The sequence below is a fragment of the Mycolicibacter senuensis genome, assembly GCF_002101885.1.
GTDB lineage: Bacteria > Actinomycetota > Actinomycetes > Mycobacteriales > Mycobacteriaceae > Mycobacterium > Mycobacterium senuense.
The window spans coordinates 56,245-109,034 of record NZ_LQPS01000020.1 but is presented as its reverse complement, the minus strand read 5'-3'; the positions used below and the strand labels follow the sequence as shown (position 1 = coordinate 109,034).

48 protein-coding genes (1 of these 48 running past the window's edge) are annotated in these 52,790 nt (G+C 68.1%); 23 read left to right on the top strand and 25 right to left on the bottom strand.

The annotated features are described in order from the left end of the window. Positions 1-74: 74 nt before the first annotated feature. Positions 75-8,441 carry a PE family protein gene (locus AWC24_RS22365; protein WP_207568301.1) on the top strand — a complete coding sequence of 2,789 codons (8,367 nt, stop codon included), beginning with the start codon at positions 75-77 and terminating at the stop codon, positions 8,439-8,441. A gap of 214 nt (positions 8,442-8,655) precedes the next feature. Here AWC24_RS22365 and AWC24_RS04250 read toward each other — a convergent pair whose 3' ends face one another. From AWC24_RS04250 to AWC24_RS04240, 3 genes are all read right to left on the bottom strand, one after another. After that, complete coding sequence (locus tag AWC24_RS04250) at positions 8,656-9,075, bottom strand: nitroreductase family deazaflavin-dependent oxidoreductase (RefSeq protein WP_165757707.1); 420 nt, start codon at positions 9,073-9,075, stop codon at positions 8,656-8,658. A gap of 73 nt (positions 9,076-9,148) precedes the next feature. Further along, the gene (locus AWC24_RS04245; RefSeq protein ID WP_085082361.1) at positions 9,149-9,559 is read right to left on the bottom strand and encodes a DUF8021 domain-containing protein; all 411 of its coding nucleotides are present in this window, start codon (positions 9,557-9,559) and stop codon (positions 9,149-9,151) included. Next, positions 9,559-10,710 (bottom strand): steroid 3-ketoacyl-CoA thiolase, encoded by a 1,152-nt coding sequence (locus AWC24_RS04240; RefSeq protein WP_085082360.1) that lies wholly within the window; start codon positions 10,708-10,710, stop codon positions 9,559-9,561. The genes AWC24_RS04245 and AWC24_RS04240 overlap by 1 nt, the downstream gene beginning before the upstream one ends. A 118-nt stretch (positions 10,711-10,828) precedes the next feature. Here AWC24_RS04240 and AWC24_RS04235 point away from each other — a divergent pair, with 118 nt between their 5' ends. Genes AWC24_RS04235 through ltp2 form a run of 7 tightly spaced genes read left to right on the top strand, consistent with a single transcriptional unit; the run spans position 10,829 to position 18,120 of the window. Continuing rightward, positions 10,829-12,073, top strand: a complete 1,245-nt coding sequence (locus AWC24_RS04235; protein WP_085082359.1) for a cytochrome P450 — start codon at positions 10,829-10,831, stop codon at positions 12,071-12,073. 34 nt (positions 12,074-12,107) lie between these two features. Beyond that, positions 12,108-13,370 (top strand): cytochrome P450, encoded by a 1,263-nt coding sequence (locus AWC24_RS04230; protein WP_085082358.1) that lies wholly within the window; start codon positions 12,108-12,110, stop codon positions 13,368-13,370. A gap of 15 nt (positions 13,371-13,385) precedes the next feature. Continuing rightward, a complete protein-coding gene (locus tag AWC24_RS04225; RefSeq protein ID WP_085082357.1) occupies positions 13,386-14,399 on the top strand; it encodes an acyl-CoA dehydrogenase family protein in 1,014 nt (337 codons plus the stop codon). Continuing rightward, positions 14,384-15,547 (top strand): acyl-CoA dehydrogenase FadE29, encoded by a 1,164-nt coding sequence (gene fadE29 / locus AWC24_RS04220; RefSeq protein WP_085082356.1) that lies wholly within the window; start codon positions 14,384-14,386, stop codon positions 15,545-15,547. Before AWC24_RS04225 ends, fadE29 begins: the two co-directional genes overlap by 16 nt. A gap of 13 nt (positions 15,548-15,560) precedes the next feature. After that, complete coding sequence (locus AWC24_RS04215; RefSeq protein ID WP_085082355.1) at positions 15,561-16,544, top strand: bifunctional MaoC family dehydratase N-terminal/OB-fold nucleic acid binding domain-containing protein; 984 nt, start codon at positions 15,561-15,563, stop codon at positions 16,542-16,544. Continuing rightward, positions 16,541-16,954 (top strand): MaoC family dehydratase, encoded by a 414-nt coding sequence (locus AWC24_RS04210; protein WP_085082354.1) that lies wholly within the window; start codon positions 16,541-16,543, stop codon positions 16,952-16,954. Before AWC24_RS04215 ends, AWC24_RS04210 begins: the two co-directional genes overlap by 4 nt. A gap of 8 nt (positions 16,955-16,962) precedes the next feature. Continuing rightward, positions 16,963-18,120 carry a 17-hydroxy-3-oxo-4-pregnene-20-carboxyl-CoA lyase gene (ltp2, locus tag AWC24_RS04205; protein WP_085082394.1) on the top strand — a complete coding sequence of 386 codons (1,158 nt, stop codon included), beginning with the start codon at positions 16,963-16,965 and terminating at the stop codon, positions 18,118-18,120. Positions 18,121-18,165: 45 nt separating this feature from the next. Here ltp2 and AWC24_RS04200 read toward each other — a convergent pair whose 3' ends face one another. The 3 genes from AWC24_RS04200 to kstD all read right to left on the bottom strand — a co-directional run bounded on the left by AWC24_RS04200 (position 18,166) and on the right by kstD (position 22,376). Beyond that, the gene (locus AWC24_RS04200) at positions 18,166-19,644 is read right to left on the bottom strand and encodes a PPE family protein (RefSeq protein ID WP_109560319.1); all 1,479 of its coding nucleotides are present in this window, start codon (positions 19,642-19,644) and stop codon (positions 18,166-18,168) included. 185 nt (positions 19,645-19,829) lie between these two features. Further along, the gene (gene chsH3 / locus AWC24_RS04195; RefSeq protein WP_085082350.1) at positions 19,830-20,690 is read right to left on the bottom strand and encodes an enoyl-CoA hydratase ChsH3; all 861 of its coding nucleotides are present in this window, start codon (positions 20,688-20,690) and stop codon (positions 19,830-19,832) included. A 3-nt stretch (positions 20,691-20,693) separates the two neighbouring features. Continuing rightward, positions 20,694-22,376 carry a 3-oxosteroid 1-dehydrogenase gene (kstD, locus tag AWC24_RS04190; protein ID WP_085082392.1) on the bottom strand — a complete coding sequence of 561 codons (1,683 nt, stop codon included), beginning with the start codon at positions 22,374-22,376 and terminating at the stop codon, positions 20,694-20,696. A 250-nt stretch (positions 22,377-22,626) separates the two neighbouring features. Here kstD and AWC24_RS04185 point away from each other — a divergent pair, with 250 nt between their 5' ends. The 6 genes from AWC24_RS04185 (at position 22,627) to AWC24_RS04160 (ending at position 29,199) form a co-directional block, all read left to right on the top strand. After that, positions 22,627-23,883, top strand: a complete 1,257-nt coding sequence (locus tag AWC24_RS04185; protein WP_085082348.1) for a cytochrome P450 — start codon at positions 22,627-22,629, stop codon at positions 23,881-23,883. A 147-nt stretch (positions 23,884-24,030) separates the two neighbouring features. After that, a complete protein-coding gene (locus AWC24_RS04180; RefSeq protein ID WP_085082346.1) occupies positions 24,031-24,816 on the top strand; it encodes a 2-keto-4-pentenoate hydratase in 786 nt (261 codons plus the stop codon). Positions 24,817-24,826: 10 nt separating this feature from the next. Continuing rightward, the gene (locus AWC24_RS04175) at positions 24,827-25,765 is read left to right on the top strand and encodes an acetaldehyde dehydrogenase (acetylating) (RefSeq protein WP_085082344.1); all 939 of its coding nucleotides are present in this window, start codon (positions 24,827-24,829) and stop codon (positions 25,763-25,765) included. A 3-nt stretch (positions 25,766-25,768) separates the two neighbouring features. Continuing rightward, a complete protein-coding gene (gene dmpG / locus AWC24_RS04170) occupies positions 25,769-26,797 on the top strand; it encodes a 4-hydroxy-2-oxovalerate aldolase (protein WP_085082336.1) in 1,029 nt (342 codons plus the stop codon). A 29-nt stretch (positions 26,798-26,826) separates the two neighbouring features. Further along, a complete protein-coding gene (locus AWC24_RS04165) occupies positions 26,827-28,908 on the top strand; it encodes a RecQ family ATP-dependent DNA helicase (protein WP_085082334.1) in 2,082 nt (693 codons plus the stop codon). Positions 28,909-28,929: 21 nt separating this feature from the next. Continuing rightward, complete coding sequence (locus AWC24_RS04160; protein WP_065024232.1) at positions 28,930-29,199, top strand: hypothetical protein; 270 nt, start codon at positions 28,930-28,932, stop codon at positions 29,197-29,199. On the opposite strand, the gene AWC24_RS04155 is transcribed toward AWC24_RS04160, so the two are convergent. The 4 genes from AWC24_RS04155 to AWC24_RS04140 are packed head-to-tail and all read right to left on the bottom strand — an operon-like array spanning position 29,174 to position 32,207. Further along, positions 29,174-29,893 (bottom strand): EthD domain-containing protein, encoded by a 720-nt coding sequence (locus AWC24_RS04155; RefSeq protein WP_085082332.1) that lies wholly within the window; start codon positions 29,891-29,893, stop codon positions 29,174-29,176. The two genes, AWC24_RS04160 and AWC24_RS04155, sit on opposite strands and share 26 nt — an antisense overlap. A 9-nt stretch (positions 29,894-29,902) precedes the next feature. Further along, entirely contained in the window at positions 29,903-30,829 is a 927-nt protein-coding gene (locus AWC24_RS04150; RefSeq protein ID WP_085082330.1) for a TIGR03619 family F420-dependent LLM class oxidoreductase, read from the bottom strand. Next, a complete protein-coding gene (locus AWC24_RS04145) occupies positions 30,829-31,281 on the bottom strand; it encodes a nuclear transport factor 2 family protein (protein WP_085082328.1) in 453 nt (150 codons plus the stop codon). The genes AWC24_RS04150 and AWC24_RS04145 overlap by 1 nt, the downstream gene beginning before the upstream one ends. Further along, the gene (locus AWC24_RS04140; RefSeq protein WP_085082326.1) at positions 31,278-32,207 is read right to left on the bottom strand and encodes an IclR family transcriptional regulator; all 930 of its coding nucleotides are present in this window, start codon (positions 32,205-32,207) and stop codon (positions 31,278-31,280) included. The genes AWC24_RS04145 and AWC24_RS04140 overlap by 4 nt, the downstream gene beginning before the upstream one ends. 96 nt (positions 32,208-32,303) lie before the next feature. Here AWC24_RS04140 and AWC24_RS04135 point away from each other — a divergent pair, with 96 nt between their 5' ends. From AWC24_RS04135 to AWC24_RS04125, 3 genes are read left to right on the top strand one after another with little or no spacing between them, the layout of a single operon-like run. Then, on the top strand, positions 32,304-33,431 hold the full coding sequence (locus AWC24_RS04135) for a hypothetical protein (protein ID WP_085082324.1): 1,128 nt from the start codon (positions 32,304-32,306) through the stop codon (positions 33,429-33,431). Between the two features lie 2 nt (positions 33,432-33,433). Beyond that, positions 33,434-34,216 (top strand): SDR family oxidoreductase, encoded by a 783-nt coding sequence (locus AWC24_RS04130; RefSeq protein WP_085082390.1) that lies wholly within the window; start codon positions 33,434-33,436, stop codon positions 34,214-34,216. Next, positions 34,216-35,358, top strand: a complete 1,143-nt coding sequence (locus tag AWC24_RS04125) for a sulfotransferase family protein (RefSeq protein ID WP_085082322.1) — start codon at positions 34,216-34,218, stop codon at positions 35,356-35,358. Before AWC24_RS04130 ends, AWC24_RS04125 begins: the two co-directional genes overlap by 1 nt. Before the next feature lie 28 nt (positions 35,359-35,386). Here AWC24_RS04125 and AWC24_RS04120 read toward each other — a convergent pair whose 3' ends face one another. Further along, positions 35,387-35,863 carry a hypothetical protein gene (locus AWC24_RS04120; protein WP_085082320.1) on the bottom strand — a complete coding sequence of 159 codons (477 nt, stop codon included), beginning with the start codon at positions 35,861-35,863 and terminating at the stop codon, positions 35,387-35,389. 8 nt (positions 35,864-35,871) lie between these two features. Continuing rightward, a complete protein-coding gene (locus AWC24_RS04115; RefSeq protein WP_085082318.1) occupies positions 35,872-37,044 on the bottom strand; it encodes a 3-ketosteroid-9-alpha-monooxygenase, oxygenase component in 1,173 nt (390 codons plus the stop codon). A 112-nt stretch (positions 37,045-37,156) separates the two neighbouring features. On the opposite strand from AWC24_RS04115, the gene AWC24_RS04110 reads away from it, so the two are divergent. Further along, entirely contained in the window at positions 37,157-37,690 is a 534-nt protein-coding gene (locus AWC24_RS04110) for a gamma carbonic anhydrase family protein (protein WP_085082316.1), read from the top strand. Here AWC24_RS04110 and AWC24_RS04105 read toward each other — a convergent pair. The 7 genes from AWC24_RS04105 to AWC24_RS04075 form a co-directional block, all read right to left on the bottom strand. Next, the gene (locus tag AWC24_RS04105; protein ID WP_085082314.1) at positions 37,687-38,316 is read right to left on the bottom strand and encodes a hypothetical protein; all 630 of its coding nucleotides are present in this window, start codon (positions 38,314-38,316) and stop codon (positions 37,687-37,689) included. The genes AWC24_RS04110 and AWC24_RS04105 overlap by 4 nt on opposite strands. A gap of 110 nt (positions 38,317-38,426) precedes the next feature. Further along, positions 38,427-39,104 (bottom strand): hypothetical protein, encoded by a 678-nt coding sequence (locus AWC24_RS04100; RefSeq protein WP_085082311.1) that lies wholly within the window; start codon positions 39,102-39,104, stop codon positions 38,427-38,429. Between the two features lie 114 nt (positions 39,105-39,218). After that, positions 39,219-39,632, bottom strand: coding sequence for a nuclear transport factor 2 family protein (locus AWC24_RS04095; RefSeq protein WP_085082309.1), 414 nt, complete (start codon positions 39,630-39,632; stop codon positions 39,219-39,221). Between the two features lie 6 nt (positions 39,633-39,638). After that, entirely contained in the window at positions 39,639-40,517 is an 879-nt protein-coding gene (locus AWC24_RS04090) for a TIGR03619 family F420-dependent LLM class oxidoreductase (RefSeq protein WP_085082307.1), read from the bottom strand. After that, positions 40,517-41,701, bottom strand: coding sequence for a thiolase family protein (locus AWC24_RS04085; protein ID WP_085082305.1), 1,185 nt, complete (start codon positions 41,699-41,701; stop codon positions 40,517-40,519). Before AWC24_RS04085 ends, AWC24_RS04090 begins: the two co-directional genes overlap by 1 nt. Then, positions 41,701-42,765 (bottom strand): thiolase family protein, encoded by a 1,065-nt coding sequence (locus tag AWC24_RS04080; RefSeq protein WP_085082303.1) that lies wholly within the window; start codon positions 42,763-42,765, stop codon positions 41,701-41,703. Before AWC24_RS04080 ends, AWC24_RS04085 begins: the two co-directional genes overlap by 1 nt. Before the next feature lie 15 nt (positions 42,766-42,780). Beyond that, positions 42,781-43,746 carry a Zn-ribbon domain-containing OB-fold protein gene (locus AWC24_RS04075; RefSeq protein ID WP_174813681.1) on the bottom strand — a complete coding sequence of 322 codons (966 nt, stop codon included), beginning with the start codon at positions 43,744-43,746 and terminating at the stop codon, positions 42,781-42,783. Positions 43,747-43,831: 85 nt separating this feature from the next. Here AWC24_RS04075 and AWC24_RS04070 point away from each other — a divergent pair, with 85 nt between their 5' ends. Next, positions 43,832-44,863: an LLM class F420-dependent oxidoreductase gene (locus tag AWC24_RS04070; RefSeq protein ID WP_085082299.1), complete on the top strand. Its 1,032-nt coding sequence runs from the start codon at positions 43,832-43,834 to the stop codon at positions 44,861-44,863. 132 nt (positions 44,864-44,995) lie between these two features. On the opposite strand, the gene AWC24_RS22090 is transcribed toward AWC24_RS04070, so the two are convergent. From AWC24_RS22090 to AWC24_RS04055, 3 genes are read right to left on the bottom strand one after another with little or no spacing between them, the layout of a single operon-like run. Continuing rightward, positions 44,996-45,724: a hypothetical protein gene (locus AWC24_RS22090; RefSeq protein ID WP_133055696.1), complete on the bottom strand. Its 729-nt coding sequence runs from the start codon at positions 45,722-45,724 to the stop codon at positions 44,996-44,998. Positions 45,725-45,734: 10 nt separating this feature from the next. Continuing rightward, complete coding sequence (locus AWC24_RS04060) at positions 45,735-47,264, bottom strand: putative alpha/beta hydrolase (RefSeq protein ID WP_085082295.1); 1,530 nt, start codon at positions 47,262-47,264, stop codon at positions 45,735-45,737. Next, positions 47,246-47,560, bottom strand: coding sequence for a DUF2563 family protein (locus tag AWC24_RS04055; protein WP_085082293.1), 315 nt, complete (start codon positions 47,558-47,560; stop codon positions 47,246-47,248). Before AWC24_RS04055 ends, AWC24_RS04060 begins: the two co-directional genes overlap by 19 nt. Positions 47,561-47,783: 223 nt before the next feature. Between AWC24_RS04055 and AWC24_RS04050 the strand changes: the two genes are divergently transcribed. Continuing rightward, complete coding sequence (locus AWC24_RS04050; RefSeq protein ID WP_085082388.1) at positions 47,784-48,257, top strand: hypothetical protein; 474 nt, start codon at positions 47,784-47,786, stop codon at positions 48,255-48,257. Between the two features lie 148 nt (positions 48,258-48,405). On the opposite strand, the gene AWC24_RS22885 is transcribed toward AWC24_RS04050, so the two are convergent. Further along, a complete protein-coding gene (locus AWC24_RS22885) occupies positions 48,406-48,885 on the bottom strand; it encodes a hypothetical protein (protein WP_085082291.1) in 480 nt (159 codons plus the stop codon). A 25-nt stretch (positions 48,886-48,910) separates the two neighbouring features. On the opposite strand from AWC24_RS22885, the gene AWC24_RS22880 reads away from it, so the two are divergent. Beyond that, positions 48,911-49,069: a hypothetical protein gene (locus tag AWC24_RS22880; RefSeq protein ID WP_163705437.1), complete on the top strand. Its 159-nt coding sequence runs from the start codon at positions 48,911-48,913 to the stop codon at positions 49,067-49,069. 813 nt (positions 49,070-49,882) lie between these two features. On the opposite strand, the gene AWC24_RS22875 is transcribed toward AWC24_RS22880, so the two are convergent. Further along, positions 49,883-50,077 (bottom strand): hypothetical protein, encoded by a 195-nt coding sequence (locus AWC24_RS22875; protein ID WP_133055695.1) that lies wholly within the window; start codon positions 50,075-50,077, stop codon positions 49,883-49,885. Between the two features lie 56 nt (positions 50,078-50,133). Here AWC24_RS22875 and AWC24_RS22870 point away from each other — a divergent pair, with 56 nt between their 5' ends. Continuing rightward, on the top strand, positions 50,134-50,823 hold the full coding sequence (locus AWC24_RS22870; protein WP_085082289.1) for a DUF5631 domain-containing protein: 690 nt from the start codon (positions 50,134-50,136) through the stop codon (positions 50,821-50,823). A 243-nt stretch (positions 50,824-51,066) separates the two neighbouring features. Here the strand turns inward: AWC24_RS22870 and AWC24_RS04035 are convergent, their stop codons facing one another. Further along, positions 51,067-51,792 (bottom strand): acetoacetate decarboxylase family protein, encoded by a 726-nt coding sequence (locus AWC24_RS04035; RefSeq protein WP_165757702.1) that lies wholly within the window; start codon positions 51,790-51,792, stop codon positions 51,067-51,069. Between the two features lie 40 nt (positions 51,793-51,832). Here AWC24_RS04035 and AWC24_RS04030 point away from each other — a divergent pair, with 40 nt between their 5' ends. Continuing rightward, positions 51,833-52,790, top strand: the 5' portion of a protein-coding gene (locus AWC24_RS04030) for a cytochrome P450 (RefSeq protein ID WP_085082386.1). The gene runs 260 nt beyond the window's last position; only the first 958 of its 1,218 coding nucleotides appear in the window; the start codon lies at positions 51,833-51,835; its stop codon lies beyond the right edge, outside the window.

Genomic DNA, 52,790 nt, shown 5'->3' with positions numbered 1-52,790 from the left:
CGGCCGGTGGTGCCGGTTGGACGGGTACCGATGGTGCGGCCGGCACCGGCTCGGGCGGCCACGGCGGCCATGGGGTGGCCGGCGGCAACGCCGGTAACGGCGGCGCCGGTGGTGACGGTTCGTCGTTCGTCGGGATCGGTGGCAACGGCGGCGCCGGTGGTGTCGGCGGTGCCGGCGGCAACGGCGGCGATGGCGTCACGGGTGCGGCCGGCACGTTCGACAACAGCGGGACCGGTGATGGGGTTGTTGGTGGTAACGGCGGCGACGGCGCCGTCGGTGGCAAGGGTGGTGTCGGTGGTGCGGCCGGTATCGGCGGCTCGGCCAACGGCGCGCTGGGTGGCGATGGCGATGGCGGCGCGGGCGGCAACGGCGGGCTCGGCGGCGACGGCGGTGCCGGCGCCAACGGGCTAGCGGCGAACGCCAACGCCGGCAGCGGTGGCGCGGGCGGCAACGGCGGTGCCGCCGCTACCGGTGGTGCAGCCGGTGGTGTCACCGGTAACACCGGTGCTCACGGAACTGCGGGTGCCGCTGGTAACGGCGGTGTCGGTGGTGCTGGTCTGGACGGGATCGATGGCACCGAGCAAGACCCCGACGGCACGGCCGGCGGCGCCGGCGGCGCCGGTGGCAACGGTGGTCTGGGTGGCTTCGATGTTGACGGCACGCAGGCCGCGACCGGTAATGGCGGCGCCGGCGGTGCCGGTGGCGCCGGTGGCAACGGCTTCGATGGTGCCAATGGCGCGGTTCCGGGCGCTGCGGGTACCAATGCCGGCAATGGTGGTGCCGGTGGTGCGGGCGGTGTCGGCGGTACCGGCACGCAGGCCGGCGCGCATGGTGTCGGTGGTGTGGGCGGCAATGGCGGCAATGGCGGCAATGGCGCCGACGGTGGTGATGGTGCGGATGGCGACGCTGAGCACCAAGCGGGCTACGCCGGCCAGGATGGCGGCGCCGGCGGCAACGCGGGTATCGGTGGTGCCGGCGGGTACAGCGGTGACGGCAGCTACGCGGCCGCAGGTACCGGTGGTGTTGGCGGTGTCGGTGGAGACGGCGGCGGCGGTGGTGCCGGCCTGGCGGGTGTGAATGGCATCGCGGGTTCCGTTGATGGCACCGCCGGCGGCGATGGCGGTGTCGGCGGCAACGGTGGCGCGGGTGGCCTGAACTCCGACGGTTCACAGGCCGCGACCGGCGACGGTGGCGCCGGTGGTGCCGGCGGCGCCGGCGGCAACGGATTCAATGGCATCCACGGCGCGGCTCCGGGTGCTGATGGCACCGACGCCGGCAATGGTGGTGCCGGCGGCAACGGCGGCGTCGGTGGCACCGGCGCTACCACCGGTGCCCATGGCACCGGCGGCAACGGCGGCAATGGTGGCAACGGTGGTCACGGAGCCGACGGTGGTGATGGTGCCCACGGCGATGCCGAGCACGTGGACGGTCACGCCGGCCAGGACGGCGGGGACGGCGGCAACGCCGGCACGGGTGGTGCCGGTGGGGCTAGCGGAAACGGCGATTTCGCGGCCGCAGGCGCCGATGGTGTCGCCGGTGCCGGCGGTAACGGCGGTATCGGTGGTACCGGGCTGGACGGGGTCAATGGCACCGCGCAGGATCCCGATGGAACCGCCGGTGGGACCGGCGGCGCCGGCGGCAAGGGTGGTGCGGGCGGCTTCAACGTTGACGGCTCGCAGGCCACCACCGGCAACGGTGGTGCCGGTGGCGCCGGTGGGCGCGGCGGTAACGGCATCAACGGTGCCAACGGCGACGAGCCAGGGGCCGACGGCACTCGCGGCGGCAACGGCGGCGCCGGCGGGGCGGGCGGCGTCGGCGGCTCCGGCACCCAGGCCGGTGCTCACGGTGTCGGCGGCGTCGGCGGCAACGCCGGCAACGGCGGCAATGGCGCCGACGGCGGCAACGGTGCGGCCGGTGACATCGGACACCAAGCGGGATATGCCGGCCAAGACGGCGGCAACGGCGGCGACGCCGGCAAGGGTGGCGCAGGTGGCGACAGTGGCAACGGCACCTACGCCGCAGACGGCAGTGACGGCCAGGCCGGTGTCGGCGGTAACGGTGGTGCCGGTGGTGCCGGCCTAGCTGGTGTCAACGGCACCGCGCAGGACCCCGACGGCACGGCTGGTGGGGCCGGCGGTGTCGGTGGCAACGGTGGCCTGGGTGGTTTCAACGTTGACGGCACGCAGGCCGCGACCGGTAACGGTGGCGCCGGTGGCGTGGGTGGCGCCGGCGGCAACGGCCTCAACGGTGCCAACGGTGCCGCGCCGGGCGCAGCCGGCACCAACGCCGGCAATGGCGGTGCCGGCGGTGCGGGCGGTGTCGGCGGTACCGGCACGCAGGCCGGCGCTCACGGTGTCGGTGGTGTCGGCGGCAACGGCGGCAATGGCGGCAATGGCGCCGACGGTGGAAACGGCGCTGCCGGAGACGCTGGGCATGTCGATGGCTACGCCGGCCAGCACGGTGGCGCCGGCGGCAACGCCGGTAAGGGCGGTGCCGGCGGCGACAGCGGTAATGGCAGCTACGCGGCCGCAGGTACCGGTGGTGTTGGCGGTGTCGGTGGAGACGGCGGCGCCGGTGGCGCCGGCCTGGCAGGTGTCAATGGCATCGCGGGTTCCGTTGATGGCACCACGGGTGGCAACGGTGGTGTCGGCGGCAACGGCGGCGCGGGTGGCCTGAACTCCGACGGTTCACAGGCCGCGACCGGCGACGGTGGCAATGGCGGCGCCGGCGGAACTGGCGGTAACGGATTCAACGGCACTAACGGCACTACTCCGGGCGCCGATGGCGCCGACGCCGGCAATGGCGGCGGCGGCGGTAATGGCGGTGTCGGTGGCACGGGCGCCAACAACGGTGCTCATGGCTCCGGCGGTGCCGGTGGCAACGGTGGTAACGGTGGCCACGGAGCCAATGGCGCCAACGGCGCCAACGGCGACGCCGACCACATGGACGGCTACGCCGGTGAGGCCGGCGGTGACGGAGGCGCTGGCGGTGCGGGCGGTGCTGGCGGATCCAGCGGCGGCGGCAACTACGCCTCCAACGGCGGCGACGGTGCCGGCGGCTACGGCGGCAACGGTGGCGTCGGAGGTAACGCCTTCCACGGTGCTGACGGCAGCGAAGGCAACCCTGACGGTGTCGCCGGTGGTAACGGCGGCGTCGGCGGCGCGGGCGGCAACGGTGGCACCGGCGGCGGTACGACCGGCATCGGTGGAAATGCCGGCGACGGTGGCGGCGGCGGCAAGGCCGGTAACGGCGGCGCCGGTGCGAACGGAACGGCAGACAACCCCGACGGCGGCAACGGCGGACAAGGCGGAAACGTCGGTGTCGGCGGGGCGGGCGGTACCGGCGGCGCGGGTGGAACAACCGGCGCCAACGGCAATGCGGGTACTTCGCCCACCAGTGGCGGCAACGGTGGTAAGGGCGGTGCCGGTTACGACGCCGCGAGCGATCCGGGCGCTGCGCCGGGTACGGCCGGTGGCAACGGTGGTGCCGGTGGCGCCGCCGGCGACCACGGCAACGGCGGCGCGGGCGGCAAGGGCGGTAACGGTGCCGCCGGTACCGATGGTGCCGACAGCACCGGTGTGGGCATTGATGGTTCTGGCGGTACTGCCGGTGGTGCTGGTGGCACCGGTGGCGCTGGTGGTGCTGGCGGATCCGTGGTCGGGTCTGGTGGCGCCGGCGGCTCGGGCGGTAACGGTGGCGATGGTGGCGCCGGTGGTGCGGGCTTTGACGGTGCTGATGCGACCGTTCCCGGCGGTCACGGTGGTGCCGGCAGCGACGGTGGCGATGGCGGTGCCGGTGGCGCGGCCGGTTCTGGTGGTGCCGGCGGCACTGCGAGCAATGGTGCCGCGGGCACTAACGGCAACGGCGGTTCGGGCGGCGCGGGCGGTGACGCGGGCGCCGCAGGTAACGGTGGCGATGGTGCCGCCGGCGATGCGTCCAACCCCCATGGCGGTCAGGGCGGTCAGGGTGGCGACACCGGCACGGTCGGTGCCGGTGGAGCCGGCGGTCAGGCCGGCAGTGGCGGCGCATCCGGCACAGGCAACGCCGGCGCCAACGGGGCCGACGGCGATGCGCCGCTCAGCGGCAACGGCGGTGCCGGTGGTGCTGGCTACGACGCGGCCGGTGACCCGGGTGCCGCGCCGGGTACGGCCGGTGGCAATGGCGGTGCCGGTGGTGCGGCCGGTGATCACGGCAATGGTGGTGTCGGTGGTAACGGCGGTAACGGTGCCGCGGGTATCGATGGTGCCGACAGCACCGGTGTGGGCATTGATGGTTCTGGCGGTACTGCCGGTGGTGCTGGTGGCACCGGTGGCGCTGGTGGTGCTGGCGGATCCGTGGTCGGGTCTGGTGGCGCCGGCGGCTCGGGCGGTAACGGTGGCGATGGTGGCGCCGGTGGTGCGGGCTTTGACGGTGCTGATGCGACCGTTCCCGGCGGTCACGGTGGTGCCGGCAGCGACGGTGGCGATGGCGGTGCCGGTGGCGCGGCCGGTTCTGGTGGTGCCGGCGGCACTGCGAGCAATGGTGCTGCGGGTGGCAACGGCAATGGCGGCGAGGGCGGGCAGGGCGGTGACGCCGGCGCGGCCGGTAACGGCGGGCAGGGTGCCGACGGCGACGCGTCCAATCCCCATGGTGGTCAGGGTGGTCGCGGTGGCGACACCGGCACGGTCGGTGCCGGCGGTGCGGGCGGTCAGGCTGGCAGCGGAGGCGCATCCGGTACCGGTAACGCCGGTGCGGACGGCGCCGACGGCGCCGACGCACCGCCCAGCGGTAACGGTGGTGCCGGTGGTGACGGCTACACCTCGGTGGATGGTTCCGTCGACGGCGGCAACGGTGGCGCCGGCGGTGACGGGGGTATCAACGGCAGCGGCGGTCACGCCGGCAATGGCGGCGACGGCAACAACGGCGGCGCCGGCGGGGCCGGCGGTAACGCGGGCAACAACGGCGACGGCGGCAACGCCGGCAATGGCGGTGCGGGAAGCCAGACCGGTTCGGGCGGCAAGGGCGGTTCCGGTGGTGACGGCGGTGCCGAGACCGGCGATGGCGGCAATGGCGGTCACGGCGGCAAGGGCGGCGTGACGGGCGGCGACGGCGGCGCCGGCGGTAACGCCGGAGCGGTCGGTGACGGCGGTAACGCCGGTAACGGCGGCGACGGCATCATCGGCCGCGACGGCGACCACGGCAGCGTTCCCGGCGAAGCCGGTGGTGCTGGTGAGGCTGGTGGTTCCGGCGGCGCTGGTGGCGCCGGTGGTGCTGGTGGCTCGACGTCGGGTGACGGTGGCGCTGGTGGTGCTGGTGGTTCCGGTGCAGCCGGCGGTGCCGGTGGCGATGGCGCTACCGGTGTGGACGGGACGTTCGCCGACGGCGGTGACGGCAACGGCGGTACCGGTGGTGCGGCCGGTGCTGGTGGCAAGGGCGGAGATGGTGGTGCCGGTGGTGCCGGCGGGTCGGCCACCAACGGCAGTGCCGGTGACCAGGGCACGGGTGGCAACGCCGCTGATGGTGGTGACGCGGGTAAGGCCGGCGACGGTGGTAACGGTGCGACCGGGACTGCGGCTAACCCGACCGGTGGTACCGGTGGCGACGGTGGTGGTCTGGCCAACGGTGGTGCCGGTGGTAGCGGTGGTGCCGGCTCGTCGGCGGGTGCTGATGGTGCGGCCGGTAGTGACTCCGATGCTCATGGTGCGCAGGGCAATGGCGGTAACGGTGGCGCCGGCTATGACGCGGCCAGTGACCCGGCTGCGGCCTCGGGTGCCAACGGTGGCGATGGTGGTGCCGGCGGTAACGGCAGCGCGATCGGCAACGGTGGTGCTGGTGGTGCCGGTGGTAACGGCAAGGCTGGCGACCGCGGCACCGACGGCGCCGCTGACTCCGGTGAAGCCGGTGGTGCTGGTGACGCTGGTGGTTCCGGCGGCGCTGGTGGCGCCGGTGGTGCTGGTGGCTCGACGTCGGGTGACGGTGGCGCTGGTGGTGCTGGTGGTTCCGGTGCAGCCGGCGGTGCCGGTGGCGATGGCGCTACCGGTGTGGACGGGACGTTCGCCGACGGCGGTGACGGCAACGGCGGTACCGGTGGTGCGGCCGGTGCTGGTGGCAAGGGCGGAGATGGTGGTGCCGGTGGTGCCGGCGGGTCGGCCACCAACGGCAGTGCCGGTGACCAGGGCACGGGTGGCAACGCCGCTGATGGTGGTGACGCGGGTAAGGCCGGCGACGGTGGTAACGGTGCGACCGGGACTGCGGCTAACCCGACCGGTGGTACCGGTGGCGACGGTGGTGGTCTGGCCAACGGTGGTGCCGGTGGTAGCGGTGGTGCCGGCTCGTCGGCGGGTGCTGATGGTGCGGCCGGTAGTGACTCCGATGCTCATGGTGCGCAGGGCAATGGCGGTAACGGTGGCGCCGGCTATGACGCGGCCAGTGACCCGGCTGCGGCCTCGGGTGCCAACGGTGGCGATGGTGGTGCCGGCGGTAACGGCAGCGCGATCGGCAACGGTGGCGCCGGTGGTGCCGGTGGTCGGGGTGCTGATGGTGCTGGCGGTGTCACCGATGGTTCCGGTAACGGCACCGATGGTGCTGATGCGGGTGCTGGTGGCGCTGGTGGGGCCGGCGGTCAGGGCGGTTCGCTGTCCGGTGATGGCGGTGTCGGTGGTGCCGGCGGCGCTGGCGGTACCGGCGGTGCTGGTGGCTCTGGGCTGTCGGGCTCGACGGGGTCGGATGCGGCGGCCGGTAGTGGCGGCGACGGCTCTGATGGTGGCGACGGTGGCGATGGCGGCCACGGTGGTGCTGGTGGCCACGGTGGTGCTGGTGGCGCTGGTGGTTCGGCGACCAATGGCAGTGCCGGTGGCCAGGGTGTTGGCGGTGTTGGTGGCGACGGTGGTGCTGCTGGTGGCGCGGGCAACGGCGGCGACGGTGGTGCTGGTGCCGGCGGTGGCAATGGTGCGACTGCGGGTAGCGGTGGTGCCGGTGGTGACGGTGGCGAGCGCGGTACTGCTGGTGCTGGTGGCCAGGGTGGTAGCGGTGCCGGTGGCGCGGCTGCTGATGGCCAGCAGGGCGCTGATGCTGACGGCACCGGTAACGGCGGTAACGGCGGCCAGGGCGGCAACGGCGAAGGTCTGACCGGTCAAGCCGGCGGTGACGGTGGTGTGGGCGGCAACGCCGGGACGGTCGGCGACGGTGGTGCTGGTGGTGCCGGTGGTCGGGGTGCTGATGGTGCTGGCGGTGTCACCGATGGTTCCGGTAACGGCACCGATGGTGCTGATGCGGGTGCTGGTGGCGCTGGTGGGGCCGGCGGTCAGGGCGGTTCGCTGTCCGGTGATGGCGGTGTCGGTGGTGCCGGCGGCGCTGGCGGTACCGGCGGTGCTGGTGGCTCTGGGCTGTCGGGCTCGACGGGGTCGGATGCGGCGGCCGGTAGTGGCGGCGACGGCTCTGATGGTGGCGACGGTGGCGATGGCGGCCACGGTGGTGCTGGTGGCCACGGTGGTGCTGGTGGCGCTGGTGGTTCGGCGACCAATGGCAGTGCCGGTGGTCAGGGTGTTGGCGGTGTTGGTGGCGACGGTGGTGCTGCTGGTGGCGCGGGCAACGGCGGCGACGGTGGTGCCGGTGCCGGCGGTGGCAATGGTGCGACTGCGGGTAGCGGTGGTGCCGGTGGTGACGGTGGCGAGCGCGGTACGGCTGGTGCTGGTGGCCAGGGTGGTAGCGGTGCCGGTGGCGCGGCTGCTGATGGCCAGCAGGGCGCTGATGCTGACGGCACCGGTAACGGCGGTAACGGCGGCAAGGGCGGCAACGGTCAAGCCCAGACCGGTCAAGCCGGCGGTGACGGTGGCCAAGGCGGCGACGCCGGACCCGACGGCGACGGCGGGAAGGGCGGCGACGGCGGGGCCGGTGGTCAAGGTACGACAGGTGGCACCTCGCCTGACTTCGGTGGACCGGGCTACGTCGGCGGCGTCGGCGGCGTCGGCGGCGCTGGCGGCGACGGCGGCTCGGGCGGTTGGAACTCGGGCGACGGTGGCGCCGGCGGCCATGGCGGCGTCGGGGGGACCGGCGGACGTGGCGGCCCGGGCCAGAGCGGTGAGACCGGCGATCCCGGCGGGGGCCAGGGCCACCAGGGCGGCCCCGGCGGCGGCGGCGGTATCGGCGCTGACGGCGGTGCCGGCGGCAACGGTGGCACGGCGGCCAACGGCAACACCGGTGCCGGCGGTAACGGCGGTGACGGCGGTGGCGCCGGCACCGGCGGCGGCGGTGGCACCGGTGGTACCGGCGGCCAGGGAACCGAAGACCACCCCAGCGGTGGCCAGGGCGGCCCCGGTGGCGAGGGCGGTGCCGCCGGCACCATCGGCGGTAAGGGCGGCGCTGGAGGTACCGGTGGCCCGAACGGCCAGGACGGTTCTGATGGTGGCGCCGGCAAGGGCGGCAGCATGGGCCACCCCGGCGCGTACGGCGCGAACTACTGATCGAGGTTCGAACCCTCGACAGCGAGCAGTACCGGGAGACCCCGCACGCATGGCGTGCGGGGCCTCACGGCCATCGATAGCCGCTGATAGGGGCGTGTCCGGCAGCGGTCAGGTCATCGACGCGAGATGAAACGCCGCCCAGATCACGGTTGCCGGCGACGAAAGAGACGAGCGACCATGGCGGCAGGCAGCCGCCAATCGGCTTTTGGTGCTCCTACGGTTCGCAGATGACGACCGGAATCTCCCGGTCGGTCCAGGCGCGGTAGTTGACGAAGTCCGGGTACATCGCGTCGAGCTTGGGCCAGTAAGCGGCCCGCTCCGACTCGTCGGCGTCACGGGCGCGCAGCCGCAGCACCTCGTTGCGGATCCGGAACGAGACCTGCGGATTGGCCTTGAGGTTCAGATACCACATCGGGTTGGTGGCACGTCCGCCTTGGGACGCCACCAGGATCACCCGGTCGCCTTCCCGCAGGAACAGCAGCGGGGATTCCCGTGGCTGCCCGGTCTTGCGCCCGACGGTGGTGAGGATGCCGACGTCGGGAACGTCGTCGCCGAAGCGCTTGGTGCCCATCCGCCACTTGCCGCCGACCCGGCCGCCGGTGGCCTTGTAGGCCCAGGTGTTGGCCCGCGACATCCACTTGATGATGGTGCCGGTGACCGGCGAGTCCAGCGACTTCGGCTTCTCCGGTGTGCTCACGTCCGCAACCCTACTGAATGAACGGCTTGATCCCGGCCCGGATGTGGTGAATCGTCGCGGTGCCGTCGGGACTGCCGGCCGGAATGACGAACACCTCGTCGACGTGCGCGCACACCCGTCGTCCGAACAGCGACGGCTTGGTGATGATGTCGTAGACCGCCCGCACCTCATCACCGTCGATGCTGTACTCCGGCAGCGTGGCGGCTGCGATCAACCGAAACTGCGGGCCACGATTCAAGCTGCGGCGCAAGTGATTTCCCGAGAACCCGGTCTTGAGTCCCACTTCGACTCGGGTGCAGTCCGGACTGAACCGGACCGCAGTGGCGTCGTGGCTGACCAGCGCGTCGATGTAGGCCTGCGCCGCTGCGATGCGGTCGGCCTCCGAGACGGGCTTTGAAAGAGGCTGAGACACCGCGGCCACTAGATCCGCTCGATGATGGTGCCGGTGGACAGCGCCCCGCCCGCGCACATGGTGATCAGCGCGGTCGAGGAGTCGGTGCGCTCCAGCTCGTGCAGCGCGGTGGTGATCAGCCGGCTGCCGGTGGAGCCCACCGGGTGACCCAGCGCGATCGCCCCGCCGTTGACGTTGACCCGGTCCATGTCCGGGTTGTGCACCGCCGCCCAGGACAACACCACCGATGCGAACGCCTCGTTGATCTCGACCAGATCGATGTCACCCATCTTCATCCCGGCCTTCTCCAGCACCTTCGCGGTGGACTGCACCGGGCCGTCGAGGTGGTAGTAGGTCTCGGCGCCCACCAGGGCCTGGCTGACGATCCGGGCCCGCGGCTTGAAGCCGAGGGCTTTCGCTTTGTCTTCGTCCATCCAGAGCACCGCAGCCGCGCCGTCGGAGATCTGTGAGCTGGTCCCGGCAGTGTGGATACCGCCCTCGATCACCGGGTTCAGCTTGGCCAGGCCCTCGGCCGTGGTGTCGCGCAGACCCTGATCGCGGCTGACCATGTTCAGCTCGGCGGTGGGCTGCTTGTTCTCGTCGATCACCGGCGCCTCGATCGGGGAGATCTCCCGGTCGAAGCGGCCCTCGGCCCAGGCCTGCTTGGCCCGTTGCTGCGAGCGCAGCCCGAATGCGTCGACATCGGCCCGGGTGATACCCCGGCGCTTGGCGATCCGCTCGGCGGCCTCGAACTGGTTGGGCAGATCGATGTCCCAAGATGCGGCGCGAGCACCGCCGCCGTTCTCGCCCAGGCCGACCCGGCTCATCGCCTCGATGCCGCAGGCGATGCCGATGTCGATGGCGCCGGCAGCGATCAGCCCGGCGATCAGATGGTTGGCCTGCTGCGCGCTGCCGCACTGGCAGTCCACGGTGGTGGCGCCGACCTGCTCGGGCAGCCCGGCGATCAGCCAGGACTGCCGGGTTACGTTGTTGCCCTGCTCGCCGAACTGGGTGACGCAGCCGCCGATGACCTGCTCGACGCTGCCCGGCTCGATCCCGGCCTTGGTGACCAGTGCCTTCTGCACCGCTCCGAGCAGTTCAGTGGCGTGCAGACCCGACAGCCAGCCGTTACGTTTACCGATGGGGCTGCGAGTGGCTTCGACGATGACAGGATTACCCATGCGGCCAGGCTAGAACACGTTTCATTAGTCTGACAAGCGACGATGCGAACAGCCCTTTGGTCTATGGTGAGCCCATGTTTTACTGCTACTAGAACGCGTTGCATTTAGGAGTCCACCGATGTCGAGTATCAAACTGCCGCCGGGATTCGACTTCACCGACCCGGAGATCTATGCGGAGCGACTCCCCGACGCCGAGTTCGCCCAGGTGCGGGACGCTGCGCCGATCAGCTGGATCGATCAGCCCGACGACCGCAGCGGTGGTTTCAAAGACGGCGGCTACTGGGCGATCACCAGCCACCACGACGTCAAAGAGGTATCCCGGCTCGACGAGGTGTTCTCCAGCGAGATCAACGGAGCCATCCCGCGCTACAACGACGACATCGAGCGGGAGAACATCGACGTCGGGCGGCTGCTGATGCTCAATCAGGACGCGCCCCGCCACACCCGGCTACGCCGGATCGTCTCGCGCGGCTTCACCCCGCGCCACATCCTGCCGCTGCACGACGACTTGGAACAGCGGGCGCAGAACATCGCCAAGGAGGCGCTGGCCCGCGGCACCGGAGACTTCGTGGTGGAGGTGGCCTCCGAATTGCCGCTGCAGGCGATCGCCGGCCTGATGGGGGTGCCGCTGGAGGACCGCGGCAAGTTGTTCAACTGGACCAACCAGATGACTTCGTACGACGATCCCGAGTACGCCCACTACGACCCGAAGACATCGTCGATGGAGATCATCTCCTACGGGCTGCAACTGGCCGAGATGAAGCGGCACAACCCCGGCCACGACATCGTGACGACGCTGATCGAGGCCGACATCGACGGCGAGAAACTCAACGACGACGAGCTGGGCTTCTTCATCATCCTGCTGGCGGTGGCCGGATCCGAGACGACCCGCAACTCGATCACCCAGGGCATGATGGCCTTCACCGAGTTCCCCGAGCAGTGGGAACTGTTCTGCAACGAGCGCCCGGAGACCACCGCCGACGAGGTGGTGCGCTGGGCCACCCCGGTGACGTCTTTCCAGCGCACCGCGACCCGCGACTACGAGCTGTCCGGGGTGCAGATCAAGAAGGGCCAGCGGGTGGTGATGTTCTACCGCGCCGCCAACTTCGACCCCGAGGTGTTCGACAACCCGCAGCAGTTCAACATCCTGCGCGACCCCAACCCGCACGTCGGCTTCGGTGGCACCGGGGCGCATTACTGCATCGGCACCCATCTGGCCCGGATGTCGGTGAACCTGATGTTCAACGCCATCGCCGACCACATCCCCGACCTCAAGCCGTTGGACAAGCCGGACCGGCTGAAGTCGGGTTGGCTCAACGGCATCAAGCATTGGCGGGTCGACTACACCGGCAAGTCCGCCTGAAACACCGAACGAAACTACGGAGGCTAGTTCCAGCATGTCCACACTTCCCCCAGGATCACTTCCGCCCGGATTCGACTTCCTCAACCCCGACCTCATCGTCGAGGGCATCCCCGAGGAGGAGTTCGCGCAGCTGCGCAGGACCGCGCCGGTCTGTTGGATCGAGCAGGCGCCCGGCAAGGGCGGTGGCTTCAACGACGGCGGCTACTGGGCGGTCACCAAGCTCGCCGACGTCAAAGAGGTGTCGCTGCGCAGCGACGTCTTCTCCAGCTATGAGAACTGCGTGATCCCGCGCTTCGAAGACGACATGCAGCGGGAGAACATCGAGGTTCAGCGGTTCGTGATGCTCAACATGGACGCCCCGCACCATACCCGGCTCCGCCGGATCATCTCCCGGGGCTTCACCCCGCGCGCCATCGGACGGTTGCGCGACGAACTCCACGAGCGGGCGCAGGCGATCGTCAAGGCGGCCGCCGAGGCCGGCTCCGGGGACTTCGTCGAACAGGTGTCGTGCGAGCTGCCGCTGCAGGCGATCGCCGGACTGCTCGGCGTGCCGCAGGAAGACCGCGACAAGCTGTTCCAGTGGTCCAACGAGATGACCGGCAGCGAGGACCCGGAATACGCTGACATCGACCCGCAGGCATCCTCTTTCGAGCTGATCACCTACGCCATGCAATTGGCGGCGGCCAAGGCGGAGAACCCCGGCGAAGACATCGTCACCACGCTGATCAACGCCGACATCGACGGCGAGAAGCTCTCTGACGACGAGTTCGGCTTCTTCGTGGTGATGCTGGCGGTGGCGGGCAACGAGACCACCCGCAACTCGATCACCCACGGCATGATCGCGTTCTCCGAGCACCCGGAGCAGTGGGAGTTGTTCAAGAAGGAACGCCCGGCCACCACCGCCGACGAGATCGTGCGGTGGGCCTCCCCGGTGATCTGCTTCCAGCGCACCGCGCTCGAGGACTACGAGTTGTCCGGCGCGCAGATCAAGAAGGGTCAGCGGGTGGTGATGTTCTACCGCTCGGCCAACTTCGACGAGGACGCTTTCGACGATCCGTTCAGCTTCAACATCCTGCGTGACCCGAACCCGCACGTCGGCTTCGGTGGCACCGGGGCGCACTACTGCATCGGCACCCACTTGGCTCGGTTGACCATCGACCTGATCTTCAACGCGGTCGCCGACCACGTGCCGGATCTCGCGCCGCTGGCCAAGCCGGAACGGCTGCGGTCGGGATGGCTCAACGGCATCAAGCACTGGCAGATGGACTACACCGGCAAATGCCCGGTGGCCCACTAGGTTTAAGGAGATTCGGTGGACTTCAGTCCAGATCCGGAACAGCAGGCGGTTGCCGACGTCGTCACGTCGGTGCTCGACCGGGACAACAGCTGGGAGGCGCTGGCCGCCGGCGGGGTGACTGCGCTCGCGGTGCCGGAGCGGCTCGGCGGTGACGGCGTGGGCCTGTCGGAGGTGGCCACCGCGCTCACCGAGATCGGCCGGCACGGGACCGTCAGCCCGGCACTGGCCACCCTCGGATTCGCTCTGGTGCCGCTGCTGGAACTGGCCACCGAGGCCCACCAGGACCGCTACCTGGCCGGCGTGGCCAAGGGCGCGGTGCTGACTGCCGCGCTCGACGAGCCGGCCGCCGCGCTGCCCGAGCAGCCGGCGGTCACGCTGGCCGGCAACCGGTTGTCCGGCACCAAGATCGGTGTGCCCTATGCCGAGCAAGCCGAGTGGATGCTGGTCACCGCGGATTCCGGGGTCGCGGTGATCTCGCCGAAGGCGGCCGGAGTGCGGTTGACGAAGACCCCGACCGCCAACCGCAGCGACGAGTACGTGGTCGTCTTCGACGACGCCGAGGCCGACGCCGTACTGGACGGCGCCTCGGTGCACCGGGTCAACCAGTTGGCGCTGGCCATGATCGGCGCCTACGCCTCCGGGCTGGTCGCCGGCGCACTGCGGCTGACCGCCGACTACGTCGGCAGCCGTGAGCAATTCGGCCGGCCGCTGTCGACGTTCCAGACGGTGGCCGCGCAACTCTCGGAGGTCTATATCGTCTCGCGCACCATCACACTGGCGGCGACGTCGGTGGTGTGGCGGCTGGCCAACGGCCTCGACGCCGACGACGACCTCGGGGTGCTCGGGTACTGGATCACCTCGCAGGCGCCGCCGGTGATGCAACTCTGCCACCACCTGCACGGCGGGATGGGCATGGACGTCGACTATCCGATGGACCGCTACTACTCCACGATCAAGGACCTCAACCGCCTGCTGGGCGGCCGGTCGCATCGTCTCGACCTGGTGGGAGCCTCATGTTCGTCGATCTGACCCCCGAGCAGCGCAAGCTGCAAGCCGAATTGCGGGAATACTTCGCCAACCTGATCACGCCCGATGAGGAAAAGGCGATGGCCTCCGACCGGCACAACCAGGCCTACCGCGACGTGATCCGCCGGATGGGCCGCGACGGCAAGCTCGGCGTCGGCTGGCCCAAGGAGTTCGGCGGCCTGGGCTTCGGGCCGATCGAGCAGCAGATCTTCGTCAACGAGGCGCAGCGCGCCGACATCCCGCTGCCGGCCGTGACGCTGCAGACCGTCGGCCCCACCCTGCAGGTGTATGGCAACGAGGCGCAGAAGAAGAAGTTCCTGCCCGCCATCCTGGCGGGGGAGGTGCATTTCGCGATCGGCTACACCGAACCGGAGGCCGGCACCGACCTGGCGTCGTTGCGCAGCACCGCGGTTCGTGACGGCGACCATTACATCGTGAACGGCCAGAAGGTGTTCACCACCGGCGCGCACGACGCCGACTACATCTGGCTGGCGGTGCGCACCGATCCCACGGCGGTGAAACACAAAGGGATTTCGATCCTGATCGTCGACACCAAGGACCCCGGTTACTCGTGGACGCCGATGATCCTGTCTGACGGGGCGCATCACACCAACGCGACCTACTACAACGACGTTCGGGTGCCCGCCGACATGCTGGTGGGCGAGGAGAACGGCGGCTGGCGGCTGATCACCACCCAGCTCAACAACGAGCGGGTGATGCTGGGCCCGGCCGGCCGGTTCGGCGCCATCTACGACAAGGTGCACGCCTGGGCCACCAAACCCGGCGGCGACGGGGTGACCCCGATCAGCCACGACGCGGTCAAGCGCGGACTCGGCGAGATCCACGCCATGTTCCGTATCAACGAGCTGCTCAACTGGCAGGTCGCCGCGGCCGGCGAGATCATCGACGTCGCCGACGCGGCGGCCACGAAGGTCTTCGGCACCGAGCGGATCCAGTACGCCGGTCGGTTGGCCGAGGAGTTGGTCGGCTGCTACGGCAACCCGGCTGACGCGGCCACCGCCGAGCTGCTGCGCTGGCTGGATGTGCAGACCAAGCGCAACCTGGTCATCACGTTCGGCGGCGGGGTCAACGAGGTGATGCGGGAGATGATCGCGGCCTCGGGCCTGAAGGTTCCGCGGGTGCCCCGATGAGTCGAGGAGACAGATGAGCGACCTTTCCGCCGGGATCGAGCAGATACTGGCTTCCGGCCACAGCGCGCCGCGAACCGGCCGGGATCCGGTGAACCAGCCGATGATTCGGCACTGGGTTGACGCCATCGGCGACCAGAACCCGATCTACATCGACGAGGATGCCGCGCTTGCGGCCGGGCACCCGGGAATCGTCGCACCGCCGGCGATGATCCAGGTCTGGACGATGATGGGCCTGGGCGGCGAGCGTCCCGCCGACGACCCGCTCGGCAAGGTCATGGAACTGTTCGACGGCGCCGGCTACGTCGGGGTGGTGGCCACCAACTGTGAGCAGACCTACCATCGCTACCTGCGGCCCGGCGAGGAGGTCAGCGTCACCGCCGAGGTGACTGACATCGTCGGCCCCAAGCGGACGGGTCTGGGCGAGGGATACTTCATCACCCAGAAGATCCGCTGGTGGGTCGGCCAGGACGGTGACGGCGAATTGGTCGCCGACATGAACTGGCGCATCCTGAAGTTCCTGCCCGCCGAAAAGGAAAGCTCGCGCTCCTCAGCCGCGGTACCCGACGATCTCGACCCCACCAAGATGATGCGCCCGTCGTGGTCGAGGGACTCCCAATACTTCTGGGACGGGGTGGCCGCCCATGAGCTGCGGATCCAGCAACGCCCGGACGGCAGCCTGCAGCACCCCCCGGTGCCCGCGGTCTGGAAAGACAAGACCGAGACCACCGACTACGTCGTCGCTTCCGGCAACGGAACGGTGTTCAGCTTCGTGGTGCACCATGCCCCCAAAGTCCCCGGCCGCAGCGTGCCGTTCGTCATCGCGCTGGTCGAACTCGAGGAGGGCGTGCGGATGCTCGGTGAGCTTCGCGGCGTCGACGCCGCCGCCGTACGGATCGGAATGCCAGTCCGGGCAACCTATCTCGACTTCCCGGCCGGCGATGCCGGGCCGGCGTGGAGCCTGTACGCCTGGGAGCCAGTGGAAGGAGCCGGGGCATGAGCACTCCGACCGTCGAAGTCGGCACCAAGCTGCCGGAGCTGAAGATCTACGGTGACCCGACGTTCATCGTCTCCACCGCGATCGCCACCCGCGACTATCAGGACGTTCATCACGACCGGGACAAAGCCCAGGCCAAGGGCTCCAAGGACATCTTCGTCAATATCCTCACCGACACCGGTCTGGTGCAGCGCTACCTCACCGACTGGGCCGGATCCAACGCGCTGGTCCGCTCGATCGGGCTGCGGCTGGGCGTGCCGTGGTACGCATACGACACCGTCACCTTCTCCGGTGAAGTGACGGCGTTGGAAAACACAGCAGACGGACCTCTAATAACCGTAAAAGTCGTGGGCAACAACAGTCTTGGCGACCACGTCATCGCCACCGCCACACTCACTCTCGGGGAGCGTTGATGTCAGCCATGCTTTCGGCCAAAGCGGCTATCGCCGGAATCGGCGCGACCGACTTCTCCAAGGAATCCGGGCGCAGCGAACTGCGGCTGGCCGCCGAGGCGGTGCTCGACGCCCTTGACGACGCGGGCCTGAAGCCCGCCGACGTCGACGGCCTGGTCACCTTCACCATGGACTCCAACCTGGAGACCGCCGTCGCACGTGCCACCGGGATCGGCGAGCTGAAGTTCTTCTCCCAGATCGGCTATGGCGGGGGAGCGGCTGCGGCAACCGTGCAGCAGGCGGCCCTGGCGGTGGCCACCGGGGTCGCCGAGGTCGTCGTGGCCTACCGGGCGTTCAACGAGCGCTCGGAGTTCCGGTTCGGCCAAGTGATGACGGGGCTGACGGTGAACGCAGATTCGCGCGGCGTGGAGTACAGCTGGTCCTACCCGCACGGGCTGAGCACACCGGCGGCGTCGGTGGCGATGATCGCTCAGCGCTACATGCACGAATACGGCGCTACCAGTGCGGATTTCGGCGTGGTGTCGGTGGCCGATCGCAAGCATGCGGCGACCAACCCCAAAGCCCACTTCTACGGCAAGCCGATCACCATCGAGGATCACCAGAACTCGCGGTGGATCGCCGAGCCGCTGCGGCTGCTGGACTGCTGTCAGGAGACCGACGGCGGGGTGGCGATCGTGGTCACCACACCCGAGCGGGCCCGCGATCTCAAGCACCGACCGGCGGTGATCGAGGCGGCGGCCCAGGGCGCCGGGGCAGACCAGTTCACCATGTACTCCTACTACCGCGAGGAACTCGGGCTGCCCGAGATGGGTCTGGTGGGCAGGCAGTTGTGGGCGCAGTCCGGCTTGTCGCCGGCCGACATACAGACCGCGGTGCTCTATGACCACTTCACCCCGTACACGCTGATCCAGTTGGAGGAGTTGGGATTCTGCGGTAAGGGTGAAGCCAAGGACTTCATCGCCGGCGGTGCCATCGAGTTGGGCGGCCGGTTGCCGATCAACACCCACGGCGGGCAGCTCGGCGAGGCCTATGTGCACGGCATGAACGGCATCGCCGAGGGCGTGCGCCAGCTGCGCGGCACCTCGGTCAACCAGGTGCCGAACGTGGAGCATGTGCTGGTCACCGCCGGCACCGGCGTGCCTACCTCGGGGTTGATTCTGGGTTAGTCGGCCCGACACTGCGCACCGCGAACAGACGCTCGCGCAAGGAAATCAGGCGCCGGCGCCGTCGTTCCAGCTTTCGGGGAGCAGCGGAACCGTCGGTCCATGGCTGAAACCGTTGACCGTCAATGCGGTCATGCCCGCCGCGGCCCGTTCCCGCTTGGCGTGCGCGCTTGGGAATCCCCCGCTGCCGGCACCGCGGTCTGAGGCCTGCGCCGCTGTCTCGGATGGTTCGACGGCGACCTTCACGTCGGCGAATTCGTTGGCCTCGTCGCGTACGCGGCGACGCCGGCGGGCGCGGGTGCGATCCCGCTCGCGTGCCGCCGCCGCGGCCGACTCGGCTGCGTCATCCGGGTTGGGCGTCTTCGTGACTGCGCGGGTGCGGGACTTGGCGCTCGCTCGCCCGTGAGCACCGGCAGGCCCGATCACGTAGGGCGGGAAGAATCCCGGGCTTCCCCCGGCCGGCGGTGCCGCGGGCGGTGCCGCCGCGGGGGCTGCGCTGGTTGACGGTGTCGATATCGACGCGGTCGTGGTGGCCGCCGGTGCCGCCGGGGCAGTCGAAACGGTGGTGGACGCGCCTCCGGCGGCCGGCAACGCCGCGGTAATCGGTGCTGCGCCGAGGGCCACGGCCGGGGGCGGCTGAATGCCGGCCAGGCCGGCCAAGCCGGCCGCCCAGCCCAGATTCCCGATCGCCAGGACGAGAGCCGGCTGGATCAGCGCCGGGGCGAACTGGCTGAGTGTCGAGGCGATCTGTGAGGCGTGGAAGGTCAGATCAGCCATGATCCATGACAGGTCGGTCATGAACGCCCCCGGATTGGTGAGCAGGTCGTTCAGCAGCACTTCGCCGTAGTGGCCCAGTTCCGAGAAGAAGTCCGTCCACCACTCCGGGTCGGCCGGAGTCAGGCTGCCGTCGTGAATCCCGCCGTCGTGGTCGTGGTCGTGATCGTGATCGTGATCGTGGTCGTGGTCGTGGTCGTCGTGGGCTTCGTCATGTAGCAGGATCGGTGGCGCCGGCGCGGGTTGCGGGGCCGACGCCAGCGCCGCCCCGGAGACCGCTTCGTAGGTGGCCATGGTGGTGGCGGCTTGGATCCACATCCGTACGTAGTCGGCCTCGTTGAGCGCGATCGGGATGGTGTTGACACCGAAGAAATTGGTCGCCACCAGAACCCCGTGGATCGCGTGGTTGGCCGCCAACTCGGGCAGCGTCGGCATGGCCGCCAATGCGCTGACGTACGCCGTCGCCACCGTCTCGTGCTGCGCTGCCAACGCGGCGCTGTCGGCGCTGGCCGCGGACAACCACGCCAGGTAGGGCAGATGTGCGGCGGCGTACCGGTCGGCGGTGGGTCCCTGCCATGCCGCCGCCTGCGTGGCTCCGACCATCGCGCGCAGCTCTTCGGCGATCGCGCTGTACTCCAGGCTCAGCGAGGACCACGCGGCAGCGGCCGACAACAGCGGTCCCGGCCCCGGCCCGCTGCTCAGCGCCGCCGAATGCACCTCCGGTGGGGACGCTATCCAGACGGGAGCCGTCACAACGCCGCCCTCGCTTTCGGTTCACCGCGATTGGTTGCGTTTCGCGGTCCCGACAGACCTTAGCGAAGATGACAATCGTTTTCAATAACGGCGATCACGAAAATCTGCGGACCGGCCGTGGGGGCCACGGCGGGGCGCGACGTCAGCTGCGGATCGCGCGGGGAAGACGCCGCGGAACGGCGCTATCAGGCCGGAACCAGCTCCACGTCGCCCAGTACGGCGGCGTTGTCGCGGCCCGGGGCGACCACGTTGCCCACCAGCCGGTCGCCCGCTTTCCAGATGTGGGCCCGCAGCGTCTCTCCCGGGAAGACCACGCCGGCGAACCGCGCGCCGAAGGAACGCACCGCGCCGGCATCGCCGTCCAGGGCCGTGTCCACCACCGCCTTGCCGGTCATGCCGTAGGTGCACAGGCCGTGCAGAATCGGCCGCGGGAATCCAGCAGCCGCCGCAAATCCAGGGTCGGAATGCAACGGGTTGCGATCCCCGCAGAGCCGGTAGAGCAGCGCCTGCTGCGGCGCCGTCGGGATGTCGATCTCGAAATCCGGTGCGCGATCGGGCTGTTCGGTGGCGGTGGACGGTCCGCGTTCACCGCCGAAGCCGCCCTCGCCCCGGGCGAAGATGGACCGCTGTTGCGTCCACAGCGGGATGCCGTCGGTGCTGGTGACGTTCGTCTCGAGCACGACGACGGCCGCCTTGCCCTTGTCCCAGATGTCGACGATCCGGCTGACCGCGCGGGCGCTGCCGGACGGCGGCAGCGGCGCCGGCACGATGACCTTCTCGGATGCATGCAGGATCTTGGCCAGGTCGATCTCGACGCCCGGCCAGCTCACCTGGGGTGGGTCGACCTCGTTGAACGACGCCGCGACGCAGCCGAACGTCGGCAGCACCTGCGGGGTGCGGTCGACGACGTAGCTCAGCTCACGCGGATCCATCGGGTCCGAACCGGCGCCCAACCCCAGGTTGTAGAGCTGCACATTGGTTGCGTTCCAAGAGAACTCAACCTGACCGAACTCTGCGCCCAGGGCCACATCGAGATCGATTGCCATGCCTTAAGCCTTTCCTGCGATGTCGAGAGCGGCCAGGTAACCGAACGTCATCGCGGGCCCGATGGTGCCGCCGGGGCCGGGGTAGGTGTGGCCCATCACCGGGGCACTCACGTTGCCCGCCGCGTAGAGCCCCTCGATGACGCTGTTGTCGTCGCGCAGCGCCCGGCCGCGCACGTCGGTGCGGATTCCGCCCTTGGTGCCCAGGTCGCCGGGCACCATCTTGGCGGCGTAGAACGGCCCCTGGGCGATCTGGCCCAGGTTCGGGTTCGGCTTGTTGGTCGGGTCGCCGTAGTAGCGGTCATAGGCGCTCTCACCGCGGTGGAAGTCCTCGTCGACGCCGGCGCGGGCGAACTCGTTGAACCGTTCCACGGTCGCGGTCAATGCCGCCGCCGGCACGCCGGTCTTGGTCGCCAGCTCTTCCAGGGTGTCGGCCGAGACGATCACCCCCGACTCCAGCCACTTCTTCGGGATCCGTTGTCCGGGCTGCAATCCCGCGAAGATGTAGTTGTTGCGGTAGCGCTGGTCGAACACCAGCCAGGCCGGAATGTTCTCGCCGGGTCCCGGTCCCTGGCCGTATTGGCCGCCGTACATGTGGTGGCAGGCCTCGACATAAGGCATCGACTCGTTCATGAACCGCTTGCCGGCCATGTTGACGATGATCGATCCGGGGGAGTTGCGCTCCGAGAGCGCGAACCACGGTGCGTTCGGCAGCGGCACGGTCGGGCCCCACCAGGAGTCCTCCATGATGTCCAGCGCGGCACCCAGCTTCTCGCCGGCCAGGATGCCCTCGCCGGTGTTGGCCTTGGCGCCCACGGTCCACTCGGTGGTGATCGGCGCGCGCTGATACTTCACCCGCATCTGCTCGTTGTGCTCGAACCCGCCGCTGGCCAGAATGACCCCGCGCCGCGCCCGGATCAACCGCGGCTCAGTCTCCTCCGAAGCGTTGCTGTCGCGCACATACACGCCGCGCACCACGCCGTCGGAGACATAAAGGTCGGTGAGTGTGGTGTTGAGCTCAACCGGGACACCGGCGTCGCGCAGCCCGATCCGCAGTGGCGCGATCAGGGCGCGACCCATGCCCACCAGGTTCTTTCCGGTGGCCTGGGCCCACATGGTGCGGGCGCCGACCTTGAGGCTGCGCAGCACACCGCGGGGGTGGCGCTTGAGCTGGTTGAGCCGGACGTAGTCCTGCTGCATGACGACGACGTTCAGCGGCACCTTGCCGTACGGCGGTTCCAGACCTGCCATGTCGGCGCCGAGCTTCTTGGCGTTGAACGGCTTCGGCTCGATCGAGCGGCCGGTCGGCTTGCCGCCGGGCTGCTCGGGGTAGTAGTCGGCGTAATCGGGAACCCAGCACATCTTCAGCGGTGAGTTCTTCAGCACGAAGGAGAGCATCTCGGGACCGCGCTGCAGGTAGGTGTCGATCTTCTCGGCCGGAACCACGTCGCCGATGATCGTGTGCAGGTAGGTGCGGGCGGACTCGGCGTCGTCTTTGACGCCTGCCCGCTTGAGTACCTCGTTGTTGGGAACCCATACCCCGCCACCCGAGCGGGCGGTCGAACCGCCGTAATGGGCGGCCTTCTCGATGACTACGGTTGACAGTCCCTGGTGGGCGGCGGTGAGAGCGGCGACCATCCCGGCGCCGCCGCTTCCGACCACGACGACGTCGTACTCCTGTTCGGCCATGTAGAACACGTTATAGAATTGCCCCACCGGTGCGCCAGTTGGCTGGTGGCGTCGCCGGTCCGGCGCTCGGACGCCTGTGCTATTCCCTGCTGGTAACCGGCGGGACCGGCCAGGTCAGGTCAATTGAGCGCCCGGTAGAACGTGTTACAGTTTTGCTGACCTACTCACCTTTCGTTCGCGGCTAGAGCATGTTTTACTGGCACGAGTAGGTATCGTGTTCTTTACCCGCCCGTAGGAAGGAGTTGTCACCGTGGCCAGCCCCACCGCCCGCTCAGCCCCCAGCATCCCCGCAGGTTTCGACCCGACCGACCCCGAGATCTACGCCGAGCGGATCCCGGACCGCGAGCTGGCCGAACTGCGCACAACTGAGCCGATCAAGTGGATCGAGCAGCCCGACGGCGTCGGTGGTTTCAACGACGGCGGCTACTGGGCGATCACCCGGCATGAGGACGTCAAAGAGGTGTCGCGGCTGGACGACGTCTTCTCCAGCGAGATGAACACCGCCATCCCGCGGTTCAACGACGACATCCAACGCGAGGCGATAGATGCGCAGCGGATCCTGATGCTCAATCAGGACGCGCCGCACCACACCCGGCAGCGCCGGATCATCTCGCGGGGCTTCACCCCGCGCCACATCCTGCCGCTGCGCGATCAGCTCGAGGAGCGGGCGCAGGCCATCGCCAAGGAGGCGCTGGCCCGGGGCAGCGGCGACTTCGTGGTGGAGGTGGCCTCCGAGCTGCCGCTGCAGGCGATCGCCGGCCTGATGGGGGTGCCGCAGGAGGACCGCGGCAAGCTGTTCGAGTGGACCAACCAGATGACTTCGTACGACGATCCCGAGTACGCCCACTACGACCCGGCGGCCTCAGCGATGGAGATCATCTCCTACGGGCTGCAACTGGCCGAGATGAAGCGCCAGAACCCGGGCGGGGACATCGTGACGACGCTGGTCGAGGCAGACCTCGACGGCGAGAAGCTCAACGACGACGAGCTGGGCTACTTCATCATCCTGCTGGCGGTGGCCGGGTCCGAGACGACCCGCAACTCGATCACCCAGGGCATGATGGCCTTCGTCGACAATCCCGACCAATGGGAGCTGTTCTGCAAGGAGCGTCCGGAGACCACCGCCGACGAGGTGGTGCGCTGGGCCACTCCGGTGACGTCTTTCCAGCGCACCGCAACTCGCGACTACGAGCTCAACGGCACCTTGATCAAGAAGGGCCAGCGGGTGGTGATGTTCTACCGCGCCGCCAACTTCGACCCCGAGGTGTTCGACAACCCGGAGCAGTTCAACATCCTGCGCGACCCCAACCCGCATGTCGGTTTCGGTGGCACCGGGGCGCACTACTGCATCGGCACCCACCTGGCCCGGATGACCATCGGACTGATCTTCAACGCCATCGCCGATCACATCCCCGACCTCAAGCCGCTGGGCGAGCCGGACCGGCTGCGCTCGGGCTGGCTCAACGGGATCAAGCACTGGCAGGTCGACTACACCGGCAAGGCGTAATTCACGGTGCCGGCCGGGCCGGCGGGCGATCGTGCTGCCCGGCGTCCCGGTTACCGGAACCGCGGCCGTCACCTGGCCTCAGCGGCACTTAGACTGGCTGCCGGCGGGGTTTCACCCGTTCACAACCACCCGAGGGGATCATCGAAGATGCTCAGCGCCCAGATCCGCGACGAACTCGCCGCCGAGTTGGCGCAAGCGGAGCGCAGCCGGGTTCCGATCTCGCCGTTGACGGCGGCGCACCCCGACATCGATGTCGTCGACGCCTACGAGATCCAGCTGATCAACATCCGGCAGCGGATCGCCGAAGGCGCCCGGGTCGTCGGGCACAAAGTCGGCCTGTCCAGCGAGGCGATGCAGCAGATGATGGGCGTCGACGAGCCGGACTACGGTCATCTGCTCAACGAGATGCAGGTGTTCGAGGACACCCCGGTCAAGGCGTCGAACTACCTCTACCCGCGGGTCGAGGTGGAGGTGGCCTTCATCCTGGGTGCGGATCTGCCCGGCGCGGACTGCACCGAGGAACACGTGCTGGAGGCCACCGAGGCGTTCGCCCCGGCGATCGAGCTGATCGACAGCCGGATCACCGACTGGAAGATCAAGCTCTGCGACACCATCGCCGACAACGCCTCATCGGCCGGCTTCGTGCTCGGCAAACACCGGGTCAAGCCGGGGGATATAGATATTCGAGCCATCAATGCCTCTTTGACCAAGAACGGCGAGGTGGTCGCCAAGGGCCGCAGTGACGCCGTGCTGGGCAACCCGGTCACCGCGGTGGCCTGGCTGGCCCGCAAGGTGGAGAGCTTCGGGGTGCGGTTGAAGGCCGGCGACATCGTGTTGCCGGGTACTGCGACCCGGGCCATCGATGTGCACGCCGGCGATGACTGCGTCGCCGATTTCTCCGGGCTGGGTTCGGTCCGGCTGGTTTTCGAATAAAGGAGCGCTTATGCCCAACAAAGCCTCGGTCGCCATCGTCGGGTCGGGCAACATCAGTACCGACCTGCTGTACAAACTGCTGCGCTCGGAGTGGCTCGAGCCGCGCTGGATGATCGGCATCGACCCCGAATCCGAGGGTCTGGCCCGCGCCCGCAAGCTCGGCCTGGAGACCTCGGCCGAGGGAGCGGACTGGCTGCTGGCCCAGGACGAGAAGCCGGACTTCGTCTTCGAGGCCACCAGTGCCTACGTGCACAAGGCGTACGCGCCCAAGTACGAGGCGGCCGGCATCCGGGCCATCGACCTGACCCCGGCCGCGGTCGGCCCGGCGGTGATCCCGCCGGCGAACCTGCACGAACACGTCGACGCGCCGAACGTCAACATGATCACCTGCGGCGGGCAGGCCACCATCCCGATCGTCTACGCGGTGACCCGCGCGGTCACCGAGCAGGGCGGCAGCGTGCCTTACGCGGAGATCGTCGCCAGCGTCGCGAGCGTCTCGGCGGGTCCGGGCACCCGGGCCAACATCGACGAGTTCACCAAGACCACCTCGCGCGGGGTGGAGACCATCGGCGGTGCGCAAAAGGGCAAGGCGATCATCATCTTGAACCCGGCCGACCCGCCGATGATCATGCGCGACACCATCTTCTGCCAGATCCCCGAGGACGTCGACCGCGACGCGATCACCAAGTCGATCCACAGCGTGGTCGAGCAGGTACAGACCTACGTTCCCGGCTACCGGTTGCTCAACGAGCCGCAGTTCGACGAGCCGTCGCTGAATTCCGGCGGCCGCGCGGTCGTCACCACCTTCGTTGAGGTCGAGGGTGCCGGCGATTACCTGCCGCCGTATGCGGGCAACCTGGACATCATGACCGCCGCGGCGACCAAGGTCGGCGAGGAGATCGCCCGCGAGATGGCGGCAACGTCCGCGGCGAAAGCTGGAGGTGCGTAAGAAATGACCGGTATTTGGGACGTGCGGATCACCGACACCTCGCTGCGGGACGGTTCGCACCACAAGCGCCACCAGTTCACCGGCGAGGAGGTGGCTGCGATCGTTGCCGCGATCGACGCCGCCGGGGTGCCGGTCATCGAGGTGACCCACGGCGACGGCCTGGGCGGATCCAGCTTCAACTACGGGTTCTCCAAGACCCCGGACCAGGAGCTGATCAAGCTCGCGGCGCAGACCGCCAAAGACGCCAAGATCGCCTTCCTGATGCTGCCCGGCGTGGCCACCAAGGAAGACATGAAGGAGGCGCAGGGCAACGGCGGACAGATCTGCCGGATCGCCACCCACTGCACCGAGGCCGACGTCTCCATCCAGCACTTCGGGCTGGCCCGCGAACTGGGCCTGGAGACCGTCGGGTTCTTGATGATGGCCCACACGATCCCGCCGGAGAAGCTGGCCGCCCAGGCCCGGATCATGGCCGACGCCGGCTGTCAGTGCGTCTACGTGGTGGACTCCGCCGGCGCCCTGGTGCTCGAAGGCGTCCGCGATCGGGTGGCTGCGCTGGTCGCCGAACTCGGTGACGACGCGCAGGTCGGTTTTCATGGTCACGAGAACCTCGGCCTGGGTGTCGCCAACTCCCTGGAGGCGGTGCGTGCCGGTGCCAAGCAGATCGACGGGTCGGTGCGCCGATTCGGCGCCGGGGCGGGTAACGCGCCGGTCGAAGCGCTGATCGGAGTGTTCGACAAGGTCGGCATCAAGACCGGCATCGACTTCTTCGACATCGCCGATGCCGCCGAGGACGTGGTGCGCCCGGCCATGCCCGCCGAGTGCGTGCTGGACCGCAACGCGCTGATCATGGGCTACTCCGGGGTGTACTCGAGCTTCCTCAAGCACGCGGTGCGCCAGGGCGAACGCTACGGCGTGCCCGCCCACGAACTGCTGCACCGCGCCGGGCAGCGCAAGCTGATCGGCGGCCAGGAGGACCAACTCATCGACATCGCCCTGGAAATCCAGCGCGAGCGGGCTGCCGCCGAGTAGCTGTCGGGTCCCTCGGGCACGATGAGGCCGTGACTACCCGCGCTGACGCTCAGCTGATCCTGGAGCAGCTGGCCGGACCGCAGGCGCTCCTGCGCGACGACCAGTGGACCGCGATCGAGGCGCTGGTGGTGGGCCGCCGGCGGGCGCTGGTGGTGCAGCGCACCGGCTGGGGTAAGTCGGCGGTGTACTTCATCGCCGCGAAACTGTTGCGTGCGGCCGGGCACGGGCCGACCGTTATCGTCTCGCCCCTGTTGGCCCTGATGCGCAACCAGGTCGCGGCCGCCGAGCGGGCCGGGGTGCATGCGGCCACCATCAACTCCTCGAACGTCACCGAGTGGGCCGACGTGCAACGCCGGGTGGCAGCCGGTGAGCTGGATGTGCTGCTGGTCAGCCCGGAACGGCTGAACAACCCGGACTTCCGCGACGAGGTGCTGCCCGCGCTGGCGGCGCGGGCCGGGCTGGTGGTGGTCGACGAGGCGCATTGCGTCTCGGACTGGGGGCACGACTTCCGGCCGGACTACCGGCGCATCCGCACCCTGATCGCCGACCTCGGCGCAGATGTCCCGGTGCTGGCCACCACCGCGACCGCCAACGACCGGGTGGTCGACGACGTCGCCGGCCAACTCGGGGTCGGTGGTGGCGACACGCTGGTGCTGCGGGGCGGCCTGGACCGGGAGTCATTGCGGCTGTCGGTGATTCAGGCCGGCGGCCCGGCCCAACGGGCCGCCTGGATCGGTGCGCACCTGGAAGCACTGCCGGGGTCCGGGATCGTCTACACGCTCACCGTGGCCCAGGCCCACGATGTCGCCGCCGATCTGCGTGCGCAGGGGTTCGCGGTCGCGGCCTACACCGGTTCCACCGAAGCGGCCGACCGGGAACAACTGGAGGCGGATCTGCTGGCCAACCGGGTCAAGGCGCTGATCGCCACCTCGGCGCTGGGGATGGGCTTCGACAAGCCGGACCTCGGGTTCGTCATCCACCTGGGTGCGCCATCCTCGCCGATCGCCTACTACCAGCAGGTGGGACGGGCGGGGCGCTCCACGGCCAGCGCGGAGGTCATCCTGCTGCCCGGCCCGGAAGATCAGGACATCTGGCGTTACTTCGCGTCGCTGGCGTTCCCGCCGGAAGCGTTGGTGCGCAAGGTGATCGGCGAGCTCTCGGCCGAACGGCCGCTGTCGACACCCGCGCTGGAACCGCTGGTCGACTTGAATCGGTCGCGACTGGAGATGGTGCTCAAGGTCCTCGACGTCGACGGCGCGGTGCGCCGGGTCAAGGGCGGCTGGCTGGGTACCGGGCAGCCGTGGACCTACGACGAGCAGCGTTACCGCAACCTCGCCGAGCTGCGCCGGGCCGAACAGCGGGCGATGCTCGATTATCAGAGCACCGCCGAATGCCGGATGGCGTTCCTGCGCGCCCAGCTCAACGACCCGCAACTGCGCGCCGGGGAACGCTGCGGGCGGTGCGACAACTGCGCCGGGCCGCGGTTTGACGCCGACGTGGATGCGGCCGCCGCCGCGGCCACCCGGGAGCGGCTGATGCGTCCCGGCGTGGAGCTGACCCCGCGCCGCCAGTGGCCGTCCGGGCTGGCGAAACTCGGGATCGACTTGTCCGGCCGGATCACCGACGGGCCGGAGCCGGGCCGGGTGATCGGCCGGCTCACCGACCTGGGCTGGGGTGCCCGGCTGCGGCGGCTGCTCGACGGGCCGGATCAGGAGGTCCCCGAGGAGGTGGTTCGCGCGGCGGTCGCGGTGCTGGCGGGCTGGGACTGGCAGAGCAGGCCGGCCGCGGTGCTGGGGCTGGATTCGGCCACGCATCCGGTGCTGATCGGCTCGCTGGCCGACCGGCTGGCGCAGCTCGGCCGGCTGACCCGGCTGGAAACGCTGCGCTACGCGCCGGGCCGGCGGGCGACGACGGCGGCGAACTCGGCCTATCGGGTCGCCGGCCTGCAGGGGGCCTGGCTGCCGCCCACCGATCTGCCGGCCGATGTCGGGCCGGTGTTGCTGGTCGACGACGTGAGCGACACGGGGTGGACCCTGACGATGGCCGCCCGGGTGCTGCGGGCCGCCGGTGCGCCGCAGGTGCTGCCGTTCGCGCTGGCCGGCGTGAACTGACGGCGCGGGTACCGTCGAGAGATGAGCGCAATCATTCGAGCCACCGCCGTGGCCCTCGCGGGTGCGGCGCTGATACTGGCCCCGGTAGCGAACGCCGCGCCGCAACAATGCGACCAGACGTTCGGCAACTCGATCGACTCGTACCTGAACCGGCACCCGGACGTCCGGGCTGAACTGGACGAGAAGGGACGGCAGGAAGACCCCGGCGCTCCGAACCCGGTGCTGTCCTACCTCGAACGGCACCCGCATGTTCGGGAGGCGCTGATCACGTTGTCCCAGCAGTGCGTGTGACGAACGGAGACCGGAACACGTACCTGCTGGTGGGCACCGTGTCGATGTTCAGGTGAGCGCCGAAGCGCGAGACGCTCTCCACCATCTTCTTGACCCGGTCGCCCAGATCGGCTTCGTCGGCCGCGCCGTAGAACGCGTACGGGTCTGACACCGCCGCGTCGGGGAACAACTCCTCGACGATGGCGTCGATCGGCGGCGCGTCGTCGGTGAGCGCGCGGATCACCGCGTTCTGGGTGTAGCCGAAGGTCGCCTGGGTGTCGATCGCCACCTGGGTGTGGTCGATGTGCCAGCGATGCAGCCAGGTGGCGTGGTCCAACTCGGCGGGCCGGCGCAGCAATGCCACGTTGGCCAATCCCGGAGTGCGCGCGCCGTTGTCGGGGTCCGGCGGTGCCATCGGTGTCGATTCGGTCACCAGATACGCTGCCGCCGAGTCTGCTTCGGCCTCGATCAGCGCGATGGCGGCCCGGGCCTGCGTGCCGTAATACTGCTCGGTCCACAGGCTGATGACTGCGGCGGCCGGCGGGTCCAGTGTCGTCAGGGTCATCATGGCATCGCGCACCGGCTCGTCGCGCACGTTGACCGCCAGCCCCGGAAGCCCCAGATCCAGCAGCTCCGCGGCGACCGGCCCGCGCAGTTTGCGGCACCATTCCTCGCTGAAATCGGCTGTCCGGGCAACGATTATGACCTTTTCCATCAATGTCTCCTAGGTTGCAGCGCGGAACGCCTCGACGAGTTCGCTCAGCAGCTCGGTGGCCCGGTCGGTGTCGCGCGGCAGTGAGCAGGTGACCCGCACATCGGTGACGCCGGCGGCCACCAACGCCGGCGCCGAGGCCACGGTGGCCGCGGTGTCGAGGGAACCGTCTGCGCGCTTGACGGTCTTCGCGTGTCCCAGCACCTGCAACCCGGTCGGGTCGCCACCGTGGCCGGCGATGCGGTCCTTCATCTCGGCGATGGCGCCGGCCGGGTCCTGGATCGCGGGACCCCACGGAATCCAACCGGTGCCGAACCGGGTCAGCCGGCGTGCCACAGCGTCGTTGACGGTGCCGCTGACCCAGATCGGAACACCGCCGGGCTGAACGGGTTTGGGCATCTGGTGGATATTGTCGAACGTCAACTCCGGTGCGGCGTAGCTGCTGCTCCGGTGCGTCCACAACGTTCGGCATACCTCGAGAGTGTGATCCAGCAACCGCCCGCGGCGCTCGAACGGCAGCCCGGCGGCCTCATATTCCTCGCGTTGCCAGCCGACGCCGACGCCGAGATCCAGTCGCCCGCCCGAGAGTACGTCCAGCGTGGCCAACTGCTTGGCCAACACCGCCGGTCGGCGCAGCGCCGCCAGCAGGACCGCGGTGCCGAGCCGGATCCGGGTGGTGGTGGCCGCCAGCGCGGTCAGCACGATCAGCGGGTCGAGCCATTGGCCGTCGGGACCGGTCGGCTGGCGTCCCCCGGCGATCCCGCCCAGCCGGGGATCGGCGTAGGCGTCCGGATTCTCGCCGAAAACCACATGGTCGGAGACGACGACCCGATCCACCCCGGCGGCGTCCATCGCGGCGCCCAGCGCCAGGGTGGCGCCCCAGTCCTGGCCGGGATCATCGGTGAAAGTCTTCAGCTGCAGCGAGATCTGGGGCGCCATCACGTTCGTACCTTTCGGGCCGGCCGGGACTCGATCGCATCGATCGACAGGGTTCGCACCGCGATCTGCCAGCCCCGCTCGCCGCGACGGTAGACGTCGTTGTAGCGCAGGTACCAGACGTGGTCGGTCACTTTGCCGCCCCTGTCGATCCAGTGATGCGCCACCCCGGCGATCTGTCCGGTCGCCGTGTCGCCGGAGGCGGTGTAGATCTCGCCGAGGATGCCGTGCTGGGTCCGCGTCACTCCGCCGAGTGCGGACAGCGCTTGCCGTACCCCGGCACGGGCGGTGTGTCGCACGTGCGGTTCCAGGTGATCCGGTGGTTGCGGCACGATCAGTTCGGCGTCGGTGGTGAACAATTCGGCAACCTCGTCGAACCGGCGCGCATCGACGTAGCCGGCGTAGCGGTGCACCAGCCCCGACAATGCCAGCTGGTCGGCCACCGACAGGCTCATGGCGCCGAACCCAGCAGCGACGTCGGCGTGCTCCCGCCGAGCTGGCCGGTGAGCGCGTTGGCGGTCCGGAGCAGCCCGCGCGCCCATTTGGTGATCTCGGCGTCGGTCAGTGCCCGCTCGGCGTGCAGCGAAACCACCATCGCCTGACGTTGATGATGGTCATACACCGGCGCCGAGATGACGCTGATATCAAGGCGCTCACGAGTGCCGGCCGCTCGGGTTTTGTCGCGCAGGTACACCCGCTCGCCGATGTCGGAGACCAGTTCGCCGAGCAGGGCACGCAGCTCGTCCGGCAGGTCGCTGGACAGGCCCGCCATCATGGCGTAGAGCCGCCGCCCACCCGGGGTGAGTCGTTCGACGAGGTACCCGTCGGACCGGCATTCGGCGACGACGCGCCGTAGCCGTTCGCTCTCGGAGCGCAGCGGAATGGTGGGCTGCCGGGCCAGCCAGTCCTGCAGGGCGGCGTCGTCCCAGAGCACGAACATCAGTCCTACCGGCGGCGCGAACGGATAACTCTGGCCGGCCTGAACTCCCAGGCGCGCGTTCGGGGCCGCGACCAGCTCCAGAACCGTGATCCGGTCGTCGAGCACCGCGCTCAGCGCGGCGGACGTGGCGAACTCCGCCGAAAGACGCCGCAGTTGCTCCCGGGCTGCCGGGCCGACCCGCAGCGACTGCTGGGCGGCCCGGCCGAGCGAAATCAGCCCCGCACCGAGCCGATAGGTCTTGTCCGGATCATCGCGCGTCAGGTAGCCGGCCTCGGTCAGGGTCGTGGCGATACCCAGGCAGGTGGGCTTGGTCAGGCCGGTCCGGCGGGCCAGTTCGGAAAGCCCGAAACGCTGGTCAGGGTGCTGGGCCAGAAAGTCCAGCATCGCCACCACCCGCTCGGTCGGCGGCGACGACCGAACCGCTCGTCCAGGCACAGCCATTGCCGCATGGTAGCGCGAACGTCTAAAGTCGGTTCGAGATATCTACCATATCGGTTCATTATTGAACCACCCGATCATCAGTGAGGTGCTGCCGCGATGTACTCCGAGCCACTGTCGGCCGCGATCGCCGAGGCGGAGAAGCTGGTCGCCGCCGCCGCCCACATCGAGACCGAGGCCGACCTGCTCGAAGGCCTGCAGTATCTGGCCGGCGGGATCGAAGCGTGTGTGCACGCCGCGTTCAACTCCGAACGGGACCACCCGTTCCTGCTGTCGGGCACCGGGCCGTTCACCAAGATGGGCCTGGACAATCCCGACACCTTGTACTTCGGCGCCGTGGTGCGCCCCGGCAACGACTATGTGGTTCGCGGGCATCGCGGCACCACGACCGATCTGAGCTTCCAGCTGCTCGGCGGTGAGTACACCGACGACCACGTCCCGGCCAGCGAGGCGGCCTTCGACGACCGGGAACTCGATGTCGACGCCGACGGCAACTTCACCTGGCGCTTCCGTCCGAAGACCCCGGCGCAGTTAGTGATCCGCGAGGTCTACAACGACTGGAGCGCCCGGCGCGGCACGCTCTCGATATCCCGGACCGACACCGAAGGCACCGCACCGCCGCCGCTGACCCGCCAACTCATCGAGAAGCGTTATGCGGCAGCGGGAAAGCAACTGATCAACCGGGTGAAGACCTGGCTGGCGTTCCCGCAGTGGTTCTATCTGAATCTGCCGGTCAACACCATGGTGGCGCCGCGGCTCACGCCCGGCGGACTGGCCACCCAGTACTCGTCGGCGGGGCACTACGAGTTGCGGCCCGAGGAGGCGCTGCTGATCACCCTGCCGGTGTCCGATGCGCCCTACCTGGGCTTCCAGCTGGGCAGCCTGTGGTACATCTCGCTGGACTACATCAACCACCAGACATCGCTGAACGCGACTCAGGCGCAGGCAGACCCGGACGGCAAGATCCGGATCGTCGTCTCCGACACCAATCCCGGCGTCACCAACTGGGTCGAGACGCTGGCGCACCGCCGCGGCTTTCTGCAGTTCCGCTGGCAGCGCGTGTCACGTCAGCTCACCGAGGCCGATGGGCCGACCGTCGAACTCGTCGACGTCAACACGATCCCGGCGGCCTTGCCCTTCTACGACCACAACAAGATCGCGCAAGACGGCTGGCGGGCGCGTATCGCGCTGCGGCAGCGGCAAATCGCTGAAAGAATGCTGGGGTGAAGATGACCGGGATGTTCGACGGCAAAGTCGTGGTGATCAGCGGGGTCGGGCCGGGACTCGGCAGCACGCTGGCGCACCGGTTCGCGGCCGAAGGCGCCGACCTGGTGCTGGTCGCGCGCAGTGCGGACCGCCTTGAAGAGGTCGCGCAGCAGGTCCGTGGCGCCGGGCGGCGCGCACTTGCAGTGCCCGCCGACATAACCGACGACGACCAAGTCGCCCACCTGGTCGAGGCGGCCACCGGCGAGTACGACCACATCGACGTGCTGATCAACAACGCCTTCCGGGTGCCGTCGATGAAGCCGCTGGCGCAGACCACCTTTCAGCACATCCGGGATGCCATCGAGCTCAGTGGGCTCGGTGCGCTGCGCCTGACGCAGGGTTTCACGACCGCGCTGGCCGACGCCAACGGCGCGGTGGTCAACCTGAACTCCATGGTGATTCGGCACTCTCAGCCCAAGTACGGCGCCTACAAGATGGCCAAGGCGGCACTGCTGGCGATGTCGCAGTCACTGGCCTCCGAACTCGGCGAGCAGGGCATCCGGGTCAATTCGGTTGCCCCCGGTTATATCTGGGGCGACACGTTGCAGAGCTACTTCAACCACCAGGCCGGTAAGTACGGCACCACCGTCGAGCAGATCTATGCCGCCACCGCGGCCAACTCCGACCTCAAGCGGCTGCCCACCGAGGATGAGGTGGCCTCGGCGGTCCTGTTCCTGGCCAGCGATCTGGCCAGCGGGATCAGCGGCCAGGTTCTCGACGTCAACTGCGGGGAGTACCACAACTGATGCCACGCACCGATGTAGGCACCGTCGATGATCTGCACGCCTCGGCCACCAAGATGGTCGGCCTCGACGACTTCGGCCCCGATGACGACAACTACCGCGAAGCGCTTGGCGTGCTGCTGGAGTCCTACCGCACCGAGGCCGATCTCACAGAGCTTGGCAGCAAGATGAACCGGTTCTTCCTGCGCGGTGCACTGGTGGCCCGGTTGCTGGCGCAGGCCGGCTGGAACGCGCATCCGGAGTACGCCGACGTCGCCGTCGAACGACCGATATTCGTCACCGGGCTGCCCCGCACCGGCACCACCGCGCTGCACCGGCTGCTGGGCGCCGACCCGGCGCACCAGGGCTTGGAGATGTGGTTGGCCGAGTTCCCGCAGCCCCGCCCGCCGCGCGAAACCTGGGACACCAACCCGGTGTTCCAGCAGATGCAGGCACAGTTCGCCCAGCATCACGAGGAGAACCCGGACTACACCGGGTTGCACTTCATGACCGCCGACGGCCTCGAGGAGTGCTGGCAGTTGCTGCGCCAGTCGCTGCACTCGGTGTCCTACGAGACGCTGGCGCATCTGCCGAGCTATTCGCGCTGGTTGTCCGAACAGGACTGGACCCCGTCGTATCGCCGGCACCGGCGCAACTTGCAGCTGATCGGGCTCAACGACCCGGGCAAGCGCTGGGTGCTCAAGAATCCCAGCCACCTGTTCGCCCTGGACGCGATCATGGCGGTCTACCCGGACGCGCTCATCGTGCAATGCCACCGGCCGGTCGAGACCATCTTGGCGTCGATGTGCTCGCTGGCTCAGCACACCACCGAAGGCCAGTCGAACACCTTCGTCGGCGCGCAGATCGGCGCCGACGAGATGGAGACCTGGGCCCGCGGGCTGGAGCTGTTCAACACCCAACGCACCCAATACGATCAGGCGCAGTTCTGCGACATCGACTATCGCGAGTTCGTCGCGGACCCGGTGGCGACCGCGGCGGGAATCTACGAACGCTTCGGCCTGCCGCTCTCGAATGAGGCGCGCCAGGCGATGGCCGACGACTACGCCGCGAGCAAGACCGGACCGCGCGCGCCCAGACATCACTACGCGCTGGAGGATTACGGGCTGACCACCGAGCAGGTGCAGGAGCGGTTCGCCGGCCTGTGAGCCGGATCCGTTGCGCGAGGCGTGGCGGTCAGTCGATGCCGTCGCCGGGCGGCGGTGCGCTGGAGGTCTCCTCCAGATGGCCCTCGGCGACTGCATGCCGAATGCTCTTCGCCAGGTTCGGGCAGCCGCGGCTGCGGCTGCTGGCCTGGCCCGCTTCGCGTTCGGCGGCGAAGTGCGCGCACTGCTTGAGCGACTCCGAACTCCACTGTACCGAGGTGTAGCCCGGCCCCAGCTTCTTCACCTCGACGCTGGCCCGGCAGTGCCGGCACTCGATCGGGACCAGTCCCGAGTGCAGATAGCGGTCTGAATCCCGTTCTGTGGCAGCACGTATCGCCTCGTACCGGGCCGGATCGACCGGGAACAGCGGTTGCCGCGCGTAGCGCGTGTCGGGCCCGGCATCGTCGGCGTCGGGCTCGTCGTCATGGTCGTCGTGCGGGCCGTACAGCGCCAGCATGGACCGCGCCAGATCTTCGACCGCCGGGACGCCGGGCTCCTCCGGGCTCATGGCGGCGGCTACTCGGCGCTAACGGTTTCGGCGGATTCCGTGCTGTTGTCGGCCTCGGCGTTCTCCCGCAGGTTCTCGGCGACCTCGGCGTTCCACTTCTCGTTGGCCACCGTCGCGTCGATCTCGATCTCGAAGCGATCGGTCATCTCTGGGGTGACATCGGCGGCGTCGACATAGAACTGCGAGTACCAACGCCGCAGCTGGTAGACCGCACCGTCCTCCTCGACCAGCAGCGGGTTCTCGATGCGGCTCTTGTGCGTCCAGATCTCGACGTCCTGCAGGAACCCCTTGCTGACGCCCTCGGTCATCACCTCGGCGAGCTTCTCGGTGGTCTCGTCGTCCAGGCCCTTGGGTTTCTGCACGATGACGCCCCACATCAGCCGGAACTGGTCATGGCTGATCGGGTAGTGGCAGTTGATCAGGATCGACTCGGACTTGAAACCGCTGTAGCTGTTGTGCAGCCAGTTGATCATGAACGACGGCCCGAAGTAGGACGCCTCCGAGTCCAGCTCCGCACCGGCGTAGCTGGTGCCCAGCCCGGGGACATCGGGGCGCCCGACATTGTGCAGGTACTGCGAGGCGACGTGACCCTCGAAGACGTTCTTGAACGAGGTGGGCAGGCCGTAGTGGATGTAGAAGAAGTGCGCGAAGTCGGTGACGTTGTCGATGATGTCGCGGCAGTTGGAGTCGATCACCATGGAGTTCCAGCGCCAGTCGGTCCACTCACCGCTGGACCACTCCGGGATCTCCGGGATCCGCACCTCGTCCGGCGGCGGGTTGCCCTCCGGGTCGTGCCACATGAACAGCAGGCCGCCGCGCACGTCGGTCGGGAAGGAGCGGGTCCGGGCCATCCGCGGGGTCCGCTTGGAGTAGGGGACCAGCTTGCAGCGGCCGTCGCCGCCCCAGCGCCAGTCGTGGAACGGGCAGGCCACCTCATCGCCCTTGATGGTGCCGCGACTGAGGTCACCGCCCATGTGGCGGCAGTAGGCGTCGAGTACGTGCAGGTCACCGTGCGAGTCGCCGAAGACCACCAGCTTGGCGCCGAACGCGTGGATCGAGTGCGGTTTGCCGTCCAGGAACTCCTTCACCGGGCCCAGGCAGTGCCAGCCCCTGGCGTAGCGATCCGGCAGCGTGCCGGTGTCTATTTCGCGGACGCCGACCTCGGCGTTGTCAGTGCTCACCTGTTGCCTCCAACCCGTTGCTTCTAACTAGAACACGTTACAGTTTTCTCGCCCGGTTGCGCAATAAACCCAGCTTGTTCCGGGTCTTTAGTCCTTGCGGTATATGTGAACGATGCAGCTCTTCTCCTTTGACGGCCGTGCTCCGCGGATCGACCCCACCGCCTTCGTTGCGCCGACGGCGACCCTGATCGGCGACGTCACCATCGAGGCCGGCGCGTCGGTGTGGTTCGGCGCCATATTGCGCGGCGACGACGCGCCCATCGTGGTGCGGGAGGGAGCCAACGTTCAGGACGGCTCGGTGCTGCACGTGCCACCCGGGGTGCCGGTCGACATCGGTCCCGGTGCGACGGTGGCCCACATGTGCCTGATCCACGGCGCCCACATCGGTTCCGAGGCGTTGATCGGCAATCACTCCACGGTGCTCGACGGCGCGGTGATCGGCAGTCGCAGCCTGGTCGCGGCGGGTGCCACGGTGCTCGCCGGGACCAGGATCCCCGATGGGGTGCTGGTGACCGGTGCGCCCGCCGTCGTCAAAGGCCCGCTGGCGGGTACCGGCGCCGAGATGTGGATCAACGCGAACCCGCCGTACTACCGGGACCTCGCGCAGCGCTACCGCGCCGGACTCAAACCGGTGGAGCCGAGCTAAGCCCCGGCGGCCGCGAGTTCGGCCAGCAGTGGGGCGAACACGTCGCCGATATCGGAAGCGTCGGCCCCGCCCGAAGCGTCGGTGAACGGGATCTCGAACAGGGTGAATTGCAGCCCGGGCATGCTCACGATGTCCTTCATGCCGTCCTCGGTGAACAAAAAGGTGTTGTAGAACAACGGCGTGAAGGTGAATTGGCTGGCGAACCCCGCCTCCGGGTCGTTGATGACGGTGCTGCTGAACATGTGCATCATTCCCCCGATGGGCAAGCTGAAGGGGAACATTTCGGTCGTGTCGAAAACCGTTCCCACGCTGGGATAACCGGCCGAGTCGTCGAGCACGCTGAGGACCTCGATGTGCTCGTTGTGATAGAGCAGCGGGATGCCGAAACTGCTGATCTGGGCGGTGTACCAGTCGGGTCCGCCCGAGCCGTCGTAGACGGTGAAGACACCGTCGGTCCCCCCGCGGGGATCCCAGAAACCGGGCGCCTCCATCTCGCCGATACCGATGCCGTATGGCCAGGCGTCCTCGATCGCATCGGCGCCGGCGTGGCCGGCGTGGCCGGCGACTGCGACCGCGGCCCCGACTGCCGCACCTATCAGCCCCACCGTGACACGAGTCCTGCGCATGACGACCCCCGAAAAGTAAAAAGAACGCTTTTTCTTTTCAGGAAATTATCATTTTTTGTAGGGTCGGTCAATGGCAGGGCTTGCGCGGGGTGCGGTTCTCGGTCAAGAGCTCACAGCTCTGCTGCGCCGGTTGCCGCGCCGGTCAGTTCGGCCGACAGTTGGGCGAACACGTCGCCGGTCTCCGAGGCGTCCCCGGCGCCGGACGCGTCGGTGAACGGGATGTCGAACAGGGTGAATTGCTGACCGAAGCTGCTCACCACGTCTTTCATGCCGTCGTCGGTGGACAGGAAGGTGTTGCCGAATAAGGGCCCCAGCGTGAATTGGGTGGCGTAGCCCAACTCCGGGTCGTCGAGCGTGGCATAGCCGAACCAGTCGACGGCGCCGATGGGAGTGTTGGATCGGAACAACTGGGTCTCGTCGAAAACCGTTCCGACGGTGGGGTAGCCGTCCGAGGGGTCGAGCACGTTGGTGACTTCGGTGTGCTGGTTGGTGTAGAGGCCGGGGATGATGAACGTGTTGTCGTGGACGGTGTACCAGTCATCCGTTCCAGCGGAGGAGTGGGTGGCGGTGTAGTCGCCCCAGTTGTTGACGATGGGGCCGAAGGCGTCCTGGCCTTCGTTGGTGCCCTGTCCCTGAGCGATGAATAGGTAACCGGGCAGGCTCAGAGACGATGAGCCCAGGCCGCCGCTGCCGTAAGGCCAGCCGTCGTCGATGTCCTCGGCGGCCGCGCTACCCGCGCACGCAACACCTAGGCTCAGCGCCAGACCGATCAATGTGACGTACCGCATGGCCCAACCCCCCCAACAAGATGCCCCTTTCGGCAACGGGCGACCTTGCTATATGCCGGCTAGGCGCAGAAAATTACTCCCCACCGGCGCGGGAGTCAATGAATCGGAAGAGATTCAGAGTTTGCGGGCGGTCTTGGCGGCCCGCTCGACCTCCCAGAACGCGCGCAGCGCGATCAGCTTGCCTTCGTCGTTCACCCGATAGGTGAACACGCCGTCGGTGGTGATCTGGTGACCCGCCATCGTCGTCACGATCGCGCCGACGTTGGCTTCCTCGTTGCCGCAGGCGAAGCTGTCGACGAAGTTGAACTCGACCTTGTCGGTCGCGGCGATCGCCTTGTCCCAGAACGCCGAGATCGCGTCCCGGCCGCGGTGGCCCGTGCCCTCCGGGTCGAACGGCGACGGGCCGATCGGGTCCTCGACGATGGCGTCGTCGGCGAACACTGCCAGCCAAGCCTCCTTGTCGCGGGCGGTCACCGCGTCACGCGAACGCTGCCCCGCCACGTGGGCGGGATGATCGGTGTTGGCCATGGGTCTCTACTCCTGCCAGCCGGAATGGATATAGGTGTCGGCGAAACGCTTCAGCGAGTCCTGCTTGGCGGCCAGTGGGGCGTCGAAGCCCAACCCGTCGAGCATCCAGGGGATCACGATGTTGTCGGTGACTCCGGCCTGCGCCAGTTCGCGGTGGCCGTCGACGCCGAACTTGTCGATGCACACGGCTTGGTACTCGAACGGCACGTCGGCGCGGTCGTACTCGGCCAGCAGCGCACGGAGTTTGCCGATGGTCTCGGCCAGTTGCGCGCCGGTCATCATCGCCGACGTCCAGCCGTCGCCGATGCGGGCGGCGCGTTTCAGGGCGACGTCGGTGTGCCCGCCCACATAGAAGGGCACGGGCGCACTCGGCGCCGGGCTCATCTGCAGCCGATCGAAATCGTAGAACTGGCCGTGGAATTCGACCATTCCGCCGGCCAGCACCAGTTTGATGACCTCGATCATCTCGTCGACCCGGGCGCCGCGGCGAGCATAGGGGACGCCACACCATTCGAATTCCTCGGGCGCCCAGCCGATCCCGACGCCCAAGGCGAACCGGTTACCGGTCAGGTTGGCCACCGAGCCCACTTGGCGGGCCAGCAGCAGCGGGTTGCGTGACCCCAGCTTGAGTACGTTGGTGTAGAACCGCAGTGTCGAGGTGACCGCTCCCATCGCGGCGGCCGCGATCAGTGGGTCCACCCAGGGCGTCTCGGCGTTCCACATCCGGGAGCCGTCCGGGGTGTAGGGATAGTCCGCCGCCGCGGATTCCATGAAGAACAGCGAGTCGGGCAGCGCGATCGCGTCGAAACCCACCTCTTCGGCGCATCGCGCCAGGGCGACCAGTTCGTCGACCGGCCCCATCGCGACGCTGAGGGAGTACTTCATCATGCGGAAGGTTTGCCGGGTTTCTCGCTGCCGACCACCCACATCGAGTAGTACTGCGAGCCGCCGCCATAGGCGTGTCCCAGCGCCTTGCGGGCATTGGGCACCTGGTGATCCCCGGCCTTGCCCATCACCTGGATCGCGGACTCGGCGAACCGGATCATCCCGGATGCGCCGATCGGGTTGGACGACAGCACCCCACCGGACGGGTTCACCGGCAGCCTTCCGCCGATCGCGGTCTCGCCGGCCTGGGTCAGCTTCCAGCCCTCGCCGACTGGCGCAAAGCCCAGGTTCTCCAGCCACATCGGCTCGAACCAGGAGAACGGCACGTAGATCTCCGCGGCGTCGATCTCGTCGATCGGGCTGGTGATCCCGGCGTCGCGCCAGAGCGCGGCCGCGGCGTCGCGGCCGGCCTGCGGGTTGACCTGGTCGCGGCCGGCGTAGGCCAGCGGTTCGGTGCGCAGCGCGGTGGCGTGAATCCAGGCCACCGGATGGCCCTCGGCGATTCGAGCGGCCGCTGCGTCTTCAGAGCCGATCACCACCGCGCACGCGCCGTCCGAGGACGGACAGGTCTCGTCGAAACGGATCGGGTCCCACAGCATCTGTGACGACATCACCTTCTCCACGGTGATGTCGGGCTGGTGCAGGTGCGCGAGCGGGTTGCGGGAACCGTTGAGCCGGTCTTTGACCACCACCTTGGCTCCGGTGTCCAGCGGTGCGCCGGACCGGCGGATGTAGGCGCGCACGTGCGGGGCGAAATAGCCGCCCGCGCCGGCCCCGACCGGTTTGGTGAACGGCACCGGGATGCTCAGCCCCCACATGGCGTTGGACTCCGACTGCTTCTCCCAGGCCATCGCCAGCACCCGGCGGTACTTGCCGGACTTGACCAGGCTGGCGGCGACGATCGCAGTCGACCCGCCCACCGAGCCGGCGGTGTGCACCCGGATCAGCGGTTTGCCGGTGGCGCCCACGGCATCGGCCATGAACAGCTCCGGCATCATCACGCCCTCGAAGAAGTCCGGCGCCTTGCCGACCACCACCGCGTCGATGTCGGCGAACGTCGAACCGGAGTCTGCCAGCGCGCGGTCGATCGCCTCGCGTACCAGGCCGTTCATCGATACGTCATGGCGCTTGGCGACATACTTGGTCTGCCCGGTGCCGAGCACCGCGGCGAGTTGGGTGGCCATCAGTTACGTCCCTCCATCACCGCGACCAGATTCTGTTGCAGCGCCGGCCCGCTGGTGGCGTGCGCCAGCACGCGGCCCGCCGAACGAGAGAAGATGTGCCGGGCGGCGAAACCGATCCGCTCCAGCCCTGCGACGAACATCGGGTTGGCCGCCAACGCGCCGCCCGACGGATTGACCTTCGCCCTCGACGGCAACCGCATCGCCTCGGTCAGGATCAGGTGCTGATGGGTGAACGGCGCATGGATCTCGGCGACCTCCACGGCCGGCATGTCGTCGCCACTGGCCGCGTGCGCCGACGCGGTCGTCGACGGCGAGCGGGTCAGATCGCGGCTGCCGAGCACCGGGGAGTCGATGCGGTGCTCGAAACCGGTGATCCAGGCCGGGTTTTCGCACAGTTCGCGGGCCCTGTCGCCGGCGGCCAGAACGATGGCGGCGGCGCCGTCGGTGATCGGTGCGATGTCGTGCCGGCGCAGCGGGTCGGCGAAGAACGGGCGCTCCAGCAGTTCGTCGAGGCTGTCCGAGGACTCCACCGAATCCACCCGGTCGGCGACCGCGAACGATTCCAGCGCCACCCGGGCCATCTGCTCTTGGGTCCACTGCCCGCCGTCGAGACCGACCCGGGCCTGCAGCCCGGCGATCGAGACCGAGTCCGGCCACAGCGGGGCGACGGTGTAGGGGTCGGTCTGCAGCGCCAGGATCCGGCGCAGCTGTCCGGCCGAGGACTTGCCGAATCCGTAGGCCAATGCGGTGTCGACCTCACCGGTCAGCACCTTGATGTAGGCCTCATACAGGGCCCAGGCGCCGTCCATCTCCACGTGCGACTCGTTGATCGGCGGTACCGCGCCGATCGAATCGATCGCCGAGATGAACGAGAAAGCCCGCCCGGCAAGGTAATCCGAGGAACCGGAGCACCAGAAGCCGATGTCGGCGCGTTCGATGCCCAGTTCACGGTAAAGCTGTTCGAAACACGGCATCAACATTTCGACGCCGTTGGTGGTGCCGTCGGTGCGGCGGACGTGCGGGGCGTGGGCGAAACCCACCACCGCGACATCGCGAGTGCTCATCTTCGCGGGTTCCCCTTACAGGTGGTGCTTGTAGGTGTCGTAGTCGGCGTCCGGCTCCCCGGTCGGCCGGAAGTACTCGATGTTCTCCATGCCGTAGATCCACTCCTCGCGCGGCTTCCACACCGCCTGCACCCGCATGCCCATCCGCACGTCGACGGCGTCGACGTCGGAAACCAGTGTCAGGAACGGGATGTCGGCGCCGTCGAGCAGTACGTAGGCCGCCACGTAGGGCGGTGTGATCTTCTGGCCCTGGAACGGGATGTTGATGATCGCGAACGTGGTGATGGTGCCGGTGTCGGGCAGTTCGACGTAGTCGGTGAGCTGTCGGCCGGTGGCCGGGTCGGCCTCTCGGGCGGGGAAGTAGACCTTTCCGTCTTCGCCCGTACGCGCGCCCAGCAGCTTGCCCTCCTTGAACGCACGAAGGTAAGCGCTCTCCGGGTGCGAGGCGCTGTGCTGGATCTCCAGCGAGATCGGAGTGATCACCATCGACACCGGGTCCCGCTCGTCGGAGCCTTGCTCGACCGGTTCGGGGTCCTCGCCGATCGCGAAGTAGGCGATGTCGGTGATCGCGCCGACGGTCTCGTCGGCCCAGTGCACGTGCACCCGGGTGCCCACGCTGATCGCCTTGGGGCCTTCGGCGGCCACCGCGTGCAGCAACGGCACGTCGGCGCCGTCGAGCTTGATCAGCGCCCAGGCGAACGGGGTGTCCAGCGGCTGGCCCTCGAGGGGCTCCGGCTGCCAGGACCATGACACTACGGTTCCGACACTGGCCACCGGTACGATCTCCGTGAGCTGTTCGTATGTGACCGGGTCGTACTCGGCGGGCGGTACGTATACCCGGCCGTCGGAGCCGCGGACGCCGACGATGCGGCGCTCACGCAGAGCGGTGAAGAATTGGCCCAGAACCGGACCCGTCGAACGGGTGTAGTCGAAAGACAACCCCAATGGGGCGGACAGCGGCGGTTCCGACGGTTCTGTCAGGGCGGAGCGGTGTTCGCTGACGGTCACGGCATCGAGTAGAACAGGTTCTAGGAATCTGGGCAAGAAGACGAGAAGGAATTCACCGATGAAGCTGGGACTGCAACTGGGATATTGGGGCGCGCAGACGCCGACGAACCACGCCGAATTGGTGGCCGCGGCCGAGGACGTCGGCTTCGACGCCGTCTTCACCGCCGAAGCCTGGGGTTCGGATGCCTACACGCCACTGGCGTGGTGGGGGTCGTCGACGTCGCGGGTGCGGCTGGGCACCTCGGTGGTGCAACTGTCGGCGCGCACGCCGACCGCGTGTGCGATGGCTGCGCTGACACTGGATCACCTCTCGGGCGGCCGGCACATCCTCGGGCTCGGTGTCTCGGGCCCACAGGTGGTGGAGGGCTGGTACGGCCAGCGCTTCGGCAAGCCGCTGGCCCGCACCCGCGAGTACATCGACATCCTGCGGCAGGTGTGGGCCCGCGAGGCCCCGGTGACCAGCGCCGGACCGCACTACCCGCTGCCGCTGTCCGGTGAGGGCACCACCGGTCTGGGCAAGGCGCTCAAGCCGATCACTCACCCGCGCCGTGCCGACATCCCGGTGATGCTCGGTGCGGAGGGGCCGAAGAACGTCGCGCTGGCCGCGGAGATCGCCGACGGCTGGCTGCCGATCTTCTACGCGCCGCGGCTGGCCGGCATGTACAACGAGTGGCTCGACGAGGGCTTCGCGCGGCCCGGGGCGCGGCGTACCCGGGAAAACTTCGAGATCTGCGCGACCGCGCAGGTGGTCATCACCGAGGATCGTGCGGCGGCGTTCGCCGGCATCAAACCGTTCCTGGCGCTCTACATGGGCGGCATGGGTTCGGAGGACACCAACTTCCACGCCGAGGTCTACCGCCGGATGGGTTACGCAGACGTCGTCGACGACGTCACCAAGCTGTTCCGCAGCGATCGCAAAGATGAAGCCGCCAAGGTCATCCCGGACGAGCTGGTCGACGACGCCGTGATCGTCGGCGACATCGACTACGTGCGTAAGCAGATCAAGGTGTGGGAGGCCGCCGGGGTGACGATGATGGTCGTCGCCGCGCGCGACACCGCCCAGGTTCAGCAGCTCGCGTCGCTGCTCTAGCTCCTGGCGTTCTCCCGGCGAGCAGACACAGATTCGCACGAAACCTGCGCTCTGCGTGCGATTCTGCGTCTGCTCGCGGTCTGGGTCGCCTGACGCCGCTGCGGCCGCGGCTGGTGCCCGGCGGGCCACGATTTAGGGCAAGTCACCGTCGTCCAGCTCCCAATGACGGGGGTGTATCCGGTATTCCATGGATCTCTTGGGGCGCCGTGGCCAGCGCTTTCCCAAGTAGAACCCCGGGAAATAGAGTGCTGCGAAGATTCCTGCCGTCATGATAGTCAAGATCGTTAGTTGGAGTCGGTGACCGCGCGCGACCGGATAATTCCAGCTCGCATCCCAGTAGCCGGCGAAGAGTGGGAAATAAACGCAGATGGTCGTGGCCAGGATTGCGCCGATATTCATTTGATGATGGACGAAATCGCCGTAAATGACGAGCATACATATTAGGTAACCGACGATCAGCATCCACCAGGTTTGATTGGCCGTGGAAGACCCGGTATAGGAGTCGGGAAGGGGATCGTGGGCGGGGTGGGAGTTTTCCGGTGTAGTTTCCGCTAGTCGGTTGGACCTTTGCACTGCGTATATTTTTCCGCGAAGCTTGACGTATGGCGTGTTGGTAAAGGCTCTGAATATAAGTAGGAGGCCAAATACTAGCACTGCTTCAAGGCCATACCGCCAATTAGGCAGCATGCCTAAGAAAACAAATGCAAGAGCCGCGCAGTTGGCGCCCCAAAAGATGCGTCTGCTCCGGATGAGGTTATTCCGGTCAGCCAGATTCGGGATGCAAGAGATGCCCAGGCAAACAATAGCGCCAACAAAAGCAATCACCTGATCCATACTGGTGAAGCCGGCGGGCGGATTCATGTGATGAACGCTAATCGGTCCGCAACACGTGCGTCAATTTATTACCAGCTCGAGGAAGGTTTTCCATCGCCTTCACTCCATACACCGAACCGGCAACGCCGCCGGCCATCGCACCAACGAAAGCGCCCACCGGCCCAGCGAGGGCACCCACCGAGGCTCCAAGTTCTGCACCTGCGATTCCGCCTCCGATACCGGCGGCGTTTGTGGCCGCAACGTCCACGAGCGGCTGGTGGTCGACGAACACGTCGTAGAAACCGGTGCCGACCCCGAGTGCGGTGCCCGCGAAGCCCATGTGCTTCGAAAAATTCTTGATCGCGGCGATGTCTTCCGCGCTGTAAGCCACCCCCGGCGCCCAATGCTTTCCGGTAGGAACTTGGTCAGCAAACGCGTTGAGAGCTGCCGTGTCGGCACTGGTGGAGATTCCGGCTGCGTCGGTGACGTCGCGCAGGATGTGTCCAACGCGCCCGCGTGCGATGTCGCCGACGAGTTGCGTCGCGCCCGTCCGTGACATTCCGGCGTTTCTGACGAGGGCCTCGATGGCCTGCCGGGCGACCGTGACACGGGCATTTTGTTCCGCGGTGTCGAGTAGCTGAGTGGCCTGGTTTGGAGTGAAGGCTCGGCCGTCGGCCATCCCCTTTTCGAGGTCCTTCTGAAGCTCAAGGCGTGTTTGCGCGCGGGTTCGAGCGTCGCCTCCCATGGTGCGGTCCATCGGCAATGGCCCGATGAAGTTGGCCATCCGGTAGTCGTCAAGGCGCTCGCCGGCCAGGCGCTGGGCCTCAGAATCGGCGGCCGGATCCGTGACAGTCGCATAATCACGCAACCGCGCGGCGGCCGCCGCCTTCTCCGGCGTCATCTCGCCGGGGCTGCCCGCCAGCTCCTGGTCGCGATCACGCCGGGTGGTGCCGTACGTATCGGCGGCTTGATCAGCCTGCTGGTTCTGGGTCGGTTGGCCGGCGCCGTCGTAGCCGTGCAGCGGTGCCGGGTCGTAGCCATCGGAGAGCAGTTTGCTGGTCGCGTCTTGCAGGACCGTGGCATAGTCATCGCGGAGCTTTTCAACCTGATGCAGGATGCCGGCGGTGTCGTCTATCGCCACCTGTTCCAACTCCGAGGTGTCGAGCTGCGCCTGCTGGTACCTCCCGATGCGGTTGTCGATGTCTTGAAGTTGGATCTCGAGCGCGTTGATCTTCGCGGCCGCGGACTTTTGGGCCTGGGCCAGCGCGGCGGCGATGGTTTCCAGATCGGTGCCGATCGCGGAGAGTTGCGTTTGCTGCAGATGCAAGGTATCGGTGGCGCGCTGCACTTCGGCGGAGTCGGTGATGGGGTGTTCGCCGTTCTGCCGGTTCCAGGCGGCCTGGAATCGTTGGCGGGCTTGGGCGAAGGCGGCACTGGATTCGGCGGTGCAGGCGCCGGCGTCGTGGAAGGCTCGGGCCAGCCCGTCGATGACGACCGGGTCACCGCTTTGCAGGGTGTTGTTGACCTGCCACGGGTCGCCGCCGGCCGCGCCGATCAGCAGTGCCAGGTTTATGTGCTGGAGTTGCACCGCACCGCACGAAGCTGGGCCGCGTTGTCCTGATCCATACCGGTGAACTCGCAGGCGGCGCGATGAGCTTTGTCCCCGACCTCGGCCAGGGTGCGGCGATGGTCCTGGAGGGTGAGGCTGTGCTCGGCGTGGGCCATCGATACCGCGTCGTAGAAGACATCCGCGGCACCGAAACCTCCGAAAATGCCCGCTGCTACCGACGCCTGGTTTAGCCGCGCCGCCCCGACTTGGGCGCGGGCGCCGGCGTCGTGCACCTGCGTCGCCCCTAAGCGCAGCATCGCGGGATCGACAAACATGGGGCACCTCTCTCGGCTCGGTCGTTAACGACCCTGACAGGAGGCCCTGTCGGCGTCAATTCAGTCTGCGAGGGGGCCTCGCGATTGTCGACGGTGTCCTCGGCTGCGCGTGGTCGAGGACAGTCGTAGTACGGCGACCTATTGTTCGAGCCTGTGGCCGCATTGTGGGAACGATGATGTAAGCGAAGAATCGGCACTCGGCGCTACCATCCGTGACGTGACCATGACACAGCCCTGGCCCGCACCACCCGCACCAGTCCGGTCCCGCAACTGGCTGACCGCGACACTGGCCGCCGTGGCCGTAGTCCTTGCTGCAGCGGCGTTGATCGTGGCGCTCACCCGGTCAGGGGCGGAGTCGAATCCGACTTACACCACCGAGCAAAAGGCCGAGGCGAAGACGCAATTATGTGAGCAGTACCTTCTCGCGGCGCACGCGATGAGCATCGAGACTGCTCCCGATGGCGATGTTGCGTTAGCGCGGGTCTCCATGACTAATGGCGCTTTAATACTGGAGACAGCCGCAGGGAATCCAGCACTCGAAACCAAATATCGTGACGCTGCCCGCGACCTAGCTCACGCCTACCAAACGATGGCTGCAAAGGGAACGAATGGTATGTCGACACCGGACCAATGGCAAGCGACAGTAGACGACACGAATGCAAAGGACCGCGTGATGAAGGGTCTATGCGGTGACTGACCTTCCGGACTCGGGGCCGTTCACGTTTTTGTTAGTAGGTGCGTGGTGGCCTGCCGCTCCTAACCAACCGACCGCGGCGGCTACCCATTGGTCCCAACACTCAGCCCTCAAGCAGCAAGAGGCGCAAGAACTCGATAAGCTCGTCAATCTAGTGAGTGACCACAATAGTGGCCGCACCGCAGACGACATGCTGGCCCGTCTCCGGCTCGGCAAGAAGCGGTTGCTCGACATCGCCTATCAATGTCGCGCGAAAGGCGAGGCCAATGCGAGCGTTGCCAATGCCGTGAATCATCTGCGGGATCGTCTCAAGGCGATCGCGGACGACGGCAACCACAAAATCGACCAGATCCTTGAAAAGCAAGGATCCATGGAAACGAAACTTCCTGAAGTAAACGCCGTGATTGCGCAAGCGAATTCCGATGCTACCAGTGCAGGTACAACCGCCTTGAATGCGATCGCCGACGCTACACAACAGATGTTCGAGGACGCCGGTCTCGATGCCAATGCCCGTGATTGGCTGCAAGACAACGGCGCGAACATCGGCGGCCCTCCGCCCCAGGCGCCCCTCACAGCCGAGCAAGTAATCAGGGCACAACACCCGGATGGCGACGGTGGTCAGGGTGGCCACGGCAACGGCGGTACGCAACCAAAGGATGGCACTGGTGCTGCTGGTGGCGACGGTGGTCGGGGCGGTCTCAACACAAATGGTTCGCAGCCAACTGAAGGGGCTGGTGCTGCTGGTGGCGACGGTGGTCAGGGCGGTCGTAACCCAAATGGTTCGCAGCCGTCCGGAGAGGCGGGCGCCACGGTAGGTTCCGGCGTCTCGGGCGGTACGGCGGACCGTACTGGCGGTTCCGACGGTGCCGCGAGTGGTGGTAGCGGCGTTACTACCGGAGCCAACGGCGGTGGAAGCGGAGGTAGAGGCGCCGCAACTGCGGCCAACGGGGGTGGTAGCGGCGCTACTGGTGGGAGTGGGGGCGGCGGTACCGGGGCAAACGGGGGCGGCAGCGGTAGTAGTGCTAACGCCAGCGGCGGCGGCAATACCGTGGCGCATGGAGGGGGCAGTACTGCGGTTAACGGCAGCGGCAGCGGCGGCAGTAGTCAAGCAAACGGCGGTGGCAATGGCGGCAGCGGCGCCATCGGCGGATCGCCGGGCGGTTCCCCTGGCTTCGCGGGAGGCGGCGGCGGCGGAGGAATACCCGGAGGAGGCGGGTCGGGTGGCGGGCTTGGCGCTCCCTCACCCCTGACTTCCTCCATGTCGCCGGGCCTCGGCGCCGGTGGAGCCGGCGCCACACCGCAGGGCCTCCAGGGCGGCGGGCTGAGCCAAGCATTTGCATCGGGTACACCCGGCGGGCCAGCTGGGGCAGGGGGACCGGGTGGTTCCCCACCGCCGTGGGCGCAAGGGGGACCCGGCTCCGGTGGCTTCGGTCAGGCGTCAGGTCCGCAGGTGCCGCCCTCACCATCGGTGACACCGATGGCGGGCGGGATGCTCGGCAATCTGGGAAATCTCGGGGCCTCCAGCCCGGAGGTTGCTCCTACAGCATCGACCGCCGGAGCCACGGCGCCGACTCCGGCGGCGACGCCGCCCGTGACCGCTGGGCCGACCTCGGTGCCGTCCGCGCCGATCAGTGCTGGTCCGGCAGCGCCATCGGGTCCGCTGCCCGGCTACGGTGCAGATCTGCGCCCGGCGGGGGCGGCTGCCGCGGCTGCGCCAGCAGGTCCAGCCGGAACAGCGGCACCGACGTCGCCGCCGCCTGGCAGTCCCACGACCCCGACTTCGGGCGGGACCACCGTCGCGTCCTCCGGTGATCGTGCTGCACCTGGCAAACCCACCGCCGGTGCCACCGGGCAATCGGGCGGATCGGTTGCCGGCAGCATGGGTGCCGCTGGTACGGCCGGGGCCGGAGCCGGCACCGCCGCCAAACGCATGGCCGAGCAGGACGACCTGCAGCGCAAGGTCGACACGGTGGCCCGCCAGGCGCCAAACCTTGCCTGGGCGGCCGGGCTGCGCGACGACGAGACCACCACGGTGCTGCTGACCGACCTGGCCGGCGGTTGGATCCCGCCCGGTGTCCTATTGCCGCCCGGAGTCGCCCTGCTCGCTCCCGCGCAGCGCCGTCATGACCTGAGCGCAGTCGAGCTGCTCGGCGCGGTCATCGCCACTGCAACGCATCAGCCCAACACCTATGTAGCTGAAGCTGGTCCCAACGATCCGCTTCCGGGTGCCGGAGAGCGCGCACGCTACGGCCAGCACATCGAAGAACTCGGTCCCACGCTCATCGAAGCAACCGGTGCCAACTCGCGGTTGCCGCGCATAGTGCAGACCATCGCCCACGCCGTGGCCCGCAGATCCGGTGTCGCGGACAACGAAATTGAACGATTCCGCAACGTCGTCACCGACACCGCAGACAAGGTGTTGTCGGCCTACCCCCACCATCTGCCCCGCGATGTCGCTGACTGGATGCTATTGGCGGCCATCGACGCCCTGATCGACGGAAGCGAAGAACTCGCCCGCTATCACCTGGCTTGGCATCTGGCCGTTACACCGGGCAAGTACGTCGCATGAACGCACTCGACGGTTCGCCGTGCGGTGCAGCTATGGCCGGACTGAACCAGTTGCTGGAATCAGAAGTATTGGCGCGCTTGGACTCCGCGGACGAGAAGCACGTGTAGACGACAGCCGCCGCCGTCAGCCACCTGCGCGCCAGGCTTACCGAGATCTGCGAAGCCGGGACCAGGCCTGCAACGCACACGGATTCGGCGTTGCCGAACCTCCGCCACCGCCACAGATCACCAAAGACAGACTTCGTTAACGCTTGACCACCTGGGCATCCCCGAACGTCATCTCGACGCGCCCGACCGTCGACGACATCATCGGTCGCTTCGGCAGACCCAGTGCGGCCAGTTCGCGGGCGTACGGGTGGGTGCCCAACCGCACCGTCGTACCGCCCATCGCGCCGCGTACGCCGGAAATCCGCATCTCCCAGGGGACTTGACGGGTCACACCGTCGAGGTGGCTGAACGCCTGCAGCGTCCGCGGCCGTGAGGTGAGAAGCCCTGGCACCGGTAGCCCGCGCCCGAACTCCATCGTGGCGATGTGCTGACCGTCGGCGGTCACATCGAAGCCCAGCCGCTTTCCATCGCGAACGGTGAAGTCCGCCATGATCTTCGGGAACCCCCAGATGGTGCGCCCGGCTTCCAATGTGAATTCTTGATCCACCGGCAGGTGGTGGATGAATGCACCGGCGGAACCCAAGGCGCGCCAGCCGCGGGCGGATGAACCCGGCGGGTTGACCATCACCGCGGTGCCGAACTCGTGGTACTTGCCCAGATCGCCGTCGATGTAGCGGGCCAGCATCAGGTTGACCACCGCCTGTCCCGGCCGATGCTGGAAGACCTGCAGGCCGCTGTAGTCGATCATCGCCTGTGCGGCGTCGGCCGAAACCGAGAACATCGCGGAATGCACATCCGCGTGACGGACGCGGACCGGCATGGTAAGCACAGTGCCAGCGATGGTGTGCTGTGAAAGAGCCATGACGCCCACTGTAATCCGGAGGACGCTGATGACCGAGGTTATGGCCGATGTGAAGCCGACGACCAAGCCCGATGTCGACTTGACCGATGGCACCTTCTACTCCGACGGCGGAGCGCGCGCCGCCTACAAGTGGATGCGCGCGCACGAGCCGGTGTTCCGGGACCGCAACGGTCAGGCCGCCGCGGCCAGCTACGCCGCGGTCATCGACGCCGAGCGCAACCCGGAGCTGTTCTCCAGCACCGGTGGCATCCGGCCCGACCAGCCGGGCATGCCCTACATGATCGACATGGATGACCCGGAGCACCTGGTACGCCGCAAGTTGGTCAACGCCGGCTTCACCCGCAAGCGAGTGCATGCCCAGTTGCCGTCCATCGGAGAGCTCTGTGACACGTTGATCGACGCCGTCTGCGAGCGCGGCGAGTGCGATTTCGTCCGCGACATCGCCGCGCCGCTGCCGATGGCGGTGATCGGCGACATGCTCGGCGTACTGCCCGAGGAACGGTCGTTGCTGCTGAAATGGTCCGACGACCTGGTGGCGGGGCAGAGTTCCCACCTGGATCCGGAATCGGCGACGTTTCAGGCGGTCATGGAGGCGTTCGCCGGCTGGACCGAGTTCACCAGAAGCATCATCGTCAAACGGCGTGCCGAGCCGACCGATGACCTGTTCTCCGTGCTGGTCAACGCGGAGGTGGACGGCGCGGTGATGTCCGATGACGAGATCATCTTCGAGACCCTGTTGATTCTCATCGGCGGCGACGAGACCACGCGGCACACGCTGTCCGGGGGGACCGAACAGCTGATTCGCCATCGCGATCAGTGGGACATGCTGGCCGCCGATGCGAGTCTGCTGCCCGGGGCGATCGAGGAGATGTTGCGGTGGACCTCTCCGGTGAAGAACATGTGCCGCACGTTGACTGCCGATACCGAGTTCCACGGTACCCAGCTCAGCCAGGGCGAGAAGATCATGCTGATGTTCGAATCGGCAAACTTCGACGAGT

What these genes read in the sequence shown, in the direction of transcription:
- dmpG (WP_085082336.1), top strand. Translation starts at nt 25,769, where the DNA reads ATGACCGGTATTTGGGACGTGCGGATCACCGACACCTCGCTGCGGGAC.
- AWC24_RS04130 (WP_085082390.1), top strand. Translation starts at nt 33,434, where the DNA reads ATGACCGGGATGTTCGACGGCAAAGTCGTGGTGATCAGCGGGGTCGGG.
- AWC24_RS22090 (WP_133055696.1), bottom strand. Translation starts at nt 45,724, where the DNA reads ATGAATCCGCCCGCCGGCTTCACCAGTATGGATCAGGTGATTGCTTTT.
- AWC24_RS04110 (WP_085082316.1), top strand. Translation starts at nt 37,157, where the DNA reads ATGCAGCTCTTCTCCTTTGACGGCCGTGCTCCGCGGATCGACCCCACC.
- AWC24_RS04150 (WP_085082330.1), bottom strand. Translation starts at nt 30,829, where the DNA reads ATGGCGCCCCAGATCTCGCTGCAGCTGAAGACTTTCACCGATGATCCC.
- AWC24_RS22880 (WP_163705437.1), top strand. Translation starts at nt 48,911, where the DNA reads ATGGCACTGGTGCTGCTGGTGGCGACGGTGGTCGGGGCGGTCTCAACA.
- AWC24_RS04035 (WP_165757702.1), bottom strand. Translation starts at nt 51,792, where the DNA reads ATGGCTCTTTCACAGCACACCATCGCTGGCACTGTGCTTACCATGCCG.
- AWC24_RS22870 (WP_085082289.1), top strand. Translation starts at nt 50,134, where the DNA reads ATGGGTGCCGCTGGTACGGCCGGGGCCGGAGCCGGCACCGCCGCCAAA.
- AWC24_RS04120 (WP_085082320.1), bottom strand. Translation starts at nt 35,863, where the DNA reads ATGAGCCCGGAGGAGCCCGGCGTCCCGGCGGTCGAAGATCTGGCGCGG.
- AWC24_RS04055 (WP_085082293.1), bottom strand. Translation starts at nt 47,560, where the DNA reads ATGTTTGTCGATCCCGCGATGCTGCGCTTAGGGGCGACGCAGGTGCAC.
- AWC24_RS04090 (WP_085082307.1), bottom strand. Translation starts at nt 40,517, where the DNA reads ATGAAGTACTCCCTCAGCGTCGCGATGGGGCCGGTCGACGAACTGGTC.
- AWC24_RS04160 (WP_065024232.1), top strand. Translation starts at nt 28,930, where the DNA reads ATGAGCGCAATCATTCGAGCCACCGCCGTGGCCCTCGCGGGTGCGGCG.
- AWC24_RS04105 (WP_085082314.1), bottom strand. Translation starts at nt 38,316, where the DNA reads ATGCGCAGGACTCGTGTCACGGTGGGGCTGATAGGTGCGGCAGTCGGG.
- AWC24_RS04080 (WP_085082303.1), bottom strand. Translation starts at nt 42,765, where the DNA reads ATGAGCACTCGCGATGTCGCGGTGGTGGGTTTCGCCCACGCCCCGCAC.
- AWC24_RS04050 (WP_085082388.1), top strand. Translation starts at nt 47,784, where the DNA reads ATGACACAGCCCTGGCCCGCACCACCCGCACCAGTCCGGTCCCGCAAC.
- AWC24_RS04215 (WP_085082355.1), top strand. Translation starts at nt 15,561, where the DNA reads ATGAGCGACCTTTCCGCCGGGATCGAGCAGATACTGGCTTCCGGCCAC.
- AWC24_RS04135 (WP_085082324.1), top strand. Translation starts at nt 32,304, where the DNA reads ATGTACTCCGAGCCACTGTCGGCCGCGATCGCCGAGGCGGAGAAGCTG.
- AWC24_RS04100 (WP_085082311.1), bottom strand. Translation starts at nt 39,104, where the DNA reads ATGCGGTACGTCACATTGATCGGTCTGGCGCTGAGCCTAGGTGTTGCG.
- AWC24_RS04230 (WP_085082358.1), top strand. Translation starts at nt 12,108, where the DNA reads ATGTCCACACTTCCCCCAGGATCACTTCCGCCCGGATTCGACTTCCTC.
- AWC24_RS04240 (WP_085082360.1), bottom strand. Translation starts at nt 10,710, where the DNA reads ATGGGTAATCCTGTCATCGTCGAAGCCACTCGCAGCCCCATCGGTAAA.
- fadE29 (WP_085082356.1), top strand. Translation starts at nt 14,384, where the DNA reads ATGTTCGTCGATCTGACCCCCGAGCAGCGCAAGCTGCAAGCCGAATTG.
- AWC24_RS04175 (WP_085082344.1), top strand. Translation starts at nt 24,827, where the DNA reads ATGCCCAACAAAGCCTCGGTCGCCATCGTCGGGTCGGGCAACATCAGT.
- kstD (WP_085082392.1), bottom strand. Translation starts at nt 22,376, where the DNA reads ATGGCCGAACAGGAGTACGACGTCGTCGTGGTCGGAAGCGGCGGCGCC.
- AWC24_RS04085 (WP_085082305.1), bottom strand. Translation starts at nt 41,701, where the DNA reads ATGGCCACCCAACTCGCCGCGGTGCTCGGCACCGGGCAGACCAAGTAT.
- AWC24_RS04125 (WP_085082322.1), top strand. Translation starts at nt 34,216, where the DNA reads ATGCCACGCACCGATGTAGGCACCGTCGATGATCTGCACGCCTCGGCC.
- AWC24_RS04180 (WP_085082346.1), top strand. Translation starts at nt 24,031, where the DNA reads ATGCTCAGCGCCCAGATCCGCGACGAACTCGCCGCCGAGTTGGCGCAA.
- AWC24_RS04140 (WP_085082326.1), bottom strand. Translation starts at nt 32,207, where the DNA reads ATGGCTGTGCCTGGACGAGCGGTTCGGTCGTCGCCGCCGACCGAGCGG.
- AWC24_RS04210 (WP_085082354.1), top strand. Translation starts at nt 16,541, where the DNA reads ATGAGCACTCCGACCGTCGAAGTCGGCACCAAGCTGCCGGAGCTGAAG.
- ltp2 (WP_085082394.1), top strand. Translation starts at nt 16,963, where the DNA reads ATGCTTTCGGCCAAAGCGGCTATCGCCGGAATCGGCGCGACCGACTTC.
- AWC24_RS04070 (WP_085082299.1), top strand. Translation starts at nt 43,832, where the DNA reads ATGAAGCTGGGACTGCAACTGGGATATTGGGGCGCGCAGACGCCGACG.
- AWC24_RS04155 (WP_085082332.1), bottom strand. Translation starts at nt 29,893, where the DNA reads ATGGAAAAGGTCATAATCGTTGCCCGGACAGCCGATTTCAGCGAGGAA.
- AWC24_RS04235 (WP_085082359.1), top strand. Translation starts at nt 10,829, where the DNA reads ATGTCGAGTATCAAACTGCCGCCGGGATTCGACTTCACCGACCCGGAG.
- chsH3 (WP_085082350.1), bottom strand. Translation starts at nt 20,690, where the DNA reads ATGGCAATCGATCTCGATGTGGCCCTGGGCGCAGAGTTCGGTCAGGTT.
- AWC24_RS04145 (WP_085082328.1), bottom strand. Translation starts at nt 31,281, where the DNA reads ATGAGCCTGTCGGTGGCCGACCAGCTGGCATTGTCGGGGCTGGTGCAC.
- AWC24_RS04250 (WP_165757707.1), bottom strand. Translation starts at nt 9,075, where the DNA reads ATGTCGCGGGCCAACACCTGGGCCTACAAGGCCACCGGCGGCCGGGTC.
- AWC24_RS04095 (WP_085082309.1), bottom strand. Translation starts at nt 39,632, where the DNA reads ATGGCCAACACCGATCATCCCGCCCACGTGGCGGGGCAGCGTTCGCGT.